This window comes from Flavobacterium sp. 40-81 (assembly GCF_001898245.1).
In the GTDB taxonomy this organism is placed as follows: Bacteria; Bacteroidota; Bacteroidia; order Flavobacteriales; family Flavobacteriaceae; genus Flavobacterium; species Flavobacterium inviolabile.
On record NZ_MKTM01000035.1, the window covers coordinates 1 to 44,853 of the forward strand.

At 40.1% G+C, this 44,853-nt stretch carries 39 protein-coding genes and 1 tRNA gene; 32 read left to right on the plus strand and 8 right to left on the minus strand.

Annotated elements, in window-relative coordinates:
* Nucleotides 1-21: 21 nt before the first annotated feature.
* A tRNA-Ser gene (locus tag BGO42_RS14445) sits at nucleotides 22-105 on the minus strand.
* A gap of 340 nt (nucleotides 106-445) precedes the next feature.
* Between BGO42_RS14445 and BGO42_RS14450 the strand changes: the two genes are divergently transcribed.
* Entirely contained in the window at nucleotides 446-1,624 is a 1,179-nt protein-coding gene (locus BGO42_RS14450; RefSeq protein ID WP_177734321.1) for an acetyl-CoA C-acyltransferase, read from the plus strand.
* Nucleotides 1,625-1,711: 87 nt separating this feature from the next.
* Nucleotides 1,712-2,473 carry a C40 family peptidase gene (locus tag BGO42_RS14455; protein ID WP_177734320.1) on the plus strand — a complete coding sequence of 254 codons (762 nt, stop codon included), beginning with the start codon at nucleotides 1,712-1,714 and terminating at the stop codon, nucleotides 2,471-2,473.
* A 45-nt stretch (nucleotides 2,474-2,518) separates the two neighbouring features.
* On the opposite strand, the gene BGO42_RS14460 is transcribed toward BGO42_RS14455, so the two are convergent.
* Together BGO42_RS14460 and gyrA are read right to left on the minus strand one after the other, a co-directional pair.
* A complete protein-coding gene (locus BGO42_RS14460) occupies nucleotides 2,519-3,838 on the minus strand; it encodes a tetratricopeptide repeat protein (RefSeq protein ID WP_177734319.1) in 1,320 nt (439 codons plus the stop codon).
* Nucleotides 3,839-3,855: 17 nt separating this feature from the next.
* Nucleotides 3,856-6,378, minus strand: coding sequence for a DNA gyrase subunit A (gene gyrA / locus BGO42_RS14465; RefSeq protein WP_177734318.1), 2,523 nt, complete (start codon nucleotides 6,376-6,378; stop codon nucleotides 3,856-3,858).
* A gap of 265 nt (nucleotides 6,379-6,643) precedes the next feature.
* Between gyrA and BGO42_RS14470 the strand changes: the two genes are divergently transcribed.
* The 5 genes from BGO42_RS14470 to BGO42_RS14490 all read left to right on the plus strand — a co-directional run bounded on the left by BGO42_RS14470 (nucleotide 6,644) and on the right by BGO42_RS14490 (nucleotide 12,184).
* Entirely contained in the window at nucleotides 6,644-9,190 is a 2,547-nt protein-coding gene (locus BGO42_RS14470; protein ID WP_177734317.1) for an ATP-dependent Clp protease ATP-binding subunit, read from the plus strand.
* Nucleotides 9,191-9,272: 82 nt separating this feature from the next.
* Nucleotides 9,273-10,640, plus strand: coding sequence for a 30S ribosomal protein S6--L-glutamate ligase (gene rimK, locus BGO42_RS14475; RefSeq protein ID WP_177734316.1), 1,368 nt, complete (start codon nucleotides 9,273-9,275; stop codon nucleotides 10,638-10,640).
* A gap of 12 nt (nucleotides 10,641-10,652) precedes the next feature.
* On the plus strand, nucleotides 10,653-11,168 hold the full coding sequence (locus BGO42_RS14480) for a DUF421 domain-containing protein (RefSeq protein ID WP_273247060.1): 516 nt from the start codon (nucleotides 10,653-10,655) through the stop codon (nucleotides 11,166-11,168).
* Nucleotides 11,169-11,177: 9 nt separating this feature from the next.
* Nucleotides 11,178-11,762: a TMEM175 family protein gene (locus tag BGO42_RS14485; RefSeq protein WP_273247059.1), complete on the plus strand. Its 585-nt coding sequence runs from the start codon at nucleotides 11,178-11,180 to the stop codon at nucleotides 11,760-11,762.
* Between the two features lie 56 nt (nucleotides 11,763-11,818).
* Complete coding sequence (locus BGO42_RS14490; RefSeq protein WP_177734313.1) at nucleotides 11,819-12,184, plus strand: DUF1304 domain-containing protein; 366 nt, start codon at nucleotides 11,819-11,821, stop codon at nucleotides 12,182-12,184.
* A gap of 3 nt (nucleotides 12,185-12,187) precedes the next feature.
* On the opposite strand, the gene BGO42_RS14495 is transcribed toward BGO42_RS14490, so the two are convergent.
* A complete protein-coding gene (locus BGO42_RS14495; protein WP_273247058.1) occupies nucleotides 12,188-14,362 on the minus strand; it encodes a bifunctional alpha,alpha-trehalose-phosphate synthase (UDP-forming)/trehalose-phosphatase in 2,175 nt (724 codons plus the stop codon).
* A gap of 426 nt (nucleotides 14,363-14,788) precedes the next feature.
* Nucleotides 14,789-16,297: a histidine ammonia-lyase gene (gene hutH / locus BGO42_RS14500; protein ID WP_177734310.1), complete on the minus strand. Its 1,509-nt coding sequence runs from the start codon at nucleotides 16,295-16,297 to the stop codon at nucleotides 14,789-14,791.
* Between the two features lie 145 nt (nucleotides 16,298-16,442).
* Between hutH and BGO42_RS14505 the strand changes: the two genes are divergently transcribed.
* The 6 genes from BGO42_RS14505 (at nucleotide 16,443) to BGO42_RS14530 (ending at nucleotide 21,996) form a co-directional block, all read left to right on the plus strand.
* Nucleotides 16,443-17,804 carry a TlpA disulfide reductase family protein gene (locus BGO42_RS14505; protein ID WP_273247057.1) on the plus strand — a complete coding sequence of 454 codons (1,362 nt, stop codon included), beginning with the start codon at nucleotides 16,443-16,445 and terminating at the stop codon, nucleotides 17,802-17,804.
* A gap of 206 nt (nucleotides 17,805-18,010) precedes the next feature.
* Entirely contained in the window at nucleotides 18,011-18,601 is a 591-nt protein-coding gene (locus tag BGO42_RS14510; protein ID WP_273247056.1) for a TetR/AcrR family transcriptional regulator, read from the plus strand.
* A 10-nt stretch (nucleotides 18,602-18,611) separates the two neighbouring features.
* A complete protein-coding gene (locus BGO42_RS14515; protein WP_177734307.1) occupies nucleotides 18,612-18,833 on the plus strand; it encodes a hypothetical protein in 222 nt (73 codons plus the stop codon).
* Nucleotide 18,834: 1 nt separating this feature from the next.
* Complete coding sequence (locus BGO42_RS14520) at nucleotides 18,835-20,061, plus strand: MFS transporter (protein WP_273247055.1); 1,227 nt, start codon at nucleotides 18,835-18,837, stop codon at nucleotides 20,059-20,061.
* A 4-nt stretch (nucleotides 20,062-20,065) separates the two neighbouring features.
* Nucleotides 20,066-20,809 (plus strand): helix-turn-helix domain-containing protein, encoded by a 744-nt coding sequence (locus tag BGO42_RS14525; RefSeq protein WP_273247054.1) that lies wholly within the window; start codon nucleotides 20,066-20,068, stop codon nucleotides 20,807-20,809.
* Between the two features lie 29 nt (nucleotides 20,810-20,838).
* Entirely contained in the window at nucleotides 20,839-21,996 is a 1,158-nt protein-coding gene (locus BGO42_RS14530) for an FAD-dependent oxidoreductase (protein WP_273247053.1), read from the plus strand.
* Between the two features lie 65 nt (nucleotides 21,997-22,061).
* Here the strand turns inward: BGO42_RS14530 and BGO42_RS14535 are convergent, their stop codons facing one another.
* Both BGO42_RS14535 and BGO42_RS14540 read right to left on the minus strand, forming a co-directional pair.
* The gene (locus tag BGO42_RS14535; RefSeq protein ID WP_273247052.1) at nucleotides 22,062-22,907 is read right to left on the minus strand and encodes an NAD(P)H-hydrate dehydratase; all 846 of its coding nucleotides are present in this window, start codon (nucleotides 22,905-22,907) and stop codon (nucleotides 22,062-22,064) included.
* Nucleotides 22,908-23,044: 137 nt separating this feature from the next.
* A complete protein-coding gene (locus tag BGO42_RS14540) occupies nucleotides 23,045-23,854 on the minus strand; it encodes a toxin-antitoxin system YwqK family antitoxin (protein WP_273247051.1) in 810 nt (269 codons plus the stop codon).
* Between the two features lie 433 nt (nucleotides 23,855-24,287).
* Between BGO42_RS14540 and thrA the strand changes: the two genes are divergently transcribed.
* From thrA to BGO42_RS14565, 5 genes are all read left to right on the plus strand, one after another.
* A complete protein-coding gene (gene thrA, locus BGO42_RS14545) occupies nucleotides 24,288-26,729 on the plus strand; it encodes a bifunctional aspartate kinase/homoserine dehydrogenase I (RefSeq protein WP_273247050.1) in 2,442 nt (813 codons plus the stop codon).
* Between the two features lie 11 nt (nucleotides 26,730-26,740).
* The gene (locus BGO42_RS14550) at nucleotides 26,741-27,664 is read left to right on the plus strand and encodes a homoserine kinase (RefSeq protein ID WP_273247049.1); all 924 of its coding nucleotides are present in this window, start codon (nucleotides 26,741-26,743) and stop codon (nucleotides 27,662-27,664) included.
* Between the two features lie 13 nt (nucleotides 27,665-27,677).
* Nucleotides 27,678-28,970 carry a threonine synthase gene (gene thrC, locus BGO42_RS14555; RefSeq protein WP_273247080.1) on the plus strand — a complete coding sequence of 431 codons (1,293 nt, stop codon included), beginning with the start codon at nucleotides 27,678-27,680 and terminating at the stop codon, nucleotides 28,968-28,970.
* Between the two features lie 73 nt (nucleotides 28,971-29,043).
* Entirely contained in the window at nucleotides 29,044-30,126 is a 1,083-nt protein-coding gene (gene gcvT / locus BGO42_RS14560) for a glycine cleavage system aminomethyltransferase GcvT (RefSeq protein ID WP_177734299.1), read from the plus strand.
* Nucleotides 30,127-30,234: 108 nt separating this feature from the next.
* Complete coding sequence (locus tag BGO42_RS14565; RefSeq protein WP_177734298.1) at nucleotides 30,235-30,948, plus strand: YebC/PmpR family DNA-binding transcriptional regulator; 714 nt, start codon at nucleotides 30,235-30,237, stop codon at nucleotides 30,946-30,948.
* Nucleotides 30,949-31,015: 67 nt separating this feature from the next.
* Here the strand turns inward: BGO42_RS14565 and BGO42_RS14570 are convergent, their stop codons facing one another.
* The gene (locus BGO42_RS14570; RefSeq protein ID WP_177734297.1) at nucleotides 31,016-31,435 is read right to left on the minus strand and encodes an OsmC family protein; all 420 of its coding nucleotides are present in this window, start codon (nucleotides 31,433-31,435) and stop codon (nucleotides 31,016-31,018) included.
* A 348-nt stretch (nucleotides 31,436-31,783) separates the two neighbouring features.
* On the opposite strand from BGO42_RS14570, the gene BGO42_RS14575 reads away from it, so the two are divergent.
* The 14 genes from BGO42_RS14575 (at nucleotide 31,784) to BGO42_RS14640 (ending at nucleotide 44,582) form a co-directional block, all read left to right on the plus strand.
* Entirely contained in the window at nucleotides 31,784-32,650 is an 867-nt protein-coding gene (locus BGO42_RS14575) for a bestrophin family protein (RefSeq protein WP_218618720.1), read from the plus strand.
* Between the two features lie 170 nt (nucleotides 32,651-32,820).
* Nucleotides 32,821-33,426 (plus strand): TetR/AcrR family transcriptional regulator, encoded by a 606-nt coding sequence (locus tag BGO42_RS14580; protein WP_177734295.1) that lies wholly within the window; start codon nucleotides 32,821-32,823, stop codon nucleotides 33,424-33,426.
* A gap of 27 nt (nucleotides 33,427-33,453) precedes the next feature.
* The gene (locus BGO42_RS14585; protein WP_273247048.1) at nucleotides 33,454-34,719 is read left to right on the plus strand and encodes a TolC family protein; all 1,266 of its coding nucleotides are present in this window, start codon (nucleotides 33,454-33,456) and stop codon (nucleotides 34,717-34,719) included.
* A 17-nt stretch (nucleotides 34,720-34,736) separates the two neighbouring features.
* Nucleotides 34,737-35,633, plus strand: coding sequence for an HlyD family secretion protein (locus tag BGO42_RS14590; RefSeq protein ID WP_273247047.1), 897 nt, complete (start codon nucleotides 34,737-34,739; stop codon nucleotides 35,631-35,633).
* A 5-nt stretch (nucleotides 35,634-35,638) separates the two neighbouring features.
* Nucleotides 35,639-36,550, plus strand: a complete 912-nt coding sequence (locus BGO42_RS14595) for an ABC transporter ATP-binding protein (RefSeq protein WP_273247046.1) — start codon at nucleotides 35,639-35,641, stop codon at nucleotides 36,548-36,550.
* A gap of 5 nt (nucleotides 36,551-36,555) precedes the next feature.
* Nucleotides 36,556-37,296 carry an ABC transporter ATP-binding protein gene (locus BGO42_RS14600; protein WP_273247045.1) on the plus strand — a complete coding sequence of 247 codons (741 nt, stop codon included), beginning with the start codon at nucleotides 36,556-36,558 and terminating at the stop codon, nucleotides 37,294-37,296.
* Between the two features lie 9 nt (nucleotides 37,297-37,305).
* Entirely contained in the window at nucleotides 37,306-38,412 is a 1,107-nt protein-coding gene (locus tag BGO42_RS14605; RefSeq protein WP_177734291.1) for an ABC transporter permease, read from the plus strand.
* Entirely contained in the window at nucleotides 38,409-39,527 is a 1,119-nt protein-coding gene (locus BGO42_RS14610; RefSeq protein ID WP_273247044.1) for an ABC transporter permease, read from the plus strand. Before BGO42_RS14605 ends, BGO42_RS14610 begins: the two co-directional genes overlap by 4 nt.
* Before the next feature lie 100 nt (nucleotides 39,528-39,627).
* Nucleotides 39,628-40,188: a TetR/AcrR family transcriptional regulator gene (locus BGO42_RS14615; protein ID WP_177734289.1), complete on the plus strand. Its 561-nt coding sequence runs from the start codon at nucleotides 39,628-39,630 to the stop codon at nucleotides 40,186-40,188.
* A 79-nt stretch (nucleotides 40,189-40,267) separates the two neighbouring features.
* Entirely contained in the window at nucleotides 40,268-41,365 is a 1,098-nt protein-coding gene (locus BGO42_RS14620; protein ID WP_273247043.1) for an MBL fold metallo-hydrolase, read from the plus strand.
* A 16-nt stretch (nucleotides 41,366-41,381) separates the two neighbouring features.
* A complete protein-coding gene (locus BGO42_RS14625; RefSeq protein ID WP_177734287.1) occupies nucleotides 41,382-41,594 on the plus strand; it encodes a hypothetical protein in 213 nt (70 codons plus the stop codon).
* Nucleotides 41,595-41,681: 87 nt separating this feature from the next.
* Nucleotides 41,682-42,674: a DUF3667 domain-containing protein gene (locus BGO42_RS14630; protein ID WP_273247042.1), complete on the plus strand. Its 993-nt coding sequence runs from the start codon at nucleotides 41,682-41,684 to the stop codon at nucleotides 42,672-42,674.
* 78 nt (nucleotides 42,675-42,752) lie between these two features.
* Nucleotides 42,753-43,994 (plus strand): peptidase T, encoded by a 1,242-nt coding sequence (gene pepT / locus BGO42_RS14635; RefSeq protein ID WP_177734285.1) that lies wholly within the window; start codon nucleotides 42,753-42,755, stop codon nucleotides 43,992-43,994.
* A gap of 12 nt (nucleotides 43,995-44,006) precedes the next feature.
* Nucleotides 44,007-44,582, plus strand: coding sequence for a YdeI/OmpD-associated family protein (locus BGO42_RS14640; RefSeq protein WP_273247041.1), 576 nt, complete (start codon nucleotides 44,007-44,009; stop codon nucleotides 44,580-44,582).
* Nucleotides 44,583-44,853: the final 271 nt, after the last annotated feature.

Consider the following 44,853-nt stretch of genomic DNA (forward strand, 5'->3'; position numbering starts at 1 on the left):
TACGCTACACCCCGAAAAAAGCGGAGAGACAGGGACTCGAACCCTGGCGACGGTTGCCCGTCGACAGATTAGCAATCTGCTCCGTTACCACTCCGGCACCTCTCCTGCTTACTGAGGAATTAATCCCTTTTTGCGGTTGCAAATGTAGGATAACATTCTATTTCCTGCAACTATTTCACATTCTTTTTTCATTTTTTTTTCGCTTTTTTCTTAAAGTATTTCACGCTCAATAACATAGAATTTACAAAAACTTTATTATTTCATCATAAAAATCCCCACTTCCCTATTATTTGCATTGAAAAGCCTGTTTACCGGAGTTCCCATTATAATAATATCAATTTATTATTCCCTTACCCTAAGAAAATACCTGCTCAATAAAAATATCTTCATAAAAATGGTTAAATTCGCAACTTCAAGTATAATAACAAACCAACAACGAATAATCATGAGTAAAAAAGTAGTAATCGTTTCGGCAGTTAGAACCCCTATAGGAAGCTTTATGGGTGCACTATCTACTGTAACGGCTCCGCAATTAGGAGCTACTGCGATTAAAGGCGCATTAAATAAAATAAATTTAGATCCAAACTTAGTAGACGAAGTTTTAATGGGTAATGTAGTACAGGCAGGTGTTGGACAGGCTCCGGCCCGCCAGGCGGCTATATTTGCAGGATTACCCAATACGGTAGCGTGTACCACTATTAACAAAGTGTGTGCTTCCGGTATGAAAGCGATCATGCAGGGTGCTCAGGCAATTATGGCAGGTGATGCTGAAATTGTGGTAGCAGGTGGTATGGAAAACATGAGTTTAATCCCTCATTATGTACATTTAAGAAACGGATACAAATTTGGTCCGGCTTCTATGTTAGACGGAATGCAGAAAGACGGTTTAACAGATGCTTATGACAATAATGCTATGGGTGTTTGTGCTGACTTGTGTGCTACTGAATATAAAATTACAAGAGAAGAGCAGGATGCTTTCGCTATCCAGTCTTACGAGCGTTCTGCGAAAGCATGGAACGAAAATAAATTTGACAACGAAATTGTACCGGTTGCTGTTCCGCAAAGAAAAGGTGACCCGATTATCGTTTCAAAAGATGAGGAATACACTAATGTTAAGTTAGATAAAATTCCTTCTTTAAACCCGGTATTTACAAAAGACGGAACCGTTACCGCTGCTAATGCTTCTACTATCAATGATGGTGCTGCTGCAGTAGTGTTAATGAGCGAAGACAAAGCAAATGCTTTAGGTTTAAAACCGCTTGCTTACATTAAAGGATATGCTGATGCTGCGCAGGAGCCAAAATGGTTCACTACAACACCGGCAAAAGCACTTCCAAAAGCTTTAGATAAAGCTGGTATTGCTATTTCTGATGTAGATTTCTTCGAATTCAACGAAGCTTTCTCTGTGGTAGGATTGGCAAACGCTAAAATATTAGGATTAGATAACGATAAAGTTAACGTAAATGGTGGTGCCGTTTCTTTAGGACACCCTCTGGGATGTTCCGGAGCCCGAATTATCGTAACTTTAATCAATGTTCTGGAGCAAAACAATGCAAAAACCGGAGCGGCTGCTATCTGTAATGGTGGTGGTGGTGCTTCTGCTATCGTTATCGAAAGAGCTTAATCAATACAACTAAAATGATGAATTTTAAATCCGTGGTAAAACATGTACCGATTTAGAATTCATCATTTAACTTTAAAATAATTCTGAATGTTTGCAATTTGTAATCTTGCTATCGTCCCATTACGTGCCGAATCAAATGACAGAAGCGAATTAGTTTCGCAGGTGTTATTTGGTGAGCATTTTAAAATTTTAGAACAAACGCCAAACTGGTCTAAAATTAAACTGGCTTTTGACGGTTATGAAGGTTGGATTGACAATAAACAATTTCAGTCAATTTCTGAAGACAATTACAATGCTATTTCCAGTTCGGCAGCGATTTTAAATGCCGATCTGATTGAATACATCACCACTCCGAATAATTTTTTAATTCCGATTCCTTTAGGATGTTCCTTAACTTTTTTGGACATTCCGGAAATCAACACGCCTCAATTTGCTTTTGAAGGCGTAAAAGTCTGCGGTATCAAACCCAAAACCGAATTGATCAAAACGGCATTTATGTATTTGAATGCGCCTTATTTATGGGGCGGAAAAACGCCTTTTGGTATTGATTGTTCCGGTTTTACCCAGATGGTCTACAAATTAAACGGCTATTCCATTTTGAGAGATGCTTCACAACAGGCAGGACAAGGAGAAGCACTTAGCTTTATAGAAGAAAGTGAGCCCGGAGATCTGGCCTTTTTTGATAATGAAGAAGGGAAAATTGTTCACGTGGGTATGATCATGGAAGATAATTATATTATCCATGCCCATGGCAAAGTACGCATTGACCGCCTGGATCATCTTGGAATTTATAATATCGACACCGGACGGCACACACACAAACTCCGTGTCATTAAAAAGATAGTATAAAAAAACCGAAACTCACGTTTCGGTTTTTTTATATAAAGCTCTCCATTATTTCTGAGCTTTTAAAGCTTTGTATTTTACATCCATATCCAAAACCTGGTATGCATTTAGCAAAATGGCTTTAATATTCGGTTCTTTCGGATCAATTTGCAATGCTTTTTCAAAATATGGCAAAGCATCACTGTACATTTTATTTCTTTTCGTTTTTAACTCTTCAAATCTTTTATTGTCTTTTGGAGTAGTTCCCAACGAATTCATTTCTTTTACCATTTTATCCTCACCCTGTAGCATCAAAGCTCCTAAATTATTATAGGCATTGAAATAATTAGGATTCACTTCAATAGCCTTTTTGTAATATTTTTTAGCTTCTTCAATATCACCGGATGTTGTACTGATCACTCCTAAGTTGAACAATAAATCTGCATCGTTAGGATCTTTTGCCAATACTTCCGTGATTACTCTTTTGTAACCTACATAATCTTTAGCATCCAAGTAGATATTCGCTTCTGCCAAAAGCAAGCTCGTATCACCCGGATTAGCCTGTTTCGCATCGTTAATTGCCGCTTTCGCTTCTTCTACTTTCCCCTGGTGTACTAAAATTGAAGCAATGTTTTTATAGATTTCGCCTCTTTTAGAAGGAACTTTTTCATCACGTGGTTTTTCGTGAAGCCCTAATTTTATCGATTGCTTTCTGTCAGCATCCGTAGCAAAAGTTTCTTCTGCCCCGCTTGCTTTATTAACAGCGTAATAATTTGTTCCTTCTCCGGAATAGTTGATCTTTTTTAATTCGTATAAATACTTCAACGCACCGTCAAAATCCTGTGCCTGCATTGCTAAAATAGAAGCGTTATATAAATTTGACGCATCGCTTGGATCCAGATTATAGATTGCTTCAAAGATCTGAGCCGCTTCTTTAAATTTTGAAGCCTGGTTTAAAACGATTCCATAATTAACAATCATTGGCTTAACCGACATAATTGTTTCATTCACATCGTCCGTATACACCTTTTTACCGGTTTTTTTCTCGTATTCCAAAACGCCGTTTAATCCTTTTGCCAATTCATTAATCTTAGCCGGAGTTAAATTTTTTGCCATTAACTGTAAATCGCCCGGGTTACTTCCGTTAACACCGTCAAGCTCCAATAAAGGAGCCATTGCTTTATAGAAATTCGTATATACCTGATCCGGTTCTGCCAGACCAGACATGCCGCTTACTTTGTTTACAGCAGATTTATATTCTGAAATATCAGCAACAGACAGTTTTTCTTTAGCATATAATTTTTTAAGCGTCTTCAGTTCATCCTTCTGTGCAAAGGAAGCTGCCGAAAGCATCATGGACGATGCCAATAATACATATTTAATTTTCATATAATAGTTTTTAGTAGTTATTCCTGGGTATCGTTGGCTTCAATAGCAGCATCATTGTTGTCTTCCAAACCTTCTGCTCCTTCGATATCAATTCCTTCGTTTTCCTCACGCATTACTTTGGTTACCGCTGCAATAGAGTCGTTTCCTTTAATATTAATCAAACGTACCCCTTGTGTGGCACGCCCCATAACTCTTAAATCGGAAACTTCCATACGGATCGTTAATCCGGATTTGTTAATGATCATCAGGTCATCGGCATCCGTAACGCTGTTAATCGATACCAGTTTTCCGGTTTTATCGGTAATGTTCAGCGTTTTCACACCTTTACCACCACGATTCGTGATTCGGTAATCTTCCAAAGAAGAACGTTTACCGTATCCGTTTTCTGAAACAACCAGGATCTCGCTTTCCATATCGTTAACCGAAACCATTCCGATTACTTCATCTTTTTCATCTGCCAAAGTAATTCCTCTAACTCCGGAAGCACTTCTTCCCATCGGACGTGTTTTTCCTTCTTCAAAACGAACTAATTTACCAGATTTAACAGCAATTAAGATCTGGCTTTCACCATTTGTTAATTTTGCTTCCAGTAATTCATCGTCTTCTTTAATTGTAATCGCGTTGATACCGTTTTGACGCGGACGGGAATATTGCTCTAAAGGCGTTTTCTTCACCTGTCCTTGTTTGGTCGCCATAATTACATAATGACTGTTGATGTATTCTTCGTCTTTTAAATCCTGAGTACAGATAAAAGCTTTTACTTTATCGTCGTTCTCAATATTCACCAGATTCTGAATCGCTCTACCTTTACTGGTTTTGCTTCCTTCCGGAATTTCATAAACACGCATCCAGAAACATTTTCCTTTTTGGGTAAAGAACAACATATACTGGTGATTCGTAGCCACAAACAAATGCTCCAGGAAGTCCTGATCTCTGGTAGCCACTCCTTTTTGTCCTACTCCGCCTCTGTTTTGCGTTTTATATTCGGAAAGCGGTGTACGTTTAATATAACCGGCATGAGAAATGGTAATAACCACATTCTCATCGGCAATTAAATCTTCGATACTTACATCACCTCCGGCATATTCAATTACAGAACGACGGGCATCGCCGTATTTATCTCTGATTTCTGTTAATTCATCCTTAATAACACCCATTCTCATTTCTTTGCTTGCTAATAATTCTCTCAAATAAGCAATCAATTTCATGATTTCATCATACTCCGCTCTTAGTTTATCCTGCTCCAGTCCGGTTAGCTGACGCAAACGCATTTCAACAATGGCACGGGACTGAATGTCTGATAAATTAAAGCGCTCTACTAATTTTTCTTTTGCTTCGTCCGCATTTTTAGAGGCACGGATCAGCGCAATTACTTCATCAATATTATCCGATGCAATAATTAAACCTTCCAGGATATGGGCGCGCTCTTCTGCTTTGCGCAAATCGAACTCCGCTCTCCGCGTTACCACTTCATGTCGGTGTTCCACAAAATAGTGGATCAGCTCTTTTAAATTCAACAATTGCGGACGTCCTTTTACCAATGCAATATTATTAACACTGAAAGAAGACTGCAATTGCGTGTACTTATATAAGGTGTTCAGTACGATATTCGGAACCGCTTCACGCTTTAACACATATACGATTCGCATACCGTTTCTATCCGATTCGTCACGGATAGTCGAAATACCTTCAATTTTTTTCTCATTTACCAGATCAGCAGTTTTTTTGATCATCTCTGCTTTATTAACCTGATACGGAATTTCGGTAACAATGATCGATTCCCGCCCGTCCACTTCTTCAAAATTAGCTTTGGCACGCATTACAACACGTCCTCTACCCGTTTTAAAGGCTTCACGAACACCTTCATAACCATAAATAACACCGCCTGTAGGGAAATCCGGTGCTTTGATATGATGCATTAACTCATCAATCTCGATATCATTATTTTCAATGTAAGCCAGCGTACCGTCAATTACCTCAGTAAGGTTGTGCGGCGCCATATTGGTTGCCATACCTACCGCAATACCCGAAGCACCGTTAATTAACAGATTCGGTATTTTTGTCGGCATTACTTTAGGTTCTTCTAAAGTATCATCAAAGTTTAATTGAAAATCAACTGTTTCTTTATCTATATCGGCAAGAATCTCTTCCGAAAGTTTTTTCATTCTGGCTTCCGTATAACGCATTGCCGCCGGGCTGTCACCGTCAATCGAACCGAAGTTACCCTGACCGTCAACTAAAAGATAACGTAAACTCCACTCTTGAGCCATACGAACCATCGCATCATAAACGGAGCTATCGCCATGCGGGTGATATTTACCCAATACCTCACCGACAATTCTTGCAGATTTTTTATGCGCTCTATTCGATAATACTCCTAATTCATACATTCCGAATAATACTCTTCGGTGAACCGGTTTCAAGCCATCTCTAACATCAGGAAGCGCTCTTGATACAATTACTGACATCGAATAATCGATGTAAGCTGATTTCATTTCGTCCTCAATGTTAATAGGAATTAACTTTTCTCCTTCAGACATAAGTAGTTATATTAAAAAATTATATTTAATTCAAAACGTGCCAATATACGTATTTTTACAGTAATGTTTTACTTTTTCGCACATAAATTTCAGCAATTTATCAACAGTAAAAACCCGTAGAATGCTTAAAAATTCACACTTTTTAACTTTTATATGTCGTTTTTTTTTTGTCAATTAGCCTTACAGCTATTCTCTGAAATGTAAGGTATGGTTTTTGCTTTTACTCACCAGAATTAGTAAATTTACATGATAAAGATTTTAAGTAATGGACGATAATTTTTCACCAAGAGTTAAGGATGTAATAAGCTATAGTAAAGAAGAAGCTTTACGATTAGGGCATGACTTTATCGGCACTGAACACTTAATGTTAGGAATTTTAAGAGACGGTAACGGAACCGCAATCAATATACTGAATAATCTCTCCGTAGATTTAGAGCATTTACGCAGAAAAGTAGAAGTATTAAGCCCTGCAAATCCCAGTACCGATCGTAGTAATGAGAAAAAAAACCTGCATTTAACGCGTCAGGCGGAACGTGCTTTACGTACCACTTTTTTAGAAGCTAAAGTTTTCCAGAGTACTTCAATCAGTACCGCTCATTTACTGTTGTGTATTCTCCGAAACGAGAATGACCCGACAACGAAGCTTTTAAACAAATTAAAAATTGACTACGAAATAGTTAAAGAACAATTTATTGCTATGACATCAAACGAAGAAGATTACCTAGATAACCTGCCTAAAGCGGAGTCATTTAATGACGATTCCGGACAAGATGACAGTATGCGTGACACAGGTTTTAATAATCCTGGCACCGGCAAAGCAAATAAAAAATCAAAAACGCCTGTTTTAGATAACTTTGGTCGTGATCTGACCGAATTGGCAGAAGAAGGAAAATTAGACCCGGTTGTGGGACGTGAAAAAGAAATTGAACGCGTTTCGCAGATCCTGAGTCGCCGTAAAAAAAATAACCCGCTTTTAATCGGAGAACCGGGCGTTGGTAAATCGGCTATAGCTGAAGGACTGGCGTTGCGTATCATCCAGAAAAAAGTTTCCAGAATCCTGTTCAACAAACGTGTCGTAACGCTTGATCTGGCCAGTCTGGTTGCCGGAACAAAATACAGAGGACAGTTTGAAGAGCGCATGAAAGCCGTGATGAACGAACTGGAAAAAAATGATGATATCATCCTTTTTATCGACGAGATTCACACGATCGTAGGTGCCGGTGGCGCTACCGGTTCGCTGGATGCTTCAAACATGTTCAAACCTGCTCTGGCACGTGGCGAAATCCAATGTATTGGTGCTACAACGCTTGACGAATACCGTCAGTATATCGAGAAAGACGGTGCTTTGGAAAGACGTTTTCAAAAAGTAATTGTGGAGCCTACTACCGTAGAGGAAACGATTACCATTTTAAACAACATCAAAAACAAATACGAAGACCATCACAATGTTATCTATACGCCGGAAGCTGTTGAAGCCTGCGTAAAGCTGACCAACCGTTATATGTCGGAACGTTTCCTTCCGGATAAAGCGATCGATGCTCTGGACGAAGCCGGTTCCCGTGTACACATTACCAATATTGACGTTCCGAAACAAATTCTGGACTTAGAACGTCAGCTGGAAGAAGTTCGTGAACTTAAAAATTCGGTTGTTAAAAAACAGAAATATGAAGAAGCAGCCAAACTTCGCGATGACGAAAAACGCATCGAAAAAGACCTTGCTGTAGCTCAGGAACAATGGGAAGAAGATGCCAAAAACAACCGTATCGTTGTTACAGAAGACAACGTAGCCGATGTGGTATCCATGATGACCGGAATACCGGTAAACCGTATTGCCCAGACTGAAAGTAATAAATTAGCTCATTTACCGGAACTCATTAAAGGTAAGGTAATTGGACAGGATGAAGCTGTTTTAAAAATTGCAAAATCCATTCAAAGAAACCGTGCCGGATTAAAAGATCCGAACAAACCAATCGGTTCGTTTATTTTCTTAGGTCAGACCGGTGTTGGTAAAACCCAGTTGGCCAAAGTTATTGCAAAAGAACTATTTGATTCTGAAGATGCTTTGGTTCGTATTGACATGAGTGAGTACATGGAGAAATTTGCGATCTCCAGATTAGTGGGAGCACCTCCGGGATATGTTGGTTATGAAGAAGGCGGACAGCTTACCGAAAAAGTAAGAAGAAAACCCTACTGTGTTGTTTTGCTTGATGAGATTGAAAAAGCCCATCCGGATGTATTCAACATGATGTTACAGGTACTGGATGACGGCCATTTAACCGATAGTTTAGGTCGTAAAATCGATTTCCGTAATACGATTATCATCATGACCTCAAACGTTGGTGCCCGTCAGTTAAAAGACTTCGGACAAGGTGTTGGTTTCGGAACTGCTTCGAAACAGGCTCAGGCAGACGAAAATTCAAAAGGAATCATCGAGAATGCACTGAAAAAAGCATTTGCTCCGGAATTCCTGAACAGAATTGATGATGTCGTAGTATTCAACACTCTTGAAAAAGAAGATATTGACAAAATTATCGATATTGAACTGGATAAATTATACGATAGAGTTGCCGATTTAGGATATAAATTAGCGCTATCGGAAAAAGCGAAGGATTTTATTGCCGAAAAAGGCTTCGACAAACAATTTGGAGCGCGTCCGTTAAAAAGAGCGATCCAGAAATATGTGGAAGATGCTTTAGCAGAAGAAATCATCACTTCCAAAATTCATGAAGGCGATGAGATTTTTATGGATCTCGACGAGAGCACCCAGGAACTCACCGTTAGCATTAAGAAAGCTGAAAAACCTACTAATTAAGTAGGTTTTTTCTTTTTTTAGGCAAAAGTGTTTGGCATTTCAAAAAAAGTAGTACATTAGAATTACTAATTAATAAATAGAGATGTTAGACAAAGTTATTGTAGGTAGCGAAGAATGGTGCTCATTCCCAGCACTTGGGATTCCAACTATTAAAGCTCGTGTAGATTCGGGAGCAAAAACTTCCGCACTTCACGCTACAAACATTACCCCTTTTGAGAGAAATGGGGAAAATTGGGTGAAGTTCGATATCAATCCGATTCAGAACAATATTAAAGCGGTAATTCACTGCCAGGCACTTTTGGTAGACAAACGTGTTGTAAAAAGCTCCAGCGGATACCGTGAGCTGCGTTATGTAATCAGAACCCTGCTGGAAATCGGAGGAAGCGAATGGGAAGTTGAGCTAACACTAACAAACAGGGACTCAATGGGTTTCCGCATGCTGTTAGGACGTGAAGCCATGTCCGGCAGAATTTTGGTGGATCCGGAACAAAAATATTTGTTGGGACAGCCTACTCATGAAAAAATAAAAGAATACTATTATAGCGAAGAACCTTCAAAAAAAGGACTTCGTATTGGTTTATTAGCCAGTAATCCGGAATTATACAGTAACAAAAGAATCATTGAAGCCGGTGAAATGCGTGGTCATGAAATGCATTTCCTTAATTTAAAATACTGTTATATGAAACTGGATGCTACGGCTCCGGAAATTCACTACCGCGGTGGTCGTGTGCTAAACGATTTCGATGCCGTAATTCCGAGAATCCGTCCCAGTATGACCTACTACGGCTGCGCACTGACGCGTCAGTTTGAAGCCTTAAAGGTTTTCTGTCTTAACAATTCGGCGGCAATAAGCCAGTCCCGGGACAAACTATTTTCACTACAATTATTACTGAATAACGGTGTGGACATCCCGACTACCGGCTTTGCCAATTCTCCGTTGGACACTAACGATTTAATTAAGATGGTTGGCGGTTCCCCGCTGATTGTCAAGTTATTGGAAGGTACTCAGGGAAAAGGTGTTGTACTGGCAGAAACCAAAAAAGCGGCAGAAAGTGTTATCAATGCTTTCAAGAGTTTAAATGCCAATATATTGGTTCAGGAATTTATCAAAGAAGCAAACGGTAAAGATTTACGCTTGTTTGTGGTAGACGGTAAAGTCGTAGCTGCTATGCAGCGGGAAGCCTTACCGGGAGAATTCAGAGCCAACATCCATTTGGGTGGAACCGCTTCGGTTGTAAAAGTAACTGCAGAGGAAAAACGCATTGCCATTAAAGCAGCCAAAGCCATGAACTTAAAAGTTGCCGGTGTGGATATTATCCGTTCTTCCAAAGGACCTTTATTGCTGGAAGTTAACTCCTCGCCCGGCCTGGAAGGAATTGAAGGAGCAACACAAAAAGATATCGCAGGAGAAATGATCAAGGCCATTGAAAAGAATTTCAAATGGAAATAAACTAAGCAGCTGATGAATGCCTACCTGGATATAATCATAAGAAGTACCGCTGTATATTTATTTATGGTTATTGCCTTGCGTATTTTTGGCAAGAAGCAGTTATCCCAGCTCAATACGGCCGACGTTATCCTGATTTTACTCATCAGTAACTCGGTTCAGAATGCTATGGTAGGCAGTAATACCAGCCTTTTCGGAGGTCTGGCAGCAGCATTGGTTTTGTTTTTAGTCAACATGGCTTTTAAAAAGCTGATTTTCAAATACAAAAAACTCGGTGATTTTTTACAGGACAAACCGGAAATATTGATCCATAACGGAAAGCTGGAGTTTGACACCCTGAGTAAATTGGGAATCTCGTCCGATGAGCTCTATGAAGCCATACGCGAACACGGCCTGGAACGCTATAAAGATGTCAAACTGGCCATGCTGGAAATTGACGGTAACATCAGTGTTATTTCCGGTGACAGTACTCTAAAACAAACGCATCACAAACGGCGGATACACAAATCGTTACATTCCGAAAACTCTTAATTTCAATATATGAATAAAACCAGACTGGAAGCTTTTAGCGACGGCGTACTGGCCATCATCATCACCATTATGGTTCTGGAGATCAAAGTCCCGCATGACGTTGATTTCAATTCGTTAAAACCCATTTTACCCGTTTTTCTAAGTTATATCCTGAGTTTTATTTATGTGGGGATTTACTGGAACAACCACCATCACATGATGCACACGGTAAAACAGGTATCCGGAGGGATTCTCTGGGCAAACCTGCACCTGCTGTTCTGGCTTTCCCTGATCCCGTTTGTAACAGCATGGATTGGTGAAAATCACTTTGCTCCTTTTCCGATGACCATGTATGGCGTCATTCTTTTAATGTGTGCTGTTGCCTATTTTATACTGCAGGCTTTAATCCTGAAAAAGCACGGACCGGATTCTGTTTTATCCAAAGCTATCGGAAAAGATATAAAAGGAAAGTTATCGCCTGTTTTTTACATACTGGGAATTATCGCCTCCAGTTTTAACGGTTTGATTGCCGGCGGATTTTATGTGCTGGTTGCCATAATGTGGCTCATTCCGGACAACCGGATTGAAAAGATTGTTGCCGAAAAAGAAGATTAAATCACTGTCAACCCCCTTGAAAATTACCTAACGTTTCACAATTAATACAAATTTCCATGGTACTACTTTCTAAAATAATTATCGGATTTATAGCCTTACTCCACCTTTATATTTTATGGTTGGAAATGTTTGCCTGGACAACCCGGGCAAAAAAAGTATTCAAAAGCGTACCGGCCGAAATGTTTGAAAAAACAAAACAGATGGCAGGAAACCAGGGCTTGTATAACGGCTTTTTAGCCGCCGGATTGATCTGGTCGTTATTGATTTGTGATGTCCAATGGAGCATGCATGTGGCAACCTTCTTTTTAGGCTGTGTTCTGGTAGCCGGGCTTTATGGCGCCATGACCGTACAGAAATCGATACTGTATGTGCAAAGTGTTCCGGCAATTTTAGGCTTACTCAGTATCTATTTTTTAAAATAACAGCTATCCCTGTTTGTCCGTTAATTTATAGAGGAATCCTATTGTGTCAGCTTGTTTCGGGATATTATACCGGGCAGCGTTTGATGTTTTCCCTACTTTTATAGTAACTGCACCGGCAGGCAGGGCAATAAACATTTCTTCGTCGGTAGTATCATCTCCTATTGCCATTACAAAATCGTAATTGCTTTCTGCCGCCAGTCTTAACGCTTCGGTACCTTTATTGTATCCGCCAGGTTTCACCTCAATAATTTTATTTCCTTTCATTATTTGCAGGTTCTGTCTTGAACATGGATTGATCAGGTCATTTATTAACTGGGTGACACGAAGTTCAGCTAACCACACGTCTACATCCCTGTAATGGAAAACCAAAGCCGCTTCTTTTATTTCCAGTTTTGAACGGGGTGTTTTCTTTACGGTGTGCTTCATGATAGTTATTATCTCGCTGTCCCATTCCATTTTTGTCGTTTTACCCTGCCATTCCCCCTGTTCTTTATAAAACATGCCGTGTTCGGCTGCTATGCCCAAAGGCAAATGTCCTAACCAGCTCTCCAGAGTTTGCCTGTCTCTGCCACTGCTAATGATAATCCGGTTTGCCGCGTCGCTGCTCATTTTTTCCAGCAGATGTAGTATTTCAGGTGTTGGATATGCCTTCATCGGGTTACTGTGAAACGCTGCTAATGTACCATCATAATCCAAAATAATCAGCCGGTTCCGGGATTGCGTATAAGCCTGTCTGATTTCGTTAAAATGAACCTCTTGTATCACTTTCTGCTGCAGGCTTTTGTTTTTCTTTTTTACATGAGCCAGCTCTTCGATAAAATCTTTTGCCCATTGGCCTACATGCTGTACAGAAATAATTTCCTGCATATTGGAAATAGCAGTACTTTGCTCCTCCTCAGACATTTCCAAAGCCTGCAAAATCGCGCTTTCTATTTCTTTCAGATCGTTTGGGTTAACAATCAGGGCATCCGGCAATTCAATGGATGCTCCTGCCATTTCACTCAATATCAGCACTCCTTTTCCATCCCGTTTGGACGCCACATATTCTTTTGCAACCAGATTCATCCCGTCCCGGAACGGGTTTACCAGGCAGATGCTGGAAATATTGTATAAAGCAGCCAGTTCTTCAAACCGGAAAGAGCGGTAAAAATAATAAACCGGCCTCCAGTCTGCTGTTGAATATTGACCATTAACAGCACCAACTTTCCGGTCAATATCTTCTTTCAGTTTTGCATATATAGCAACATTATCACGCGAAGGCGCTACTATCATAACGAGAGATACCTTACCCTGGTACTGCGGGTTATTATTTAAAAAATACTCAAAACTTTTTAAACGCATTAAAATCCCCTTGCTGTAATCCAACCTGTCAACTGACAATACAAGCTTACCACTTCCAAAATCTTTTTTAAGCTCTTCTGCACGCCGGCTGATGTCAGGATTAAGCAGCGCCGTATGAAACATTTCATAGTTAATTCCCATCGGAAATGCATCTACATCGACTATCCTGTCGTGCAGGTAGATCTCGTCCAAATGACAATCCAGCTTCATAACCCGGTAAATAGTACTGATAAAATGACGCATATAGCCATGCGTGTGGAATGCTATAAGGTCGGCCCCCAACAGTCCACTGAGTATTTCGGCTCTTTCAGGCAAACTCCGGAACAATTCGTAAGAAGGAAAAGGAATATGGTGAAAATATCCGATACTTATGTCGGTCATTTTTTCCCGGATCATTCGCGGCAACAGCATGAGCTGGTAATCCTGTACCCAAATCGTATCGCCGGTAGCAATCACCTCTAATGCTTTTTCACAAAACAGGGCATTCACCTCTTTATAGGCATCCCAGTAGTCATTCTGATACCGGACATTACTAAAAAAATAATGAAAAAGCGGCCATATAACACTGTTGCTGTAACCTTCATAATAATTTTCGATTTGATCGGGCGTCAGGTAAACCGGATGGTAATTCAACAACTCTAATTCCCGATCGATTTTCTTTCTTTCCCCTGGTTCTTCAATGTACAGCCCCGGCCAGCCAATCCAATGTGTTTCCATTGTCGTTTCCAGCGAACTCAGCCCTGTTGTAAGTCCTCCGGTACTCGGAACGATTCTGTACCCCTTTTCTTCTTCGACTACTTTTAACGGCAGCCTGTTGGATATGATCACTAATTTCATAAGAATATATAATTTGTATCGGTTGCTATCCCAATAAGTAAAAGCAATTATAACCTCGTTATTCTTTGATTAGCGCATCTGTCTGCAAACAGAAAATATTTAGCATCGCCTAAGCAAACTGAATTAAAAATAGTCAACATTTATTTCGGATAAACACCGATAAAAAAGACAGCTCCCTCCGGGGGTGATTTAAAAAAAAGTAGATTTAATAAAAGAAAACAAGGCTGTTTTCAAAACACTGTATTCACAAATATAGGGCTTTAGGAGCAATAACGAAAATAAAACATCATTTCAGCTGTTCCCGTCAGACAGATATGAAGTGTCATTTTTGTGTAAATGCGACTACCGTTTTGATACCATAACTGGTATTTCGTAAAACAAAAAAAGACTTCCAATGGAAGTCTTTTTCATTTATCAGCTATTGGCTTATTCAAAAACCACTTCGTCCATCTGGAAGCTGTTTAAGAAAGCAACCGATTTTTCAATGTCATAATGTAAGATACGGTCTTCATGAACAAGCGGCACTTCTTCTCTGTAGGATTTCAGGAACATTTCGATAAAATCACTTGATTTTAAAGGTCTTCTGAATGCTACTGCCTGGGAAGCATTCATCAATTCAATGGCAAGGATACGCTCTAAATTTTCCATAATTTTTAAAGCCTTCGTTGCTGCATTTGCTCCCATACTCACGTGGTCTTCCTGACCGTTTGAAGAAACAATACTGTCAATACTGGCCGGAGTAGCATATTGCTTGTTCTGGCTTACAATACTCGCCGCGGTATATTGCGGAATCATGAATCCGGAATTTAATCCCGGGTCGCTCACTAAAAATGCCGGTAATCCTCTCAAACCGGAAATTAACTGATAAGTACGTCTTTCAGAAATACTTCCCAGTTCTGCCAAAGCTATTCCCAGGAAATCCAGAGCTAAAGCCAAAGGCTGTCCGTGGAAATTTCCTCCGGAGATGATCTCATCACTTTCAATAAAGATATTCGGATTATCGGTAACGGAGTTGATTTCCGTTTTAAATACTTTTTTCACATAGTCGATAGTATCCTTGGAAGCACCGTGCACCTGTGGAATACAACGGAACGAATACGGATCCTGTACATGTTTTTTAGGCTGTGCAATGATTTCGCTGTCTTCCAGTAATTCCTGGAAACGTTTTGCGGTATTGATCTGCCCTTTGTGCGGACGAACCAAATGGATCAGCTCATTAAACGGTTCGATTCTTCCGTCAAATCCTTCTAACGAGATGGCTCCGATAACATCGGCTAAATAAGAATATTTGCTTGCTTTCAGCAATACATAGCTTCCGTAAGCACTCATAAACTGTGTTCCGTTCAATAATGCCAGCCCTTCTTTAGATTGTAAAACAATAGGCTCCCAACCCATTTTTTCCAATACCTTTTTCGCCGGTTGACGGAATCCGTCAGCAAATACTTCTCCTTCTCCCAATAACGGTAAAGACAAGTGTGCCAATGGTGCCAGATCGCCGGAAGCGCCCAAAGAACCCTGCGAATAAATAACCGGTAAAATATCGTGGTTATAAAAGTCAATAAGTCTTTCTACCGTTTGCAGCTGCACTCCGGAATGTCCGAAACTCAAAGACTTAATTTTTAACAGCAACATGATTTTCACAATTTCATGCGGTACTTCATCACCGGTACCACAAGCATGCGATTTCACTAAATTTTCCTGTAACCTGGATAAGTTTTCATTCGAAATTTTTACATCACACAAAGATCCGAAACCGGTATTAATTCCATAAATAGGTTCGTTGTGTGTTTGCATTTTATTATCCAAATAAGCTCTGCATTTTTCAATATTAAGACGGGCTTCTTCCGATAAGGCAAGGGTTTTATGCTCTGTAATTATTTCTTGTAGTAACTCCAATGAAATCACGTCGGAGCTTATATAATGTACTGTATCCATTTTATTGTATAAATTAATTCCTCAAAATTCCGCAAATTAAGGGTAAAAAACAAGACATATTATTAGTATTTGGTATAATTGAATTATTAATCACAATTCTTATATTTGAGCAACTAAAATTCAAACAACTAAAAACCTGTTTAACATGAAGAAAGTAATTTATTTACTGCTGGTAATTGTTTTTGCTTCTTTCGCCGGTCCGAAAGAAACCATTACCTTATCGGGTAAAATCAGTAATGCTGATGAAAACAAAATCAGAATCAGAGGGGAAGCCTTTGAAAAGGAAATCACCTTAAAACCCGACGGATCTTTTTCGGAGAGTTTTCCAATTGACTACAACGGGACCTATACTCTGGGCACCAAAAACAACCGTATTGCCTTATACCTGGCCAAAGGTACCAAGCTGGCAATTAATGCCGATGATAAGAACTTCACCACTACCCTGGCTTTTTCTGGAAACGGCAGTGTTGAAAACCAGTATATCGCTAAAAAGAATGAAATTGTAAACAAGGCACTGGGCGATCCGCAAGCTTTTTACAGCCAGGATGAAAACACATTCCTGACCAAAAATTCCGAATTAAAAAAGACGGTTTTAGAGTTATACAACAAAACAAAGTTCAGTGATGCTGCTTTTAAAACCAGCGAACTAAAAAACATCAATTATTTTGAGCAACTTTTAAATGCCAACTATGCTCCTTACCACGCGCATTATACAAAAAAAGAAGATTTTAAAGTATCGGCAGGCTTCCCTCTTTTTGACGAAAAGACAAACCTGGATAGCGAAGAAGACTTCTTGTTTTCAAATCCTTACAAACAGATTGTAGCGGCTAAATTCCGTGGGAAAATAATGGAACAGTTAGGTGAGGATGCCGATTATACTTCAAAAGTAGCCCTGCCGGAAATCAAAAAAATCAAGAGCCCGAGCATTAAAAACAGTTTACTGCAAAACTTAGGTTATGAGGTTGGAGCCGGAAATCCGGATGCCGAAAACCTGTATAAAGAATTAATGGCGTTATCAACTAACCAGAAATTCAAAGATGAATTAACGACCAAGTTTAATAAGATCAAAACACTAACTGTTGGAAAACCGTCGCCGAAATTCAACTACGAGAACCATAAAGGCGGAAAAACATCCTTAGACCAGTTAGCCGGAAAATATGTGTATATCGATGTATGGGCAACCTGGTGCGGACCGTGTCGTAAAGAAATCCCTTTTTTACAGGAAGTGGAAAAACAATATCACGGTAAAAACATTGAATTTGTAAGCCTTTCCATTGATGCTAAAAAAGACCATGAAAAATGGAAAAATTTAGTGAATGAAAAAAGTTTAGGCGGTATTCAGCTGTTTGCCGATAACGACTGGAACTCTCAATTCGTAAAAGATTATGCTATTGAAGGTATTCCAAGATTTATTTTAGTAGACACTAAAGGAAATATCGTAACGGCCGATGCTCCGCGCCCATCCGATCCGAAACTGGTTGAACTGTTTCGTTCCTTAGGGATTTAATAAAAAAGCGCTTCGAAAATGAAGCGCTTTTTTTATATAGGATACATGAGGTAAGAAGTGTGAAATTAGAAGTATGAGGAATGAAGGATGAAGTGGGATTTGCGAGATGTTCTCAGAATATTTTTACCAAACTAAAAAAATATTTTTCATAAGTAAGCGAACATTCATTTATTAATATTACTTTTGTTCCGATAAAATGAAAGACTATGCGAACACGTGATACTAATAAAGAAGACCTGGTAAAGCAAAAAGCTATAGAAATGCTTGCCGATAAAGGGATTGAAGGCTTTAGTATGAATCGTCTGGCTAAAGAAAGTAATGTTTCGGTGGCAACACTGTATATCTACTATACCGACAAAGACGATCTGATAAAAAAAATCGGTGTGGAAATCGGTCAAAAATTCTTCGCTGCCATGATGAACGGATTCGTACCCGGTATGCACTTTGTAGACGGGCTCCGGAAGCAATGGGAAAACAGGGCCGATTTCATGATAAACCACATGGCAGAAATGGGTTGTTTGGAAATACTGCAAAACTCCTCCTATGGCGAATATATCATACAGGAAAGTGTAAAGGATTTCAGAACCTTAATGACTGATTTTTTTACCAATGCTGTAGCAAAAAAACAAATGATACCCGTTTCAAAAGATGTATTCTGGAGCATTGCCTACGGTCCGTTATATTCGTTGCTCCGCTTTCACAACAGGGGTAAAAGTATGGGCGGCATGCCTTTTACACTAACCAACGAAATCCGCGATGAAACATTTGAACTGGTTATTAAAGCACTAACACCATAAAAGTATTGTTATGAAACTGCAAAACATATTCATATTTGCGACCAATATCAAAACCAAAAAAAGCAAACACAAAATCCGTAAAATTTTAAACGCCCATATTGCCATAACCGCCTGGAGCATTGACCAGGATGATATTGATTGCGTCTTAAGAATAGTAACCGATACGTTAACGGTATCACAGATAATAGCACTTGTTAACGTTCATCATTATGAGTGTAAAGAATTAATATAAAATGAACGATCAGACACCAACAATACCCTTTACCGGCTATCAGAAATTTGTAGTTTTCTTATTAGCCATCACCCAATTTACCGTTGTACTGGATTTTATGGTAATGTCGCCTTTGGGAGATATTATGATGAAAACATTGAGCATCAGCCCTTCCCAATTTGGTGTGGCGGTATCTGCCTATGCCTTTAGCGCCGGGATTTCCGGACTTCTTACAGCAGGTTTTGCCGACCGGTTTGACCGTAAAAAACTCCTGTTATTTTTCTATATCGGTTTTGCAACAGGAACCCTGTTTTGCGCATTAGCACCAACGTTCCCGCTGCTGGTAATTGCCCGGATTGTCACCGGAATATTCGGTGGGGTAATCGGTTCTATCTCTATGGCAATAGTAGCCGACCTGTTCAGCCTGCAACAGCGCGGGAAAGTAATGGGTTTTGTTCAAATGGGCTTTGGCGCAAGCCAGGTTTTGGGTATCCCGATCGGTTTATATATCGCCAATAAATGGGGCTGGCATATTCCGTTTTTATGGATAGCCGTAATGGCGGGTATTATTGCGCTTACCCTTTTCCTGAAACTAAAACCCATCAACGAACACCTTTCATTGCAAAGAGATAAAACGGCTTTCCAGCATTTGCTGCATACAATAGCTAAAAAAAATTATAGAATCGGTTTTCTGTCAACAGCCCTCCTATCCATTGGCGGCTTTATGATGATGCCTTTTGGCAGCGCATTTGCCATTAACAATTTAAAAGTAACAGAAGAACAATTACCGCTTATTTTCCTGGTTTCCGGTATTGCTACGCTAATTTCAATGCCTTTTATCGGAAAATGGAGTGATAAAATCAGTAAATTCAAATTATTTGCTGCGGCCACTAGCTGTGCCATCATAATCATTAATATTTATGCCCATTTTTCGGCAACACCATTTTGGCTGGTTCTGACAATGAATGTATTGATGATGGTGGCAATAATGAGCCGGATGGTACCGTCCATTGCGCTCACCTCGGCCATTCCACAGGCACAGGACAGAGGGGCTTTTATGAGCATCAATGCGTCATTACAGCAAATGGCAGGTGGTTTCGGAGCCATGCTCGCAGGAGTTATTATTGTACAAAAAGACAATTTTACCCCTTTACAGCATTATGATACACTAGCCATGATAGCCTCTACCATTATGCTATTCACCATTTATATGGTATACAGGGTAAACAAATTAGTTTTAAAAAAGTAAATGAGTGGACTATAAACTGATCAATCCGCCTCAGTCAATTGCCGCATTTGTTGAAAGTTTCTGGATGCTGCACAATCCTTCGGACGAAAACAAAGAGGTCATTGTATTGCCCGATGGCAGGATTGATTTGTTTTTTTCAGTATCGGCAACCGAACCGTTCCATATCACTCTTTTAGGGCTGGAAACCCAACCGTCTTATGCCACCATTGAACCGCAAACGCTCACCTTTGCCATCAGCTTTAAGCCGCTTGCAGCAGAATATCTGCTACAGCAAACAGTATCGGACCTATTGGATACCGCCATCCGTTTACCGGCCGGCTTTTGGGATTTTAATGCCGGTGATCTAAGCAGCTTTGAACATTTTTGCCAAAAGGCAGTCCATACAATACAGGAACGTATCCCTGAAAATATTGACGAAAGAAAAATAAAACTTTTCGATCTGATGTTTGCTTCAAACGGAGCACTATCGGTAAAAGAATTTTCAGAAAAAGTATATTGGAGCAGCCGGCAGATCAACCGCTATTTTAACAGGCAATACGGTATCTCTTTAAAAACCTATTGCAATATTCTCCGGTTCAGGGCTTCCTTTGACCATATCAAAAAAGGCAAGCTGTTTCCCGAGCAGGATTTTTTCGACCAGCCGCATTTTATACGAACCGTAAAAAAACTAACCGGTGTTTCTCCTAAAGAACTGCGTCACAATCAAAACGACCGATTTATACAATTTTCAACCCTCACCGGAAAATAACTTTGTTCCGTAATTAAAAAGATACGGAAATGAATCTTAAAGACAAACAAATTGCGATAATCGGCGGTGGTCCGGGCGGACTAACGCTGGCAAGACTTTTACAGCAGGGAGGCTGTAAGGTAACCGTTTATGAACGGGATCTGAACAAAAATGCCAGAGTACAGGGCGCCAATCTGGATTTACATGAAGAATCCGGTTTGGCAGCACTTCGAAAAGCTGGTTTAATGGCTGCTTTTTATGCCAACCATTTACCGGATGCCGGAAAATTAAGAATAACAGATCATCACGGTACCATTTGCCTGGACGATCATCAGGAAGGTAGTATAGCAGAAAACCGGCCTGAAATTGACAGAGGTCCGCTTCGGAAAATATTACTGGAATCACTACAGGACGATACCGTGGTCTGGGACAGCCGGTTCCTTTCGATGGAAAAAGCAAATGACGGGTGGCGGTTACATTTCCACAACAAAGAAAACGTTTATGCCGATATTGTTATTGGTGCAGACGGTGCGAATTCCAAGATCAGACCTTATTTAAGTGCTATAAAACCGGTATATTCCGGCGTTACCATCGTTGAAGGCAACATTTACGAAGCAGAAAAAAGTACCCCGAAACTCTTCAACCTGTTAAAAGGAGGTAAATTATTTGCATTAGGAAACGAACAGTCCCTGATTCTTAGTACAAAAGGTGACGGAAGCATTGCTTTTTATACCGGTGAAAAAGTAGATAAAAATTGGGTAACGGAGAGCAACATCAATTTTAAAAACATCCCGGAAGTAAAAAACTGGTTCGTTAAAAGCTTCCCCGATTGGGACGTGATGTGGCACGAATTATTTACCGCAGAAAAAATAACCATTATACCACGGCCTTTATTCCATTATCCGTCCAGCCAGCATTGGGAACCGCAAAGCAATCTTACGATCATTGGAGATGCTGCACACAGAATGCCGCCTTATGCCGGTGAAGGTGTTAACATGGCAATGCTGGATGCGTTGGAACTGAGCGAGATCCTGCTCGATGATAAATCCGGTGATACCAAAGCTTCTTTTAGCGCATACGAAACAAAAATGCTGAAAAGAGCTGCTGAAGTAACTACAATGACCATGGTCAATACCGTTGCACTCCACAGTTCCGGTGCTTTACAGTATATCCTGGAAATGTTCCGCAGTTTCGATCAGCAGGCATAGCAACCTGATCAGGGAACCGGTATTTTCGGTTCCCTGATTAGCTATCAATTATTCTAAAATGGTTTTTAATATAAAGTCAGGAATGCTTTTCCGAGATTGTCAATACAGTCCGATGCGATAAAAGCATGATACCCCACATCCGACAAAGCAATATCTGCCGTCAGCCCGTGTACATATACACCCACTATTGCCGCATCAAGAGGTTCGTAGGATTGTGCCAGCAGGCCGGTAATAATTCCGGTCAGCACATCACCGCTGCCACCAGTAGCCAGAGACTGATTTCCGGTGCTGTTTTCAAAAAGGGCATCGTGATACACGATCACCGTTGGCGCACCTTTTACCACCACTACCAGATCGTATTCTTTAGAAAAAGTCTTTACTTTTTTTATTTTTCCGGCATCGTCATGCCATTCCCCGATAAGCCGTTCCAGTTCTTTTTTATGCGGGGTCAGTATCGTTTTGGGCGGTAATAGTTCCAGCCATTCTTTATTTTCAGAAAGTATATTCAGTCCGTCGGCATCCACTACCAAAGGAGCTTTGTTGAGTTTTAAAAAGTGAAAAAATGCCTGCTGGGTTTCCGAATGCAGCCCCATCCCTACTCCAATGCCTATAGCCCGGAAATCGACTGCCTTGTCGATGGCTGTTAAATGTGTCGGATAATCATCGGTAATGACCATGACTTCCGGAATTATCGTCTGCACGATATCATAACCGCATTTGGGAATATATGCCGTAACCAATCCGGCTCCGGATTTCAAACAGGCTTTAGCCGACAGTGCCGGAGCACCGATCTTGCCATAACTGCCGCCCACAATCAAAGCGTGGCCCTGCAGCCCTTTATGTGCAAATTTATCAATCGGTTTAAATCGCTTTAGAATTTCGTTCTTATCTGTTCGCATCAAATTTTCCATTATTTCCGATTTTAAAGACTTCTATAAATTTACAACTATTTCTGCATAGTCCCTTTATCATCGCTGCTAATCCTGCCTTTATATTACAGTATTATTAACAGCAAAAATATGGTCCTAACTTAAAGATAGGCAGCCTATTATTTTTTTGGCCTTCCGTTTTCAAATACTACCGCTGCAAGCAATTTGCCGTTATCATCATAATGATTAAAAATGCCATTGCCGTTTTTAAGCGTACCCGGATCTAATTTGTTACCGTTTTTATCATGGCGTTCCAAAACCTCCATTAGCCTGTTATCGGCCATTATTGCTTTTATGGTAACGATTCCGTTTTCAAAATAGGTCGTGTGCTCTCCAGTAATAGAATTACCCTTCAGGAAACCGTCTTCTTTTACTTTGCCGCTTTCATAATACGTTATATATTTTCTTTCCGGTTTGCCAATTACATAAAACTCTTCCGTTTTAATTTTTCCGTTATGATAGTATTCGGTATACTTACCCGTTTTAATTCCTTTGTCATAATGCTGAACCGTGTACTTTTTACCGTCATCAAAATATACTATAAATTCACCATCCGGTTTGCCATCCGCATAATTGGACACCAATTTTTTCTTCCCGTCTTCATAATATGCCATGCTTTTTCCATGCCGGATGCCATTGCTGTAGTTTTCTAAAAATCTTACATTGCCGTTTTTATAATAGATCCGCCAGGTACCGGTTTCCTTCCCTTTATCATATTCCCCTTTTTTCCATAGCTTTTGGTCATCATAAAAATAGGTCCATAAACCCGTTTTCTGATTATCCTGATAACTTCCCTTCCCGCTTTTTTCGTCTGTATACGACAGCTCATCCACCGTTATGGTCGTTGGGGAATGACTTTGCGTGTTTTCCTGGGCATATAGCACACCTGTTAATAACAAACAGGCTAAGAGGTAACTGTTTTTAAGCATTTTGTTTTGGTAATAATTGCTGTGAGAACGCAATTATACACAACTTTACAGAGATGGCAAAACAAAAATCTTCGTTATTTTTTCATATAAATCAGTGATTACAATGCTGTTGCCAAAATACATCCGGTGAATTTATACCGGCAGCTTGCCATTTTAAAACAAAAAATAATTATATTTGTTTTAATGTTAAGCAACAATAGCAAATATTACCCTCTTGCTACAACCGTAACTGTATCGGTTGCAACTGCCGTTGCTACAACATCTACAACTACAACAACTACCCCTTTAGGGGTATAATCATTACATATAATCCATTGTGTGCACTTGTTATTTTTAACAAGACGGCTTAGTTGTTTCTCTTAACAACCCTTTCCTTTATATTTTTAATCGTATTCATTTGTAAAACAACAGATGGATCCAAAAAGATAATCCTATGAAAGTCTTAAAATTTGGCGGCACTTCGGTAGCCAATGCCCAGAATATCATACAGTCCATTTCCATTATTAAACAAAAAAGCGGTAAAAAAGTTGTTGTAGTATCCGCTTTGGGCGGTATAACCGATGCTTTAGTTGAAGCGATAAACAAAGCGAAACATAAAGATCCCGAATATAAAAATGCACTTATAGCAATAAAAGACAGGCATTTCAGTACTGTTGAAGCGCTGTTGCCTGAGGAAAATAAAGACGTAATAAACCAATACATTACAGCGGCTTTTGCCCATATCGCTTCGCTTTTGGAAGGTTGTTTCCTGTTAGGGGAATTGTCAGACAAAACAACCGATACCATACTCGCCTACGGAGAATTGCTTTCTTCCCGTATTATTTATGAGAAGCTAAAACAACTGCCCGGTAAAGTCGCTTATGCAGACAGCCGCGAGCTTATTAAAACCGATGCCAACTTTGGCAATGCCCATGTAAATTTTGAAACTACCGATTTCTTAATCCAGTATTTCTTTGATAAAAACCAGGCAGAAATTACAATATTACCCGGATTTATAGCAGAAGCCTATAACGGTCTGACCACTACTTTGGGACGTGGCGGTTCCGATTATACTGCCGCTATTATTGCTGCTGCGCTCGATGCGGAACAATTGGAAATCTGGACTGATGTGAGCGGCATGTTTACTGCCAATCCCAGAATTGTCAAACAAGCCAGGCCAATTCCGGACATCAGCTATAAAGAAGCAATGGAATTATCCCATTTCGGAGCCAAAGTATTGTATGCCCCAACCATTCAGCCGGTTTTAAACAAACATATCCCGATTCACATTAAGAATACTTTTGCCCCGGAAGACTACGGCACTGTTATCCGCAATGAAGTCGTTCCAAATAAGGATTCCATCAGAGGCATCAGCCATATTGATAATATTGCGCTGATCACTCTGGAAGGTTCCGGGCTTATTGGTGTTTCCGGTGCGTCCAAACGTTTTTTCGGCGCGGTTGCCAAAGAGCAGGTCAACATTATTTTTATCACACAGGCATCCTCGGAACATTCCATTTGCATTGGTATTTCAGAACAAAATGCTTCCAGGGCAAAACGGGCTATTGATATGGAATTTCAATACGAGATCAAACAGCTGAAAATCAAACCTTCCTGTATTGAAAACAACCTCAGTATTATTGCCCTGGTGGGCGAAAACATGAAAAACCACCAGGGTTTAAGCGGCAGGATGCTTAGTACTTTAGGCAAAAACAATGTGAATATCCGGGCGATCGCACAGGGAGCTTCCGAACGCAATATTTCGGTGGTTATCCAGCAAAAAGATGTCAAAAAAGCATTGAACACGCTGCACGAGCGATTCTTTGAAGACAACATCAGGCAGCTGAACCTTTTTATCAGCGGTGTGGGAAATGTAGGCGGAAAATTTATCGATCAGATCAACCAGCAGAAAAAATACCTGAAAGACAATTTAAAACTGAATGTCAGGGTTATTGCTATTTCCAATTCCAGAAAAATGTATTTTGACGACGAAGGAATTGCCCTGAACAACTGGAAAGAACACCTGGAAGCCGGAGAAGCCAACAATACCGAAGCTTTTATTGCCAATGTGGAAAAACTGAACCTGCGCAACAGCATCTTTATTGACAATACGGCCAATGCGCATATTGCCGGCATATACGACCGCTTTTTAAAGCAGAATGTGGCTGTGGTAACCTGTAATAAAATTGCCTGTTCATCGGAATATGAGCACTATCAGCACCTGAAATCGCTGTCTAAAAAGTACAATGCTCCTTTCCTGTATGAAACAAATGTCGGAGCCGGTCTGCCCATTATTGACACCTTAAAGAATTTAATTATTTCCGGCGATAAAATCAATAAAATTCAGGCGGTTTTATCGGGTAGCTTAAACTTTATCTTTAACAATTTTAATAAAGACAACAGCTTCCACGATATTGTAAATCAGGCACAGCAGGAAGGCTATACCGAACCGGATCCGAAGATCGATTTAAGCGGAATTGACGTCATGCGGAAAATATTGATCCTAATCCGGGAAAGCGGTTACCAGATGGAAATTGACGACATTCATAACCAGTCCTTTTTACCGGAAGATGCTCTGACAGCAACAACTGTTCCCGGCTTTTTGGAATCCCTGCAGACCAATGCCGTCCATTTTAAAAATCTCTATCAGGATGCTGCCCAAAAAGAATGCCGCTTAAAATATGTGGCACAATTTGAAAACGGCAAAGCATCCGTAGGCTTGCAATGCATTGCTAAAGAACATCCTTTTTATAACCTGGAAGGGAAAGACAATATCGTGTTGTTTTATACCGACCGTTATTCCGAACAGCCGCTGCTGATAAAAGGTGCCGGTGCCGGAGCGGCTGTAACTGCTTCCGGAATATTTGCAGATGTAATTCGAATTGGTAACGTTTAAATCCCGAAAAAATGAACCGTATTAAACTATTTTGTCCGGCAACGATTGCCAATCTGTCCTGTGGATTTGACGTTTTAGGCTTGTGCCTGGATACGATTGGCGACGAAATGATTATTTATAAAACCGATACCAAAGGAATCCGGATTACCCGGATAACCGGAGCCGATTTACCGCTTGAACCGGAGCAGAATGTTGCCGGCGTGGCGGCTATGGCCTTACTGGAAGCCGTTCAGCCCGATTGCGGATTTGCCATTGAAATCACAAAAAATATAAAAGCCGGAAGCGGCATCGGAAGTTCTGCCGCAAGTGCAGCCGGAGCCGTTTTCGGTATTAATGAATTACTGGGCAGGCCCTTTACCGCAAAAGAATTAGTCCGTTTTGCCATGAAGGGAGAAGCTCTGGCCAGCGGAAGCGAACATGCCGATAATCTTGCTCCGGCACTTTTGGGCGGCTTTACACTCATCAGAGGTTATGATCCTTTAGACATCATCTGCATTGACAGTCCTCCAGCCTTATTTGCAACGGTAATCCACCCGCAGATAACCCTGAAAACATCCGAAATGCGGGCAGTTTTATCACCCGAAATTCCGTTAAAAAGCGCCATCAGACAATGGGGAAATCTCGGCGGACTGATTGCCGGATTGTACACAAACGATTACGGACTGATCCAGCGTTCTTTACAGGATGAAATCATAGAACCCCTGCGTAAAAGATATATTCCTAACTTTGATCTGGTTAAAGAAACCGCCTTAAAAAACGGTGCACTGGGTGCCGGAATTTCCGGATCAGGTCCTTCAATTTACGCTTTAAGTCAGGGAATTGAAACGGCTCAAAAAGTTGCACTTGAAATGAAAAAAATATATAGCGATACCACCATTCCGTTTGAAATTTATGTTTCGAAAATAAATCCGGATGGCATACGAATCATCAACTGATAAAACCTTACAAATGAACTATTACAGCCTGAATAACCCGAACCATAAAGTCTCTTTCCGGGAAGCCGTTATGCAAAGTATCGCACCCGATAACGGTTTGTATTTCCCGGAAACAATAACACCGCTGCCGGCATCTTTTTATGAAACAATAACAGCTTTAACGAATGAAGAAATTGCCTTCCGGGTAATTCAGCCTTTCGTTGGAAACGAAATTCCGGAAACGGTACTCAAACAGATCATACGGGATACAGTATGTTTTGATTTTCCGGTCATTCCTGTAGCCGATAATATTTTCGCATTAGAATTGTATCACGGTCCTACAATGGCCTTTAAGGATGTAGGTGCCCGTTTTATGTCCCGCTGCCTGGAATATTTTAACCGGGAGAATGATTGTAAAACAACCGTTTTAGTAGCTACTTCCGGCGATACCGGCGGTGCGGTTGCCAACGGTTTTCTAGGAACCAAAAATGTCGACGTGGTGATTGCCTATCCAGGCGGAAAAGTCAGTGCTATCCAGGAATTACAACTCACCACTTTGGGAGCAAACATCAGCGCCCTTGAAGTGGACGGCACTTTTGACGATTGCCAGGCGATGGTTAAAAAAGCTTTTTCCGATGCCGATTTAGCCGGTATGCACCTCACATCTGCAAATTCCATCAATATTGCCCGCTGGCTGCCGCAAATGTTCTATTTTTTCTTTGTTTACAAAACTTTGAAACCATACAACAAACCGATAGTTCTGGCCTGTCCGAGCGGTAATTTCGGAAATATCTGTGCCGGAATGCTGTCCAAACGCCTGGGCTTGCCCATTGCCCGTTTTGTTGCCGCCACGAATGCCAACGATACCGTACCCCGTTTTTTAGCAACCGGAACATACACGCCCAATCCTACAGTAGCCACGATATCCAATGCCATGGATGTGAGCAGTCCCAGCAATTTTGTCCGCATTCTGGAATTGTATCAGCATGATTTAAAACAACTGGAACAGGATTTTTCGTCCTTTTCGTTTACCGATGCAGCCACACTGGCAGCTATAAAAGAACTATACCGGCAAAACGGCTATCTTTCGGAACCACACGGAGCTGTGGGCTATCTTGGTTTGCAGCAGGAAATGCCGCAGCAACCCGGCAGTATCGGTGTTTTCCTGGAAACTGCCCACCCGATCAAGTTTGCCGATATTGTGGCTTCCGGTTTAAACATAGCGCTGCCCGTTCCGGAGCAAATTGAACGGATTTTGAATAAAGAAAAAGTGAGTCATAAAATAAAATCCTATCAAGAACTGAAAAATTACCTGATGAAAAAATAATCCCGTTTTATCCCTTTTGTCACTCCATAAAAAATCAATACATTAGCGACCTAAAATAAATATACAGCACAAAATGAAAAATACAGCATTAACGCACGTTCACGAAAGTTTAGGAGCAAAAATGGTTCCGTTTGCAGGTTATAATATGCCTGTTCAATATGAAGGAGTTAACATTGAACATGAAACGGTTCGTAACGGCGTAGGTGTTTTTGATGTTTCGCACATGGGGGAATTTTTCCTGAAAGGAGAAAATGCCCTGGCTTTAATTCAGAAAGTAACTTCAAATGATGCTTCCAAATTAGTAGACGGTAAAGCACAATATTCCTGTTTACCAAACAACGAAGGCGGAATTGTTGACGATTTAATTATTTATAAAATTGCCGATAACGATTATATGCTGGTCGTAAATGCTTCCAACATTGAAAAAGACTGGAACTGGATTTCCAAGCACAATGATTTGGGTGTGGACATGCAAAATGCTTCCGATTCCTATTCTTTACTGGCTATTCAGGGACCAAAAGCAGCTGAGGCAATGCAGTCGTTAACAGCTACTGACCTGATCAATATGCCGTATTATTCTTTCCAGACTGCTGAGTTTGCAGGAGTGAAAGATGTGATCATTTCGGCAACAGGTTATACCGGTTCCGGAGGTTTTGAAATTTATTTCAAAAATGAAGATGCCGAAACAATCTGGAACAACGTTTTTGAAGCCGGAGCCGCTTTCGGAATCAAACCGATCGGATTGGCAGCCCGTGACACTTTACGTCTTGAAATGGGATTCTGCCTTTACGGAAACGACATTAACGATACCACTTCTCCATTAGAAGCAGGATTAGGATGGATTACAAAATTTGATAAAGAATTTACCAATTCGGAAAACCTTAAAAAACAAAAAGAAGCCGGAGTAACTAAAAAACTGGTTGCTTTTGAATTAACAGAAAGAGGAATTCCGCGTCATGATTATGAAATCGTAGACAAAGACGGTGCCGTAATCGGAATAGTAACTTCCGGAACAATGTCGCCATCGTTAAACAAAGGAATCGGATTAGGATACGTTCCAACGGCTTTATCGGCTGTTGACAGCGAAATTTTTATCCGAATCAGAAAAAATGATGTAGCTGCAAAAGTGGTTAAATTACCATTTTACAAAAAATAATTATAAAAAAAGAGGCTTCAAAAGAAGTCTCTTTTTTTGTTAAAGTGCTGTAATAATTTTATTTTTGCACACTGTTTTACAAACTATAACAAAAAACAATTAACTCTTATGGGAAGAGCGTTTGAATTTAGAAAAGCGAGAAAAATGAAACGTTGGTCGGCAATGGCTAAAACGTTTACAAGAATTGGAAAAGATATTGTAATGGCCGTTAAAGAAGGCGGACCAAATGCGGAAACAAATTCCCGTTTGCGTGCAGTAATGCAAAATGCAAAAGCTGCCAACATGCCGAAAGACAATGTGGAACGCGCCATTAAAAAAGCTTCCGATAAAGATACCGCTAACTATAAAGAGGTTTTATTTGAAGGATATGCCCCTCATGGTATTGCCATTTTAATTGAAACCGCTACCGATAATAATAACAGAACTGTTGCCAACATCCGAAGCTATTTCAACAAATGCAACGGTACTTTGGGTACTCAAGGTTCTGTAGAATTCATGTTTGACCATACCTGTAATTTCAGAATTCCATCTGAAGGTCAGGATGTGGAAGAATTAGAACTGGAAATGATCGATTTCGGTGTGGAAGAGATCTTTGCTGACGAAGACGGTATCATGATGTATGCGCCTTTTGAAAGCTTTGGTGCTATTCAGAAAGAACTGGAAAACAGAAATATGGAAATTTTATCTTCCGGATTCGACAGAATTCCGCAGGTAACCAAACAACTGAATGCAGAACAGGTTGCTGATGTTGAAAAACTACTGGAAAAAATTGAAGAAGACGATGATGTGATGAACGTATACCACACTATGGTTGAAGAATAATATTCCCGATTAAAACATAAAAAAACTACGGATCGCTCCGTAGTTTTTTATTTTATAGCCTTTTTATTTATGCTTCTAAAGTAGCCGACAAAAAGATGTCTGCTTTTAACAGCTGCGATACCGGGCAATTTTCTTTGGCATTTAAAGCGGCTTTCTGAAAATCGTCTTCCGAAATTCCCGGAACTTTTGCGGCCAGCTCCAGATGGATCTGGGTGATTTTTCCGTCTTCAAAAATTACTTTTGCAGTAGTATCGATATTTTCGGGTACAAATCCCAATTCCGACAATACAAAGCTCAGCTTCATTGAAAAACAGCCGGCATGAGCCGCTCCAATCAATTCTTCAGGGTTTGTCCCTACTCCATCTTCAAAACGGGTTTTAAACGATAATTGGGCATTATTTAAAGTAGTACTTTGTGTGGAGATGGTTCCTTTACCTTCCATTCCGGTTCCCTGCCAGTTGGCTTTGGCTTTTCGTATTAATTTCATAGTAGGTTGATTTAATTTTTAATTCCTATAAAGTTAGCTATTTGTTTGTTAACAAATCCTAACCATAACATAAATTAATCGATAATTCGCCCGAATATTTAAAACAAAACAGTGCAATATGAGATAAAAAAGTGTCGTTCATCGGTAAAACAATACACTTTATCGAAATCATTTTATTTTTAGCACACGAAATAAAGATATGTGCGAAAAAATCATAATTTTATGTTAAACCAATAAATAATTTCCAAAAACAGCTATTAATATCACAAAAAAAGGCTTTACAAAAATAATATAACCGAAAAGGCAACTACTACAACTTTTTAAAATTTCACCCAACCAAACGACATAATGAGAATGAAAACCGACAACGAGAAAAACGTCAAAGAATATTTCTTTTGGCCGGAACAAATCAGCTATACTTTAGTATTATGGGCTGTTATTCCAACATTATTATACCAGTATTTTAACATGAAGTGGATCGTTATTCCATGGATTCCGGTGGCTCTTGTCGGGATTACCACTGCCATTGTGGTTGCCATGAAAAATACCCAGATGCAAAAGCGTTTGGCAGATGCCGGTCTGATATGGAATAACATTATCACACAGAGCACCGACTGGAATACTACTGTACAGCATTTTATTCCGAAAAGCAATAGTGCCTACAAAACACTTGTGCACAATCAATATGCCTGGATCATGCTATTGCGTTTTCAGTTAAAACACAACAACAACCAGCCGGGTCCGGCAGCAATGCAGGCATTGAAAAATGAGCTTGCAAATTATATTGCTCCGGAGCGTTTAAATGATATCCTTTTGCAGAAAAACAGTGCCAAACAATTGATTGCGCTACAATCGGTCATCATTAAAGAGCTGTACAACAACCAGCAGATCACTAACCAGCAGTATATTGAAATGCTGCGAAAATTAGCCGATTTGTATGATTTACAGCAGCAATGCGAAAAAATAACAAACTATACTCCCAATGGCTTTTTCAGCCGTATCAATCTTGTTATGATCCGACTGTTCATTATCCTGCTTCCTTTCGGGCTCATTAATGAATTCCGAAAATTAGGCAGCGATTTTGTCTTGTTAACGATACCTTTCTGTCTTTTGATTTCCTGTGTTTTCACCTTAATTGAAAGAACCGCTAAAAAACCTTTTGACCTTGGTTTAAATGATTCTTCTGCCCAAAAACTGGCAAAAATAGAACTCTGAACAAGCGTATAACCGTAAAAATAAACCACAACAAAAATCCCTTCTCCGGTATCATTCAGAGAAGGGATTTTTTTTAACCTGCTAACCGTCAGTTTATTATTTTTAATCAAATGATTAAAAAATTTGTTTAAATTATTTTGCTTTGCTAACTTTGTGGAAACGAAGCCCTCATGCCAAAGAAAATTGAAAAAGACAGCTCAACTGAAGAACGGATCAAAGCAGCCGCACGAAAAGTCTTTACCCAAAAAGGTTATGCCGCAACACGCACCCGGGACATTGCTGAAGAAGCCGGTTTGAATTTAGCACTGCTGAATTATTATTTCAGGAGTAAGGAAAAGCTATTTGAATTGGTGATGACCGAAAAAACGCAGCAATTCTTCGGATTGATCACACCAATACTGAGCAATGAGGCAACCGGTTTAGAGGAAAAGATTGAACAGCTAACACAGCATTATCTGGACATGCTGCTTAACAATCCGGATTTGCCCATGTTTGTACTCAGTGAGATCCGGCACAATCCCGGACGCCTCAGCAAAAGGGTTTCTGTAAAAGAGCTGCTGGTCAATTCTTCATTTGCCAGACAATTGCAGGAGAAAAAGCCGGATGTCGAAGCCTTACACTTTATCATTACCCTTTTAGGCATGATCATATTTCCGTTTATAGCCCGCCCCGTATTGGAAACCAGCACGGTAATGCCTTCGGAAAGTTTTAATAATTTCATTCTGGAACGAAAAAAAATGATTCCGGTCTGGGTCAAAGCAATTTTAGAAACATAACATTTTTTTAATCTAATTAATCAAATGATGAAAAGTATACTTTATTTCACGGTACTATCCGCTTTCTTTAGCCTGCCAATCCGGTCACAGGAAATACAGACGCTCACTATAGAAAACTGTTATGCCCTTGCCAGTGAACATTATCCTTTAGCCAAACAGCGGGAATTAATCCTGAAAAGCAGGGATTACAGTATCGAGAACATTTCCAAAGGCTATCTGCCACAGGTAAATATTGTCGGACAGGCCAGCTATCAATCGGAAGTAACGCAGGTTCCGATACAGCTGCCCAACACCGCTATTCCCGTTTTAGACAAAGACCAGTATAAGATATACGGCGAGATCAATCAGGTAGTCTATGACGGTGGTATGATCAAACAGCAAAAACTGTCGCAGGAATCAAAGTCACTTGTAGAAGCGCAGAAACTTGAAGTGGAACTCTATAAATTAAAAGAGCGGATCAACGATTTGTATTTTGGTATCCTTTTAGTCAACGAACAGCTCAGGCAAAATGCTCTTAAAAAAGACGATATTGCGCTTGGTATAAAGAAAACGGAGGCGCAGCTTGCCAACGGAACCGTTTTCAGAAGCAGCCTGGACATACTAAAAGCAGAATACCTGACCGTAAGCCAGCAAACACTCACGCTGTTGAGCAATAAAAAGGCCTATCTTAACATGCTGGCATTATTCCTGAACAAACCGCTGGACGACAATACCCTACTGGTCACTCCTGTCCCACCGGTACTCTCTACTCAAAATAACCGGCCGGAATTAGGCTTATTTGAACAGCAGGCAAAAAATATTGACATACAGCAACAGGCAATTACCATCAAGAACATCCCTAAACTAAACCTGTTTTTTCAGGGCGGTATGGGAAAACCGGCTCTGAACATGCTCAGTAATGATTTTGAGGCCTATTATATTGGCGGTATCCGTCTGAACTGGTCGCTTTTCGGGTATTATACCCAGCGAAAAGAAAAAGACCTGCTGAATATCAATAAAGAGGACATCAGCATACAAAAAGAAACGTTTCTGTTCAATACCAACTACCAGCTGCAACAGCAAAATGAAGAGATCAGCAGGCTCAGCGGTTATCTTATCTCCGATCAAGAAATCATCAGTCTGAGAGGCAGCATCAAAAAAGCAGCTCTGGCGCAACTGGAAAACGGTGTGAGCACCACCAGCGATTACCTGCGGGAAGTTAACGCAGAAGATACAGCCCGGCAGAATAAAATACTGCATCAGATACAATTGCTTGCCGCACAATATAAAGTCCGATTAACACAGGGTAATTAATTCCAAAAACCGTACGAATGAAACAGATACTTTTTACCATTATTGCCATCCCTTTTTTTATGGCCTGTAACAATACCGAAAACGGATATGATGCAACCGGTACGTTTGAAGCTGTTGAAACCATTGTTTCTGCCGAAGCAAACGGAACCATCAAAGCGTTGGCTATAGCAGAAGGTCAGCAACTCACCCGGGACCGGTTTATCGGCTATATCGATACCATTCCGCTATCGCTTAAAAAAGAGCAGTTGGAAGCCCAGATAAAAGCTACTTTGAGCAAAAAACCCAATATTGAAACACAAATTGCGGCCTATAAAGAACAACTAAAACAGGCCCGGCACGAACAGCAAAGAATGAATAACCTGGTAAAAGCAGATGCGGCAACCCGGAAACAGCTGGACGATGCCAATGCGCAGGTAAACATTTTACAAAAACAGCTGGATGCCGCCCAATCTGCGTTATCGATCACTGCCTCTTCTTTAAATGAGGATTCGGCTACGCTAAACGTTCAGATCAGACAGCTCAACGATCAGCTGAAAAAATCCAGAATCATCAATCCGGTAAACGGTACCGTATTAACCAAATATGCCGAACCGGAAGAAATGGCTTCGATTGGAAAACCACTATACAAGATTGCCGATCTGAGCAGCATTATTTTAAGAGCATACATAACCGGTGACCAGTTTTCCCAAATAAAACTGAATGAAAAAGTTACCGTTTATACCAATGCCGACACGAAAAAAAGCTACCCCGGAACGGTCGAATGGATTAGCAGCAAAGCCGAATTTACACCGAAAACCATACAAACAAAAGACGAACGTGCGAATCTGGTATATGCTGTTAAGATCAAAGTGAGCAATGACGGTTTACTGAAAATAGGTATGTATGGCGATGTGAAATTCAAACATCAAAACTAAAAAACATGAAAGCCGTTATTGTTGAGAATATAACCAAAACCTATGGCAAAGACAAAAAAACAGCTGTCGATAACGTTTCTTTTTCGGTAGCAACCGGTGAATTGTTCGGACTGATCGGACCAGACGGAGCCGGAAAGACCAGTATTTTCAGAATGCTCACAACGCTGCTCCTTCCCGATCAGGGAAATGCCAGCGTGATGGCTCTGGATATTGTTAAAGATTACCGGGAAATCCGGCAGCTTGTAGGCTATATGCCCGGAAAGTTTTCCTTATACCAGGATCTTACCATTGCAGAAAACCTGAACTTTTTTGCCACTTTATTCAACACCACCTTACAGGAAAATTACGATCTGATCAAAGATATTTACATTCAGATAGCCCCTTTTAAAGACCGGAAAGCCGGGAAATTATCCGGCGGTATGAAACAGAAACTGGCTTTGTGCTGCGCATTGATCCACAAACCGGCCATACTGTTTTTAGACGAACCCACCACCGGCGTGGATCCCGTTTCCCGGAAAGAATTCTGGGAAATGCTGAAAAAGCTGAAAACACAGGGAATTACCATTATTGTTTCGACACCATATATGGATGAAGCGAACCTGTGTGACCGGATCGCCCTGATACAAAACGGAAAAATACTGACTATTGATACCCCGTTAAACATTACGGCTGCTTACCCTGAGAAGTTATATGCCGTTAAGGCTGCCAATATGTATGCCCTGCTGCAATTACTGGAAAAATATCCGGACCGTATTAATAGTTATGCTTTTGGCGAATTTGCACACATCGCATTAAAACCGGCAGACGATGCTGTTTCACAATTACAGCATTACCTGGAAGAAAGCGGCATAAAGGCGGTAACGATTCATAAAACCGAAGCAACAATAGAAGACAGTTTTATACAACTATTGCACTAATCACAATGGAAGATCAAGTCATAATCTGCGAAAAATTAACCAAACGTTTTGGCGATTTCACGGCTGTAAACCAAATATCCTTTACGGTTTCCAAAGGGGAAATTTTTGGTTTTCTGGGTGCCAACGGAGCCGGAAAAACAACCGCTATGCGGATGTTATGCGGTTTGTCGAAGCCCACTTTGGGCAATGCGCTTATTGCCGGTTATGATATTTACAAAAACACCGAACGCATTAAAAAGAATATCGGCTATATGAGTCAGCGGTTTTCCTTATATGAAGATCTTACGGTTGCCGAAAACATCCGTTTCTTCGGAGGAATTTACGGTCTTTCCAATCAGCAATTGAAAATAAAAAGTGAAGCCCTGATCCGGAAACTCCATTTACAGAGCGAAGCCAACAGCCTGGTAGCTTCTTTGCCATTGGGCTGGAAACAAAAACTTGCCTTTTCGGTAGCAATTATCCATGAACCTAAAATTGTGTTTTTAGATGAGCCAACCGGCGGTGTCGATCCGATTACCCGGCGGCAATTCTGGGAACTTATCTATGAAGCGGCCAACAGCGGAATTACCGTTTTTGTAACCACTCATTATATGGATGAAGCGGAATACTGCAACCGGATATCCATCATGGTGGACGGTTCGATTGAAGCACTGGATACAACGGCCAATCTGAAGAAAAAATACGATGCCGTTACCATGGACGATGTGTTTTACCAGCTTGCCCGAACTGCCAGACGAGGCGAATAAAATCTGATTATGAAACAGTTTATCACTTTTATCCGGAAAGAGTTTCTTCACGTTATACGGGACCGCAAAACGCTGCTGATCCTTTTTGGTATGCCGATTGTTCAGATTTTGATCTTCGGATTTGCCCTGACGAATGAGATCAAAAACTCGGAAATCGTTATTGTCGATAATGCAAAAGATGTGGCCAGTGCTAATATAATCACTAAAATTACCGCAAGCCGTTATTTTAAAGTCAGTACCTTTTTATCACAGAATTCCGATATGGAAGCCGAGTTCCGCAAAGGAAAGATCAAGCTTGCCGTATTGTTCCCTCCGCATTTTAACGAACAGTTAGTACATGAAAACCGGGCACAAATCCAGATCATTGCCGATGCTTCCGATCCGAATACCGCGACCACGCTCACCAATTACATGACTTCCATTATACAGGAATATCAGGCGGAAATTAACGGGAATAACCCGGTTCCGTTACAAATTGTTCCGGAGATCAAGATGCTTTACAATCCGCAGTTAAAAGGTGCTCCGAATTTTGTTCCGGGCGTAATGGCACTGGTATTAATGCTTATCTGCGTTATGATGACGGCTATTTCAATTGTAAAGGAAAAAGAAAACGGTACCATGGAAATTTTGCTGGTTTCCCCGTTTAAACCCATTTTTGTGATCTTTTCCAAAGCGGTTCCTTATCTGTTGTTGTCCTTAATTAACGTCAGTACGATATTGCTGCTAAGCATTTTTGTACTGGATTTGCCTATAAACGGCAGTATAGTGTTGCTATTCCTGGAAAGTATCCTCTTTATCATTACCTGTTTAGCCATCGGTATTTTTATTTCCATTAAAACCAGTTCTCAGCAAATTGCCATGCTTATCTCGTTAATGGGCATGATGCTGCCCACTATTTTGTTTAGCGGTTTTATGTTTCCGGTTGAAAACATGCCAAAACCATTACAATTGATTTCCAACATTGTTCCGGCAAAATGGTTTTACATTATTGTAAAATCTATTATGATCAAAGGCCTCGGGTTTTCTGCCATCTGGAAGGAAACACTGATCCTTTTCGGAATGACTGTTTTTTTATTAATCATCAGCCTGAAAAGCTTTAAAACAAGACTGGAATGAGAACGATGCGTTTTTTGCTCCAAAAGGAGTTCCGGCAGATTTTCCGCAACAGAGCCATATTGATCATGATCATGGTAATGCCGGTCATGCAGCTGATCATTCTCCCGCTGGCCGCAGATTATGAAGTGAAAAACATCAATCTGGCTGTCGTGGACAACGACCATTCGACCTATTCCCAAAAGCTGATTACCACGGCTGCCGCTTCAGGCTATTTTAAACTTTCCGGTTACCGCAGTTCCTATAAAGAGGCTTTACAGCTTATTGAAAATGACGATGCCGACCTGATCCTGGAAATACCGAAAAACTTTGAACGCAACCTTGTCCGGGAAAACCACCAACAGCTTTTTATTGCCGTAAATGCCATTAATGGTGTCAAAGCCGGACTTGGCGTTTCCTATCTGAATACAATACTGAAAAATTTCAATGCCGATATTCGTTTGCAAGTACAACCGGCTACGAAATTCAATACTGCTCCGCTTATTGAAATTACGGCCTCAAACTGGTACAATCCGCTGCTGGATTACCACACGTTTATGGTTCCGGGCATTTTAGCAATCCTGATCACGATGGTGGGCGGTTTTCTTTCGGCGCTGAATATTGTTAAAGAAAAAGAAGTCGGAACCATCGAACAGATCAATGTTTCCCCTTTAAAAAAATACCATTTTATATTGGGTAAACTCATCCCGTTCTGGATTCTCGGTAATGTGGTTTTCACTTTAGGACTGCTGATAGCCTGGCTTGTTTATGGCATAACACCACAGGGAAACATCCTTTTATTATACGGTTTTATCTGGATTTACCTGTTGGCAATTCTGGGCTTTGGTCTGCTTATTTCCACATTTTGCGATACCCAGCAACAAGCTATGTTCATCATGTTTTTCTTTATGATGATCTTTATTTTGATGGGTGGTTTGTTTACCGCAATCGACAGTATGCCGGAATGGGCAAAATATATTTCCCGTTTCACACCGGTGAGTTATCTTATAGAAGTCATGCGGATGGTCGTACTGAAAGGCAGTACTTTTAAAGATGTATTGCCACATTTCCTTAAAATCGGGCTTTTTGCCGTAGTGCTTAATGTGTGGGCGGTATTGAATTATAAAAAAACATCCTGATAAAACACGAATAAGCCAACGTAAAAAGTTAATTTTTTCCAAAATACTTTTTACTGTTTTAAAAAAGTGTACTTTTACCGACTGATTAGTCAATCTTATCATGGATAAACAAAAAGAAATACTTGCCGCTGCACTGAAACTATTCGTAGAATATGGTTTTCACGGTACCGCTACCAGCAAAATTGCTAAGGAAGCCGGTGTTGCGAACGGTACCTTGTTTCATTATTACAAGACAAAAGAAGACCTGATCATTGCGCTTTATATTGATATCAAATTAAAAGTTGCGGAACATATTGAAAATGCTGTTGCATCCAATACCGATTATAAAACGCATTTTAAAAGCCAGTTTATTGCGATCATGCTGTGGTCACTGGACAACGATTACCAGTTTCGCTACATTCAGCAGTTCTATTCTTCACCCTATGCGTCACAGATAGATTATGAAGAAATACAGAAACTTTCTAAAAAAGGCTGCGAGGAACTGGAAGCTGCTATCCGCAAAAATGTGATTAAAGATCTACCGGTAGATTACCTGATTACGATTGTCAACAATTTTATATTCGGTGTGCAGCAATACCTTCGTCAGTCGAAACTGAGCTTTGAAGCAAAGAAAGAAGTGATTTATAATTCCTTTGATATCTTGTGGACCATGATTAGCTGATTTTTTTTAAACCATATAGAGTGATTAGTCAATCTAAACTTATTGCAACAAAATAATAATGAACAAAATCTTAAAAAAAATGTTACTTACAATTTTTACCATACTCATATCCTTAACCGTAATTGTTTATCTTTTTCTCCAACAGCCAAAATTCGGGAAACTGCCATCCGGTGCCCGGTTAGAGCGTATTAAGAACTCTCCTAATTTCAGGGACGGTAAATTCCAGAACAGCAGTTTCACGCCCGATCTGACGGAAGGCGCCAGCTTTTACAGCGTTTTAAAGGAGTTTCTATTTAAAGAAAATACAAGGGTAAAACCTGTAGACAGTATTCCGTCGAAAAAAACAGATTTACGGTCGCTTTCCAAAGAAGAAGATGCTTTTGTATGGTTTGGACATTCCTCCTATTTTATTCAGACCGATGGTATTAAAATCCTGGTTGACCCTGTTTTTAGCGGCGCAGCCTCTCCTGTCCGCCTGACTACAAAAAGCTATCCTGGTAGCGACATTTATACCGTGAATGACCTACCGGAAATCGATTATCTTTTTATTTCACATGATCATTGGGATCATCTGGATTATGAAACCATCAAAGCATTAAAACCAAAGGTCAAAACAGTGATTTGCGGTTTGGGTGTTGGTGAACATTTTGAATATTGGGGTTATGATACCCAACACATTATTGAAAAAGACTGGCATGAAACAATCGAGCTGCCAGATGGCATTACCGTGCATACCACCCCGGCAAGGCATTTTTCCGGAAGAGGATTAACCCGCAACCAATCACTTTGGTTATCGTTTGTATTGCAGACACCAACAAAGAAAATATTCCTGGGCGGTGATGGCGGTTATGATACCCACTTTAAAAAAATCGGGGAACAGTTTGGTCCTTTTGACCTTGCCATTATTGAATGCGGGCAATATGACAAAAACTGGAAATACATTCATTTAATGCCGGAAGAGGTTTTACAGGTTGCCCGGGATCTTCGGACTTCCCGGTTACTACCGGTTCACTGGAGTAAGTTTTCACTGGCCAACCACAACTGGGACGAACCGATAACAATGCTCAGAACCCTGAATCATAACGAAAACATCCGCCTGTGTACGCCGATGATCGGGGAAAAAATGGACCTGAATGCAGAAAAAACCTTTACCGAATGGTGGAAAAATATCAACTAAAATAACCTGAGACCGAATGTTATATATCTTTAAAACAAGCGTTAAAACCAAAAAAGACGCCCGGAAAATTGAACGTGTCTTTACCGAAAATGAGGCCATCAGCCATTTTAATTTTGACCTGGAAGACTGTGATAAAATTCTTCGTGTTAGCAGTGAAAAACTGGAAGTAACTGATGTTACGAATCTTATAACCGCATTGGGTTATCATTGTGAAGAACTAAGTGCGTAAACAAAATGTAATTATTTTGTTTTATTCTTGAAATTTCATCAGTAAAAGTGATTTTTTATTATTTTTATCGCATCAATAAATCTAATAATGAGCCACGAAAAAATACGCGATCATATCGATTGTTTAAACTGCGGAAAAATTGTCACTGAAAAGTATTGTCCGAACTGCGGACAGGAAAATGCCGAATCCCGTAAATCATTTTCTTATTTATTCACACATTTCGTAGAGGATTTAACTCATTATGACAATGCGTTCTGGAAAACAATACAATACCTGTTGTTCCGGCCTTCAAGGCTCACAAGAGAATACCTGTCCGGGAAGCGTAAAAAATATGTGGCACCGGTTAAATTATATATTTTTATAAGTTTTATTACTTTTTTCCTTCCGGGCATATTACCCGAAATAAATCATAAAAGTGATACACTCCGCCAGACACGACAGGCAGAGGCGCATAAATATGACGACAATTACAAAGAGGTCGATTCTATCCTGGAAAAGAACCAGATACCCAAAACTAAAATTGGCAACTATCGTTCTGTAAGGGAATTTGATTCGATACAAAAAACCCTTCCGGAATCGAAAAAGCCTTCAAAACTAATGGCTAAATTTGAACGAAGACTGGCCGAAATAAACGAAACATATACCATAAAAGAGATTATCTCAAAATTCAGGGAATCCTTTATTCATAACCTGCCAAAGGTACTTTTCCTCTATTTGCCCTTATTTGCTTTTTCGTTATGGCTGTTTCACAATAAGAAAAAATGGTACTATTTTGAACACGGTATTTTTACGCTGCATTACTTTTCGTTTCTATTGCTCAGCACTACCCTGTTCATGACAATTTCATGGCTATTTGATTTAATGGGCGATAATGGGCTTCTCAGTGTACTGCAATTCATCATTACCTGTGTTTATCTCGGATGGGGATTCACGTATTTCTTTAAGGCACACCGGTTTTTATACCATGAAAAACGATATATCTCGAACATAAAGAGTTTACTGTTGTTTTTTATCAACTCGTTTTTGATACTTATCGTACTGCTTATGTTTATCGTTTATACAATTTTATACCTTCATTAATTTGAATTTATTCTAAAAAGCAGGGCGTTTCATTTTAATGAAATAGTCGTACTTTTGCGTATCTCAAAAATTTTTAAAATGCAACATATTATTGATCGTTTTATCAGTTATGTAACTGTTGATACAGAATCTGATCCGAATTCCGATACTACTCCCAGTACTGCTAAACAATGGGATTTAGCAAAACAATTAGTTGAAGAACTAAAAGCTATAGGAATGGAAGATGTTACTATAGATGACAATGCTTATATTATGGCAACACTGCCTGGTAATGTGGAGCATGACGTTCCTACTATTGGTTTTATTTCGCATTTCGATACTACTCCTGACTTTACAGGAGCAAACATTAAACCGCAGATCGTTGAAAATTATGACGGAAAAGATATCGTACTGAACAAAGATTTGGATATCGTACTTTCTCCAAATTATTTCAAGGATCTATTACAGTATAAAGGACAAACGATCATCACTACAGATGGTACCACGCTTTTAGGAGCCGATGATAAGGCCGGAATTACCGAGATCGTAACGGCAATGGAGTTCCTGATCAACAATCCGGAGATCAAACACGGAAAAATCAGAGTTGGTTTTACACCGGATGAAGAAATCGGACGCGGGGCTCATAAATTTGACGTCGAAAAATTCGGTGCAGACTGGGCTTACACGATGGACGGAAGCCAGATTGGTGAACTGGAATATGAAAACTTTAATGCTGCCGGAGCAAAACTAATCTTTAAAGGAAAGAGTGTTCACCCGGGTTATGCAAAAGGAAAAATGATTAATTCCATGCTTTTGGCCAACAAATTCATTTCAAAACTTCCGAAACACGAAACACCGCAGGAAACAAAAGGTTATGAAGGTTTCTTCCACGTAACCAACATCAGCGGTAGTATTGAGGAAACAAAAGTGGAATTGATTATTCGTGATCACGATAAGAAAAAATTCGAAAAACGTAAAGTTGTTGTCGAAAAAATCGCGAAGAAAATCAACAAGAAATTTCAAAAACAATTTGGCGGTGATATTGTTAGCTGTGAAATAAAAGACAGTTATTACAACATGCGTGAAAAGGTGGAACCGGTAATCCATATTGTGGAAATTGCAGAAAAGGCAATGAAAGAGCTGGGTATTAAACCGATCATTAAGCCTATTCGCGGCGGAACAGATGGCTGCCAGCTTTCCTATATGGGCTTACCTTGCCCGAACATTTTTGCCGGCGGACACAATTTCCACGGAAAATACGAATATGTACCGGTAGAAAGCATGCAAAAAGCCGTGGATGTGATTGTAAAAATTGCGGAATTAACAGCTTTAAAAAAATAATTTCCATTACCGATGGAAGAAAAACACCAATGGGATAAGACCAATCAATGGGAAGAAGAACTGGATTATTTAAAATCCATCCTTCTAAAAACCGAATTGGTCGAAACAACAAAATGGGGCGGCCCTACCTATACCTGTAACGGGAAAAACGTTTTGGGAATTGGCGGGTTCAAATCCTATGTTGGCATTTGGTTTTTCAACGGTATTTATTTAAAAGATGAGCATAAAGTTTTGGTTAACGCCCAGGAAGGCGTTACCAAGGCTTTACGCCAATGGCGCTTCCAGTCGAAAGCCGGGATGAACGAAAAACTGATTTTACAATACGTTCAGGAAGCCATAGCCAATGAAAAAGCCGGAATGGTCTACAAACCGGCAAAAAAAGAAGCAATCGTATCCGAATACCTGCAAAAAGAACTGGAGAACGATCCGGAACTAAAAACTGCTTTTGAACAATTTACGCCTTACAAGCAAAAAGAATTCCTGGAATACATTGCTACTGCCAAACAGGAAAAAACAAAGCAAAGTCGTTTTGAAAAAATCAAACCGTTTATTTTAAGTGGTATCGGACTGAATGACAAGTACCGCTAAATTTTTTAGCTACCTGTCTTCAAACAATATTAAAAGCTCCGTTTCGGGGCTTTTTCTTTTTAAAAACAGCTTTATGATACTGTTGTTTTTCCGGAATCATTTCATTGTATCGTTATAAATTCCCACCCGATTACACCCTTTTTTATCCAAAAAGTGGTACTTATATACGCAAATATACTCAACTCCTGATTTTTATGCCAATCCATAATTGTTATTTCAATAAAAATTACAAGATTCGCAGTTCCAAAACGTATCACTATGAAAATTAGCA

Coding starts and splice junctions, on each gene's coding strand:
- BGO42_RS14450 (WP_177734321.1), top strand. CDS start 446: ATGAGTAAAAAAGTAGTAATCGTTTCGGCAGTTAGAACCCCTATAGGA.
- BGO42_RS14455 (WP_177734320.1), top strand. CDS start 1,712: ATGTTTGCAATTTGTAATCTTGCTATCGTCCCATTACGTGCCGAATCA.
- BGO42_RS14460 (WP_177734319.1), bottom strand. CDS start 3,838: ATGAAAATTAAATATGTATTATTGGCATCGTCCATGATGCTTTCGGCA.
- gyrA (WP_177734318.1), bottom strand. CDS start 6,378: ATGTCTGAAGGAGAAAAGTTAATTCCTATTAACATTGAGGACGAAATG.
- BGO42_RS14470 (WP_177734317.1), top strand. CDS start 6,644: ATGGACGATAATTTTTCACCAAGAGTTAAGGATGTAATAAGCTATAGT.
- rimK (WP_177734316.1), top strand. CDS start 9,273: ATGTTAGACAAAGTTATTGTAGGTAGCGAAGAATGGTGCTCATTCCCA.
- BGO42_RS14480 (WP_273247060.1), top strand. CDS start 10,653: ATGAATGCCTACCTGGATATAATCATAAGAAGTACCGCTGTATATTTA.
- BGO42_RS14485 (WP_273247059.1), top strand. CDS start 11,178: ATGAATAAAACCAGACTGGAAGCTTTTAGCGACGGCGTACTGGCCATC.
- BGO42_RS14490 (WP_177734313.1), top strand. CDS start 11,819: ATGGTACTACTTTCTAAAATAATTATCGGATTTATAGCCTTACTCCAC.
- BGO42_RS14495 (WP_273247058.1), bottom strand. CDS start 14,362: ATGAAATTAGTGATCATATCCAACAGGCTGCCGTTAAAAGTAGTCGAA.
- hutH (WP_177734310.1), bottom strand. CDS start 16,297: ATGGATACAGTACATTATATAAGCTCCGACGTGATTTCATTGGAGTTA.
- BGO42_RS14505 (WP_273247057.1), top strand. CDS start 16,443: ATGAAGAAAGTAATTTATTTACTGCTGGTAATTGTTTTTGCTTCTTTC.
- BGO42_RS14510 (WP_273247056.1), top strand. CDS start 18,011: ATGCGAACACGTGATACTAATAAAGAAGACCTGGTAAAGCAAAAAGCT.
- BGO42_RS14515 (WP_177734307.1), top strand. CDS start 18,612: ATGAAACTGCAAAACATATTCATATTTGCGACCAATATCAAAACCAAA.
- BGO42_RS14520 (WP_273247055.1), top strand. CDS start 18,835: ATGAACGATCAGACACCAACAATACCCTTTACCGGCTATCAGAAATTT.
- BGO42_RS14530 (WP_273247053.1), top strand. CDS start 20,839: ATGAATCTTAAAGACAAACAAATTGCGATAATCGGCGGTGGTCCGGGC.
- BGO42_RS14535 (WP_273247052.1), bottom strand. CDS start 22,907: ATGGAAAATTTGATGCGAACAGATAAGAACGAAATTCTAAAGCGATTT.
- BGO42_RS14540 (WP_273247051.1), bottom strand. CDS start 23,854: ATGCTTAAAAACAGTTACCTCTTAGCCTGTTTGTTATTAACAGGTGTG.
- thrA (WP_273247050.1), top strand. CDS start 24,288: ATGAAAGTCTTAAAATTTGGCGGCACTTCGGTAGCCAATGCCCAGAAT.
- BGO42_RS14550 (WP_273247049.1), top strand. CDS start 26,741: ATGAACCGTATTAAACTATTTTGTCCGGCAACGATTGCCAATCTGTCC.
- thrC (WP_273247080.1), top strand. CDS start 27,678: ATGAACTATTACAGCCTGAATAACCCGAACCATAAAGTCTCTTTCCGG.
- gcvT (WP_177734299.1), top strand. CDS start 29,044: ATGAAAAATACAGCATTAACGCACGTTCACGAAAGTTTAGGAGCAAAA.
- BGO42_RS14565 (WP_177734298.1), top strand. CDS start 30,235: ATGGGAAGAGCGTTTGAATTTAGAAAAGCGAGAAAAATGAAACGTTGG.
- BGO42_RS14570 (WP_177734297.1), bottom strand. CDS start 31,435: ATGAAATTAATACGAAAAGCCAAAGCCAACTGGCAGGGAACCGGAATG.
- BGO42_RS14575 (WP_218618720.1), top strand. CDS start 31,784: ATGAGAATGAAAACCGACAACGAGAAAAACGTCAAAGAATATTTCTTT.
- BGO42_RS14580 (WP_177734295.1), top strand. CDS start 32,821: ATGCCAAAGAAAATTGAAAAAGACAGCTCAACTGAAGAACGGATCAAA.
- BGO42_RS14585 (WP_273247048.1), top strand. CDS start 33,454: ATGAAAAGTATACTTTATTTCACGGTACTATCCGCTTTCTTTAGCCTG.
- BGO42_RS14590 (WP_273247047.1), top strand. CDS start 34,737: ATGAAACAGATACTTTTTACCATTATTGCCATCCCTTTTTTTATGGCC.
- BGO42_RS14595 (WP_273247046.1), top strand. CDS start 35,639: ATGAAAGCCGTTATTGTTGAGAATATAACCAAAACCTATGGCAAAGAC.
- BGO42_RS14600 (WP_273247045.1), top strand. CDS start 36,556: ATGGAAGATCAAGTCATAATCTGCGAAAAATTAACCAAACGTTTTGGC.
- BGO42_RS14605 (WP_177734291.1), top strand. CDS start 37,306: ATGAAACAGTTTATCACTTTTATCCGGAAAGAGTTTCTTCACGTTATA.
- BGO42_RS14610 (WP_273247044.1), top strand. CDS start 38,409: ATGAGAACGATGCGTTTTTTGCTCCAAAAGGAGTTCCGGCAGATTTTC.
- BGO42_RS14615 (WP_177734289.1), top strand. CDS start 39,628: ATGGATAAACAAAAAGAAATACTTGCCGCTGCACTGAAACTATTCGTA.
- BGO42_RS14620 (WP_273247043.1), top strand. CDS start 40,268: ATGTTACTTACAATTTTTACCATACTCATATCCTTAACCGTAATTGTT.
- BGO42_RS14625 (WP_177734287.1), top strand. CDS start 41,382: ATGTTATATATCTTTAAAACAAGCGTTAAAACCAAAAAAGACGCCCGG.
- BGO42_RS14630 (WP_273247042.1), top strand. CDS start 41,682: ATGAGCCACGAAAAAATACGCGATCATATCGATTGTTTAAACTGCGGA.
- pepT (WP_177734285.1), top strand. CDS start 42,753: ATGCAACATATTATTGATCGTTTTATCAGTTATGTAACTGTTGATACA.
- BGO42_RS14640 (WP_273247041.1), top strand. CDS start 44,007: ATGGAAGAAAAACACCAATGGGATAAGACCAATCAATGGGAAGAAGAA.